Source organism: Achromobacter sp. KK8, from assembly GCF_054188005.1.
In genome coordinates this window covers 3,375,007-3,428,526 of sequence record NZ_CM135178.1, presented here as the reverse complement: position 1 = coordinate 3,428,526, position 53,520 = coordinate 3,375,007, and the positions used below count along the sequence as shown (strand labels likewise).

59 protein-coding genes and 3 tRNA genes (2 of these 62 cut by a window edge) are annotated in these 53,520 nt (G+C 67.0%); 23 read left to right on the top strand and 39 right to left on the bottom strand.

Annotated features, from left to right (window positions below; translation table 11 throughout):
* Positions 1-52: transfer RNA gene (locus tag ACVN9Z_RS15840), tRNA-Leu, on the top strand (it extends 33 nt beyond the left edge of the window).
* A gap of 277 nt (positions 53-329) precedes the next feature.
* Here ACVN9Z_RS15840 and ACVN9Z_RS15835 read toward each other — a convergent pair.
* Entirely contained in the window at positions 330-941 is a 612-nt protein-coding gene (locus tag ACVN9Z_RS15835) for a tRNA-uridine aminocarboxypropyltransferase (protein WP_054481121.1), read from the bottom strand.
* A 191-nt stretch (positions 942-1,132) separates the two neighbouring features.
* On the opposite strand from ACVN9Z_RS15835, the gene ACVN9Z_RS15830 reads away from it, so the two are divergent.
* A tRNA-Leu gene (locus ACVN9Z_RS15830) sits at positions 1,133-1,217 on the top strand.
* 147 nt (positions 1,218-1,364) lie between these two features.
* Here ACVN9Z_RS15830 and ACVN9Z_RS15825 read toward each other — a convergent pair.
* Positions 1,365-1,808, bottom strand: coding sequence for a GNAT family N-acetyltransferase (locus ACVN9Z_RS15825; RefSeq protein ID WP_006388505.1), 444 nt, complete (start codon positions 1,806-1,808; stop codon positions 1,365-1,367).
* Positions 1,809-1,926: 118 nt separating this feature from the next.
* Here ACVN9Z_RS15825 and ACVN9Z_RS15820 point away from each other — a divergent pair, with 118 nt between their 5' ends.
* The 4 genes from ACVN9Z_RS15820 to ACVN9Z_RS15805 all read left to right on the top strand — a co-directional run bounded on the left by ACVN9Z_RS15820 (position 1,927) and on the right by ACVN9Z_RS15805 (position 7,064).
* Positions 1,927-2,835, top strand: coding sequence for a DMT family transporter (locus ACVN9Z_RS15820; protein ID WP_458212386.1), 909 nt, complete (start codon positions 1,927-1,929; stop codon positions 2,833-2,835).
* 31 nt (positions 2,836-2,866) lie between these two features.
* Positions 2,867-3,811: an AEC family transporter gene (locus ACVN9Z_RS15815; protein ID WP_024068282.1), complete on the top strand. Its 945-nt coding sequence runs from the start codon at positions 2,867-2,869 to the stop codon at positions 3,809-3,811.
* Positions 3,812-3,980: 169 nt separating this feature from the next.
* Positions 3,981-5,204, top strand: coding sequence for a YeeE/YedE family protein (locus ACVN9Z_RS15810; protein WP_458212385.1), 1,224 nt, complete (start codon positions 3,981-3,983; stop codon positions 5,202-5,204).
* A gap of 189 nt (positions 5,205-5,393) precedes the next feature.
* The gene (locus tag ACVN9Z_RS15805; protein WP_173000944.1) at positions 5,394-7,064 is read left to right on the top strand and encodes an FMN-binding glutamate synthase family protein; all 1,671 of its coding nucleotides are present in this window, start codon (positions 5,394-5,396) and stop codon (positions 7,062-7,064) included.
* A gap of 31 nt (positions 7,065-7,095) precedes the next feature.
* Here the strand turns inward: ACVN9Z_RS15805 and ACVN9Z_RS15800 are convergent, their stop codons facing one another.
* On the bottom strand, positions 7,096-8,475 hold the full coding sequence (locus ACVN9Z_RS15800; protein ID WP_109439312.1) for a phospholipase D-like domain-containing protein: 1,380 nt from the start codon (positions 8,473-8,475) through the stop codon (positions 7,096-7,098).
* 98 nt (positions 8,476-8,573) lie between these two features.
* Positions 8,574-8,906 (bottom strand): DUF883 family protein, encoded by a 333-nt coding sequence (locus ACVN9Z_RS15795; protein ID WP_006388499.1) that lies wholly within the window; start codon positions 8,904-8,906, stop codon positions 8,574-8,576.
* A gap of 379 nt (positions 8,907-9,285) precedes the next feature.
* Between ACVN9Z_RS15795 and egtD the strand changes: the two genes are divergently transcribed.
* The 3 genes from egtD to ACVN9Z_RS15780 all read left to right on the top strand — a co-directional run bounded on the left by egtD (position 9,286) and on the right by ACVN9Z_RS15780 (position 11,833).
* The gene (gene egtD / locus ACVN9Z_RS15790) at positions 9,286-10,263 is read left to right on the top strand and encodes an L-histidine N(alpha)-methyltransferase (RefSeq protein WP_054471201.1); all 978 of its coding nucleotides are present in this window, start codon (positions 9,286-9,288) and stop codon (positions 10,261-10,263) included.
* A gap of 37 nt (positions 10,264-10,300) precedes the next feature.
* Positions 10,301-11,617: an ergothioneine biosynthesis protein EgtB gene (gene egtB / locus ACVN9Z_RS15785; protein WP_054506900.1), complete on the top strand. Its 1,317-nt coding sequence runs from the start codon at positions 10,301-10,303 to the stop codon at positions 11,615-11,617.
* Positions 11,618-11,756: 139 nt separating this feature from the next.
* A tRNA-Met gene (locus ACVN9Z_RS15780) sits at positions 11,757-11,833 on the top strand.
* A 187-nt stretch (positions 11,834-12,020) separates the two neighbouring features.
* Here the strand turns inward: ACVN9Z_RS15780 and ACVN9Z_RS15775 are convergent.
* The 3 genes from ACVN9Z_RS15775 to ACVN9Z_RS15765 form a co-directional block, all read right to left on the bottom strand.
* Positions 12,021-12,932: a hypothetical protein gene (locus tag ACVN9Z_RS15775; protein ID WP_049050697.1), complete on the bottom strand. Its 912-nt coding sequence runs from the start codon at positions 12,930-12,932 to the stop codon at positions 12,021-12,023.
* Positions 12,933-13,091: 159 nt separating this feature from the next.
* Positions 13,092-13,283, bottom strand: coding sequence for a hypothetical protein (locus ACVN9Z_RS15770; RefSeq protein ID WP_006388491.1), 192 nt, complete (start codon positions 13,281-13,283; stop codon positions 13,092-13,094).
* Positions 13,284-13,412: 129 nt separating this feature from the next.
* Positions 13,413-13,667 carry a hypothetical protein gene (locus tag ACVN9Z_RS15765; RefSeq protein WP_053500134.1) on the bottom strand — a complete coding sequence of 85 codons (255 nt, stop codon included), beginning with the start codon at positions 13,665-13,667 and terminating at the stop codon, positions 13,413-13,415.
* Positions 13,668-13,914: 247 nt separating this feature from the next.
* On the opposite strand from ACVN9Z_RS15765, the gene ACVN9Z_RS15760 reads away from it, so the two are divergent.
* A complete protein-coding gene (locus ACVN9Z_RS15760; protein WP_006388489.1) occupies positions 13,915-14,106 on the top strand; it encodes a hypothetical protein in 192 nt (63 codons plus the stop codon).
* Positions 14,107-14,124: 18 nt separating this feature from the next.
* On the opposite strand, the gene yddG is transcribed toward ACVN9Z_RS15760, so the two are convergent.
* Positions 14,125-15,033 (bottom strand): aromatic amino acid DMT transporter YddG, encoded by a 909-nt coding sequence (gene yddG, locus ACVN9Z_RS15755; RefSeq protein WP_026384168.1) that lies wholly within the window; start codon positions 15,031-15,033, stop codon positions 14,125-14,127.
* A 171-nt stretch (positions 15,034-15,204) separates the two neighbouring features.
* Between yddG and ACVN9Z_RS15750 the strand changes: the two genes are divergently transcribed.
* Positions 15,205-15,495: a 6-phosphofructokinase gene (locus ACVN9Z_RS15750; protein ID WP_238878725.1), complete on the top strand. Its 291-nt coding sequence runs from the start codon at positions 15,205-15,207 to the stop codon at positions 15,493-15,495.
* Between the two features lie 5 nt (positions 15,496-15,500).
* Here the strand turns inward: ACVN9Z_RS15750 and ACVN9Z_RS15745 are convergent, their stop codons facing one another.
* From ACVN9Z_RS15745 to ACVN9Z_RS15730, 4 genes are all read right to left on the bottom strand, one after another.
* Positions 15,501-17,078 carry a sensor domain-containing diguanylate cyclase gene (locus tag ACVN9Z_RS15745; protein ID WP_238920332.1) on the bottom strand — a complete coding sequence of 526 codons (1,578 nt, stop codon included), beginning with the start codon at positions 17,076-17,078 and terminating at the stop codon, positions 15,501-15,503.
* A 335-nt stretch (positions 17,079-17,413) separates the two neighbouring features.
* A complete protein-coding gene (locus tag ACVN9Z_RS15740; protein ID WP_054484709.1) occupies positions 17,414-17,686 on the bottom strand; it encodes a hypothetical protein in 273 nt (90 codons plus the stop codon).
* Positions 17,667-18,197, bottom strand: a complete 531-nt coding sequence (locus ACVN9Z_RS15735; protein ID WP_458212384.1) for a hypothetical protein — start codon at positions 18,195-18,197, stop codon at positions 17,667-17,669. The genes ACVN9Z_RS15740 and ACVN9Z_RS15735 overlap by 20 nt, the downstream gene beginning before the upstream one ends.
* Positions 18,187-18,648, bottom strand: coding sequence for a hypothetical protein (locus ACVN9Z_RS15730; protein ID WP_006388484.1), 462 nt, complete (start codon positions 18,646-18,648; stop codon positions 18,187-18,189). Before ACVN9Z_RS15730 ends, ACVN9Z_RS15735 begins: the two co-directional genes overlap by 11 nt.
* Before the next feature lie 185 nt (positions 18,649-18,833).
* Between ACVN9Z_RS15730 and ACVN9Z_RS15725 the strand changes: the two genes are divergently transcribed.
* Entirely contained in the window at positions 18,834-19,856 is a 1,023-nt protein-coding gene (locus tag ACVN9Z_RS15725) for a tyrosine-type recombinase/integrase (RefSeq protein ID WP_458212383.1), read from the top strand.
* Positions 19,857-19,858: 2 nt separating this feature from the next.
* Here ACVN9Z_RS15725 and ACVN9Z_RS15720 read toward each other — a convergent pair whose 3' ends face one another.
* The 16 genes from ACVN9Z_RS15720 to ACVN9Z_RS15645 all read right to left on the bottom strand — a co-directional run bounded on the left by ACVN9Z_RS15720 (position 19,859) and on the right by ACVN9Z_RS15645 (position 31,993).
* Positions 19,859-20,209, bottom strand: coding sequence for a phage tail protein (locus ACVN9Z_RS15720; RefSeq protein ID WP_241123326.1), 351 nt, complete (start codon positions 20,207-20,209; stop codon positions 19,859-19,861).
* Positions 20,210-20,527: 318 nt separating this feature from the next.
* Entirely contained in the window at positions 20,528-21,475 is a 948-nt protein-coding gene (locus ACVN9Z_RS15715; RefSeq protein WP_458212382.1) for a hypothetical protein, read from the bottom strand.
* 14 nt (positions 21,476-21,489) lie between these two features.
* Positions 21,490-22,155: a DUF2612 domain-containing protein gene (locus tag ACVN9Z_RS15710; RefSeq protein WP_272559057.1), complete on the bottom strand. Its 666-nt coding sequence runs from the start codon at positions 22,153-22,155 to the stop codon at positions 21,490-21,492.
* 1 nt (position 22,156) lies between these two features.
* A complete protein-coding gene (locus ACVN9Z_RS15705) occupies positions 22,157-23,338 on the bottom strand; it encodes a baseplate J/gp47 family protein (RefSeq protein WP_458212381.1) in 1,182 nt (393 codons plus the stop codon).
* Positions 23,335-23,688, bottom strand: coding sequence for a hypothetical protein (locus tag ACVN9Z_RS15700; RefSeq protein WP_020924456.1), 354 nt, complete (start codon positions 23,686-23,688; stop codon positions 23,335-23,337). Before ACVN9Z_RS15700 ends, ACVN9Z_RS15705 begins: the two co-directional genes overlap by 4 nt.
* 8 nt (positions 23,689-23,696) lie before the next feature.
* Positions 23,697-24,440, bottom strand: coding sequence for a Gp138 family membrane-puncturing spike protein (locus tag ACVN9Z_RS15695; protein WP_024068266.1), 744 nt, complete (start codon positions 24,438-24,440; stop codon positions 23,697-23,699).
* Between the two features lie 34 nt (positions 24,441-24,474).
* Positions 24,475-25,485, bottom strand: a complete 1,011-nt coding sequence (locus ACVN9Z_RS15690; protein ID WP_054481281.1) for a phage protein — start codon at positions 25,483-25,485, stop codon at positions 24,475-24,477.
* A gap of 19 nt (positions 25,486-25,504) precedes the next feature.
* Entirely contained in the window at positions 25,505-25,804 is a 300-nt protein-coding gene (locus ACVN9Z_RS15685) for a phage baseplate plug family protein (protein WP_006388474.1), read from the bottom strand.
* Positions 25,805-25,813: 9 nt separating this feature from the next.
* Complete coding sequence (locus tag ACVN9Z_RS15680) at positions 25,814-26,413, bottom strand: phage baseplate protein (RefSeq protein ID WP_049050997.1); 600 nt, start codon at positions 26,411-26,413, stop codon at positions 25,814-25,816.
* The gene (locus ACVN9Z_RS15675) at positions 26,406-28,079 is read right to left on the bottom strand and encodes a phage tail protein (RefSeq protein ID WP_458212380.1); all 1,674 of its coding nucleotides are present in this window, start codon (positions 28,077-28,079) and stop codon (positions 26,406-26,408) included. Before ACVN9Z_RS15675 ends, ACVN9Z_RS15680 begins: the two co-directional genes overlap by 8 nt.
* Positions 28,072-28,230, bottom strand: coding sequence for a DUF6889 family protein (locus ACVN9Z_RS15670; RefSeq protein WP_006393814.1), 159 nt, complete (start codon positions 28,228-28,230; stop codon positions 28,072-28,074). The genes ACVN9Z_RS15675 and ACVN9Z_RS15670 overlap by 8 nt, the downstream gene beginning before the upstream one ends.
* A gap of 26 nt (positions 28,231-28,256) precedes the next feature.
* Positions 28,257-28,706 (bottom strand): phage tail assembly chaperone, encoded by a 450-nt coding sequence (locus tag ACVN9Z_RS15665; protein ID WP_024068262.1) that lies wholly within the window; start codon positions 28,704-28,706, stop codon positions 28,257-28,259.
* 3 nt (positions 28,707-28,709) lie between these two features.
* Positions 28,710-29,150 (bottom strand): phage protein, encoded by a 441-nt coding sequence (locus ACVN9Z_RS15660; protein WP_006388470.1) that lies wholly within the window; start codon positions 29,148-29,150, stop codon positions 28,710-28,712.
* A gap of 13 nt (positions 29,151-29,163) precedes the next feature.
* Entirely contained in the window at positions 29,164-30,639 is a 1,476-nt protein-coding gene (locus tag ACVN9Z_RS15655; RefSeq protein ID WP_054505092.1) for a DUF3383 domain-containing protein, read from the bottom strand.
* A gap of 10 nt (positions 30,640-30,649) precedes the next feature.
* A complete protein-coding gene (locus ACVN9Z_RS15650; protein WP_006388468.1) occupies positions 30,650-31,243 on the bottom strand; it encodes a phage neck terminator protein in 594 nt (197 codons plus the stop codon).
* 492 nt (positions 31,244-31,735) lie between these two features.
* Complete coding sequence (locus tag ACVN9Z_RS15645) at positions 31,736-31,993, bottom strand: hypothetical protein (protein WP_006388467.1); 258 nt, start codon at positions 31,991-31,993, stop codon at positions 31,736-31,738.
* Between the two features lie 309 nt (positions 31,994-32,302).
* On the opposite strand from ACVN9Z_RS15645, the gene ACVN9Z_RS15640 reads away from it, so the two are divergent.
* On the top strand, positions 32,303-33,064 hold the full coding sequence (locus ACVN9Z_RS15640; RefSeq protein ID WP_054517627.1) for a S24 family peptidase: 762 nt from the start codon (positions 32,303-32,305) through the stop codon (positions 33,062-33,064).
* A gap of 4 nt (positions 33,065-33,068) precedes the next feature.
* Positions 33,069-34,886, top strand: coding sequence for a DUF4153 domain-containing protein (locus ACVN9Z_RS15635; RefSeq protein WP_458212379.1), 1,818 nt, complete (start codon positions 33,069-33,071; stop codon positions 34,884-34,886).
* A gap of 73 nt (positions 34,887-34,959) precedes the next feature.
* Here ACVN9Z_RS15635 and ACVN9Z_RS15630 read toward each other — a convergent pair whose 3' ends face one another.
* The 4 genes from ACVN9Z_RS15630 to ACVN9Z_RS15615 form a co-directional block, all read right to left on the bottom strand.
* Complete coding sequence (locus ACVN9Z_RS15630) at positions 34,960-35,181, bottom strand: hypothetical protein (RefSeq protein WP_006388464.1); 222 nt, start codon at positions 35,179-35,181, stop codon at positions 34,960-34,962.
* 168 nt (positions 35,182-35,349) lie between these two features.
* The gene (locus tag ACVN9Z_RS15625) at positions 35,350-36,489 is read right to left on the bottom strand and encodes an AI-2E family transporter (RefSeq protein WP_045952796.1); all 1,140 of its coding nucleotides are present in this window, start codon (positions 36,487-36,489) and stop codon (positions 35,350-35,352) included.
* A gap of 139 nt (positions 36,490-36,628) precedes the next feature.
* Positions 36,629-37,333 carry a DUF3053 family protein gene (locus ACVN9Z_RS15620; protein WP_054443037.1) on the bottom strand — a complete coding sequence of 235 codons (705 nt, stop codon included), beginning with the start codon at positions 37,331-37,333 and terminating at the stop codon, positions 36,629-36,631.
* Between the two features lie 163 nt (positions 37,334-37,496).
* Positions 37,497-38,009 (bottom strand): GNAT family N-acetyltransferase, encoded by a 513-nt coding sequence (locus ACVN9Z_RS15615; RefSeq protein WP_006388461.1) that lies wholly within the window; start codon positions 38,007-38,009, stop codon positions 37,497-37,499.
* 178 nt (positions 38,010-38,187) lie between these two features.
* Here ACVN9Z_RS15615 and ACVN9Z_RS15610 point away from each other — a divergent pair, with 178 nt between their 5' ends.
* The 3 genes from ACVN9Z_RS15610 (at position 38,188) to ACVN9Z_RS15600 (ending at position 40,472) form a co-directional block, all read left to right on the top strand.
* Positions 38,188-38,547, top strand: a complete 360-nt coding sequence (locus tag ACVN9Z_RS15610; RefSeq protein WP_049050991.1) for a hypothetical protein — start codon at positions 38,188-38,190, stop codon at positions 38,545-38,547.
* A gap of 841 nt (positions 38,548-39,388) precedes the next feature.
* Entirely contained in the window at positions 39,389-39,670 is a 282-nt protein-coding gene (locus tag ACVN9Z_RS15605) for a hypothetical protein (RefSeq protein ID WP_006388458.1), read from the top strand.
* A 109-nt stretch (positions 39,671-39,779) separates the two neighbouring features.
* Positions 39,780-40,472 carry a cytochrome b/b6 domain-containing protein gene (locus ACVN9Z_RS15600; protein ID WP_024068256.1) on the top strand — a complete coding sequence of 231 codons (693 nt, stop codon included), beginning with the start codon at positions 39,780-39,782 and terminating at the stop codon, positions 40,470-40,472.
* Between the two features lie 127 nt (positions 40,473-40,599).
* Here the strand turns inward: ACVN9Z_RS15600 and ACVN9Z_RS15595 are convergent, their stop codons facing one another.
* Positions 40,600-41,058 carry a c-type cytochrome gene (locus ACVN9Z_RS15595; RefSeq protein WP_006388456.1) on the bottom strand — a complete coding sequence of 153 codons (459 nt, stop codon included), beginning with the start codon at positions 41,056-41,058 and terminating at the stop codon, positions 40,600-40,602.
* 56 nt (positions 41,059-41,114) lie between these two features.
* Positions 41,115-42,491, bottom strand: coding sequence for an adenylosuccinate lyase (gene purB / locus ACVN9Z_RS15590; protein ID WP_006388455.1), 1,377 nt, complete (start codon positions 42,489-42,491; stop codon positions 41,115-41,117).
* Positions 42,492-42,652: 161 nt separating this feature from the next.
* Between purB and ACVN9Z_RS15585 the strand changes: the two genes are divergently transcribed.
* Positions 42,653-43,264 (top strand): glutathione S-transferase, encoded by a 612-nt coding sequence (locus tag ACVN9Z_RS15585; RefSeq protein ID WP_006388454.1) that lies wholly within the window; start codon positions 42,653-42,655, stop codon positions 43,262-43,264.
* Between the two features lie 61 nt (positions 43,265-43,325).
* On the opposite strand, the gene ACVN9Z_RS15580 is transcribed toward ACVN9Z_RS15585, so the two are convergent.
* The 3 genes from ACVN9Z_RS15580 to gcvA form a co-directional block, all read right to left on the bottom strand.
* On the bottom strand, positions 43,326-44,144 hold the full coding sequence (locus ACVN9Z_RS15580) for a sulfite exporter TauE/SafE family protein (protein WP_024068253.1): 819 nt from the start codon (positions 44,142-44,144) through the stop codon (positions 43,326-43,328).
* 122 nt (positions 44,145-44,266) lie between these two features.
* Complete coding sequence (gene mnmA / locus ACVN9Z_RS15575) at positions 44,267-45,385, bottom strand: tRNA 2-thiouridine(34) synthase MnmA (RefSeq protein WP_006388452.1); 1,119 nt, start codon at positions 45,383-45,385, stop codon at positions 44,267-44,269.
* Between the two features lie 12 nt (positions 45,386-45,397).
* On the bottom strand, positions 45,398-46,318 hold the full coding sequence (gene gcvA / locus ACVN9Z_RS15570) for a transcriptional regulator GcvA (RefSeq protein ID WP_006388451.1): 921 nt from the start codon (positions 46,316-46,318) through the stop codon (positions 45,398-45,400).
* Positions 46,319-46,509: 191 nt separating this feature from the next.
* On the opposite strand from gcvA, the gene ACVN9Z_RS15565 reads away from it, so the two are divergent.
* The 5 genes from ACVN9Z_RS15565 (at position 46,510) to ACVN9Z_RS15545 (ending at position 51,507) form a co-directional block, all read left to right on the top strand.
* Positions 46,510-47,499, top strand: a complete 990-nt coding sequence (locus tag ACVN9Z_RS15565; protein ID WP_024068252.1) for a Bug family tripartite tricarboxylate transporter substrate binding protein — start codon at positions 46,510-46,512, stop codon at positions 47,497-47,499.
* 70 nt (positions 47,500-47,569) lie between these two features.
* A complete protein-coding gene (locus ACVN9Z_RS15560; RefSeq protein WP_049050987.1) occupies positions 47,570-48,445 on the top strand; it encodes an N-formylglutamate amidohydrolase in 876 nt (291 codons plus the stop codon).
* Positions 48,446-48,630: 185 nt separating this feature from the next.
* Positions 48,631-49,749: a Re/Si-specific NAD(P)(+) transhydrogenase subunit alpha gene (locus ACVN9Z_RS15555; RefSeq protein ID WP_006388448.1), complete on the top strand. Its 1,119-nt coding sequence runs from the start codon at positions 48,631-48,633 to the stop codon at positions 49,747-49,749.
* 4 nt (positions 49,750-49,753) lie between these two features.
* A complete protein-coding gene (locus tag ACVN9Z_RS15550; RefSeq protein WP_006388447.1) occupies positions 49,754-50,071 on the top strand; it encodes an NAD(P) transhydrogenase subunit alpha part 2 in 318 nt (105 codons plus the stop codon).
* On the top strand, positions 50,068-51,507 hold the full coding sequence (locus tag ACVN9Z_RS15545; RefSeq protein ID WP_020924477.1) for an NAD(P)(+) transhydrogenase (Re/Si-specific) subunit beta: 1,440 nt from the start codon (positions 50,068-50,070) through the stop codon (positions 51,505-51,507). Before ACVN9Z_RS15550 ends, ACVN9Z_RS15545 begins: the two co-directional genes overlap by 4 nt.
* Before the next feature lie 94 nt (positions 51,508-51,601).
* Here the strand turns inward: ACVN9Z_RS15545 and glcF are convergent, their stop codons facing one another.
* Complete coding sequence (gene glcF, locus ACVN9Z_RS15540) at positions 51,602-52,831, bottom strand: glycolate oxidase subunit GlcF (RefSeq protein ID WP_020924478.1); 1,230 nt, start codon at positions 52,829-52,831, stop codon at positions 51,602-51,604.
* Between the two features lie 5 nt (positions 52,832-52,836).
* Positions 52,837-53,520, bottom strand: the 3' portion of a protein-coding gene (gene glcE / locus ACVN9Z_RS15535) for a glycolate oxidase subunit GlcE (protein WP_458212378.1). 399 nt of this gene lie beyond the right edge of the window; only the last 684 of its 1,083 coding nucleotides appear in the window; its start codon lies beyond the right edge, outside the window; the stop codon is at positions 52,837-52,839.

Below are 53,520 nucleotides of genomic sequence, written 5' to 3'. Positions count from 1 at the left end.
TCAGGTCCATGTGCCGCAAGGTGTGGAGGTTCGAGTCCTCTCCTGGGCACCACGGAATTTCAGCTGAGGCTGTTTGGGTTTGCGATGAAAAACATCGCCGTGAAATCAAACAGACAGCATTGGCAAAAAAGTTGAAAACCCCGGAAATCGCAAGATTTTCGGGGTTTTTGCTTTGATCTGCGTGAATGGTCTGGCGTGAACTGCTTTGCACGGCATCAATTGCCCTGTGCCGACCCATCCGCGACCAGATTCAAAGGCCATCACAAGGATGGTGACGCCCCACCCCAACGTTAGCCCCCCCCGGACAGTATTGCTCGATCGAACAACCTTCAGCGCCAAGGCACCTTGCGGTTCAGATGATGGCGCGCATACAGGTCAGCCCCCATCCCCGCGATCTGGCCATCGATCAAGGCCTCGAACGGCCGCAGCAGTTCATCGAAATTACGTGGCGCCTCCAGCGCATTGAGCGCGTGCGTCACCGCCTCGATGGTGGACAGCGCACCCGGAATGTCCGCGTGCCGCACCCGGTAGCGCGACGTCAGACCGGCCGGCAGCATCACGCGCGGCAACGCGGCCAGTTGCGGATTGATGTGCAGCAGCTTGCGCGCATGAGTCCAGGTGCCATCGGGCACAATCAATTGCACCGGCGCGCCCGTCGCGGCGGCGCACCCCGGAATCAATACCTCCGCGCCCTCGCCGGGAAACAGCACGCAGGGCGCATAGCCAGGCTCGGCCCACTGCTCATGCCGAAAGCGTTCGCCCACCAGGCGCCGCGCGCCATCCAGCCCCAACACCGCAAGCCGCGCTGTGTTCAGCGCATGGCGCGCCTCGCTCGGATGCTGCAACACCACCACACGGGTTCGCGGGAGCAGCGCCGGGATCAAGGCGCACAGGCAATGGGATTCGGGGCGCTTACAGCGCAGGCAAACAGGGCGTGACATGGGGCGACACTATAGCCAAGCCGGCCGCATCGAAAAAAAGTGAAAAAAATGCTGCATGACTTGCACACTTCCAAAAAAGTATGCATAATCTCGTTCCTCTGCTGTTGAACACGAAACGAAACGCAGCCGGTAGCAAGAAGTCGAAAGATGGAACGCAAACTGGAAAGCGACGCGGAAGGTAAGACATCAGCGCCCAGGTGGCGGAATTGGTAGACGCGCATGGTTCAGGTCCATGTGCCGCAAGGTGTGGAGGTTCGAGTCCTCTCCTGGGCACCAATTATTACATCACGAGGTACCTGTCGTGATGCGCCAAGAAAAACCCCGTTCGCGAAAGCGTCCGGGGTTTTTTCTTTTGCGGCCCGAATGATCGGGCCGGCCTAGACAGCCGGCCGATCGTTCGCTCGTTCGCTCGTTCGCAAGCGCCTAGGCCAGCACCCGCGTCATGACGACGTGCGCGATGCCGGCTTCCATGAACTCCTCGCCTTCCACCTGGAAACCATGGGCCTCGTAGAAGCCCTTGGCGTGGGTCTGCGCATGCAGCACCAGCATGCGGTGGCCATCGCCATGGCCCTGCCCGATCAGGGCGTCGAGCAACTGGCCGCCCACGCCCAGGCCGCGTGCGCGCTTGTGCACGGCCATGCGGCCGATGTGGCCGTCGGGCAGCAGACGGCCGGTGCCCAGCGGCGTGCCGTCGGCGGCATAGGCCACGGCGTGCACCGAGACCGCATCGTCGTCATCCATCTCGACTTCGGGCGGCACGTTCTGCTCAACCACGAACACGTCGTAGCGCACCGACGACGCGTCGTCGCGCAGGCGATCCCAGGTTCCCAGGGTGATACGTACCGTCGACTTTTGTTGGTTGGCCATTTTTTTCCCTCGCGCCACTGCTGAATATGAATTCACTGCCGACATTTTCGCAGGGATGGCGCATCGGCGAAACAGGCGTACCATCGCGGCTGGCCCATTCCCGCAGCTGATCGCCATCATGCCGCAAGCCGCAACGCCCGCCTGGTTGAAATTCGCGCCCGCGCTTTTCCTGCTGCTGTGGTCCAGCGGCTTCGTCGTGCTGAAAGTGGGCCTGGCCTATGCCGACCCGATGACGTTCCTGGCGCTGCGCTATGCCTGTGTGGTGGCGCTGCTGGCGCCGTTCCTGCTGGCGTTGCGCCCGCCGCTGCCGCAAGGCGCGAGCGCCTGGGGCCACCTGGCCATGGTCGGCCTGCTGCTGCAGGCGGGCTACTTCTGCTTCACCTATCTGTCCCTCAAGCAGGGCATGTCCGCCGGCGGGCTGGCGTTGATCACGTCGCTGCAGCCCATCCTGATCGGTCTGCTGGCGCCGGTGATCGCCCACGAACGCGTCGACGCGCGGCGCTGGGCCGGGCTGGGACTGGGCGTTTCCGGCGCGGCGCTGGTCATCGTTGCCAAGGCCTCGGTCGACCTGGCCTCGACGCTCGGGCTGGTGTTCGCCGTGGCCGCCCTGCTCTGCATCACCAGCGGCACGCTGTATGAAAAGCGCTTCGGTGTGCAGACCCACCCCGTCACGTCCAACACGGTGCAATACGCCGTGGGGCTGGCGGTCACGGCACCGCTGGCATCCTGGCTGGAACCGATGCACATCGACTGGACCGCGCCCTTGCTGGGCTCGCTGGCCTACCTGGTGGTGGGCAATTCGCTGGTCGCGATCTCCCTGTTGCTGGCCATGCTGCGCCATGGCGAGGCATCGCGCGTATCGGCGCTGTTCTTCCTGGTGCCGCCATCGACCGCGGTCATCGCGCTGCTGGTGCTGGACGAGCCGATCCCGCCGCTGGCCTGGCCCGGCATGGTGCTCGCGGCGCTCGGAATCCTGCTGGTGACGCGGTCGGCGCGCACCCCGACGGCGGCGCGGCAAGTAGAATGAGCGCCTTTTCGCGCCCCCGCCACCCGCCGCCATGAATGCCGTCATCACCGCCGCCCTGCCGGTCTTCGCGCTGATCCTGACCGGATGGCTGGCGGCGCGCTGGCGCATCCTGGGGCCGGCCGCCACCGACGCCCTGAACCGCTACGTGGTCTACCTGTCGCTGCCGGCGCTGCTGTTCCGCGCCATGACCCAGGTGGACCTGGCGCACATGGCGCATTGGGGATTCGTCGGCGCCTTTGCCGGCGGCATCGCCGTCACCTTCCTGCTGGCGTTCCTGCCGCGCAAGCGTGGACCGCGCGGATTGACCGACCGCGGCATCGAGGGACTGGCCGCCGCCTATGCCAACGCCGGCTATATGGGCATCCCGCTGTGCCTGGCGCTGTTCGGCGCCGAGAGCCTGGCGCCCGCGGCCTTCAGCACGCTGCTGACGGCCAGCGTGCTGTTCGGCTGCGCCATCGCCCTGATCGAGTTCGACCGCCAGCAGGCGCCGAGCCTGGCCGCCACGCTCGCCAAGGTAGGCCGCGCGCTGATGCGCAATCCACTGCTGGCCGCGCCCATGCTGGGCCTGGCGTGGGCCGGCACCGGGCTGGCGCTGCCCGAGGGGCTGGATCGCTACGTGTCGCTGCTGGGCGCGTCGGCCAGCCCGTGCGCGCTGGTGACCATCGGCCTGTTCCTGGCCCAGACCGAATCGGCCAGCTCCGGTCCCGGCGTGCTGCGGCTGGTGGCCGGCAAACTGCTGCTGCAGCCGGCCGTGACCGCGCTGCTGGCGTTCCAGGTGTTTTCCATGCCGCCGCTGTGGGCCTGGACGGCGGTGCTGATGAGCGCCTTGCCGATCGGCACCGGCCCCTTCATGCTGGCGCAGATGTATGGCCGCGACGCGCGCGTGACGTCCCGCGCCATCCTGGTGTCGACCGTGCTGTCGGTCGTGACCGTGAGCCTGCTGGTGGCGTGGATCAGTGCCAACCCGATCATGTGATGGCCAGCGCAGGCCAGCATATAACCATTGGTTATTAAGAAAGCGAGAATTGATTCTTTGAGAAATGTTTGACGCGCTTTAGACTGGACACCACGATGACGGGTGCGGCGACGCGCCCGTTTGCTTTTCCTTCGCCGGATTTCACCTTACCGATCCCCCGGACTCGACCATGAGCACCAACGCCTCCACCCTGCCCCTGCCCTCGGCGCTGCCGCCGATCCAGATCAACCGCAAGCCGCTCTGGATCGCGCTGCTGCTGGTGCTGGCAGGCGCCCTGTACCTGAACCAGACCGTGAGCTGGCGCCAGGGCGCGCTGTGGATCGTCGGCGCGCTGCTGGGCGTGGCGCTGTACCACGCGTCGTTCGGCTTCACCCAGGCCTGGCGCGTGTTCGTGTCGGACCGCCGCGGCGCCGGGTTGCGCGCGCAGATGTTCATGCTGGCCCTCGGCGTATTGCTGTTCTTCCCATTCCTGGCGCAAGGTTCGCTGTTCGGCCAGCCGGTCAACGGCCTGGTCTCGCCCCCGGGCGTATCGGTGCTGCTGGGCGCGTTCCTGTTCGGCATCGGCATGCAGCTGGGCGGCGGTTGCGCCTCGGGCACGCTGTTCGCGGTGGGCGGCGGCAATACCCGCATGCTGGTCACGCTGCTGTTCTTCATCGTCGGTTCGGTCATCGCCACCGCCCACTTCGGCTGGTGGTCGACCCTGCCCGCGCTGGCGCCGACCTCGCTCATCAAGACCTGGGGCCTGGCGCCCGCCATCATCGCCAACCTGGCGGTGTTCGCGCTGATCGCCTGGGTCGCCACCAAGCTGGAAAAACGCCGCCACGGCCACGTGATCTCGTTCGCCTCGCGCACCGCGCGCCCGACGTCGCTGTTGCAGGGGCCCTGGCCGCTGATCTGGGGCGGCGTGGCGCTGGTGGCGCTGAACTTCGCCACGCTGGCGCTGGCCGGCCGCCCCTGGGGCATCACCTCGGCGTTCGCGCTGTGGGGCGCCAAGGCGCTGGACGCGATGGGCGGCGACGTGGCCACCTGGGCCTACTGGAGCAAGCAGGCCGCGCTGGGCGCGCCGCTGCGCCAGGACGTGACCACGGTGATGGACATCGGCCTGATGCTGGGCGCGCTGGCCGCGGCCAGCGCCGCCGGCAAGTTCGCGCCGGTCTGGAAGGTGCCCGCGCGCTCGCTGGCCGGCGCCGTCATCGGCGGCCTGCTGCTGGGCTACGGCGCGCGCCTGGCTTTCGGCTGCAACATCGGCGCCTACTTCAGCGGCATTCTGTCGGGCAGCCTGCACGCCTGGCTGTGGCTGCCGGCGGCATTTGTCGGCAGCGCGCTGGGCGTGCGCCTGCGCCCGCTGTTCGGTCTGGCGGTCGAAAAGACGCCCGCGGCATCCAGCTGCTGAGAAACACTGTTCCAGCAACGGCCCCCTGACCAGGGGGCTTTTTTACGTCCGCGGCCCGCAGAGCCAGCACTGGCGCCGTTTCCACGTCCCCACGCCGGCCCGTGGTGGCTGCCGGGCCGCACGACCCGTTTACCGGTTTTACAGCCGCCCTGGTGTATGGTTGCTGCATTCCGCAATACGGAGATGGACATGCAATGGATTGCCGGCCGCTACACGGCCTTTATCTTGACCCTGGTGGCCGCGGCCGCGACCACCATCCTGGTGTTCACGGATTCGTACTGGTGGCTGTGGGCCGCCGTGCCGCTGGTGCTGTTGAGCCTGCTGGGCGTGTACGACCTGATCCAGACGCGCCACGCCATCCGCCGCAACTATCCGGTGCTGGGCAACCTGCGCTTCCTGTTCGAATTCATCCGCCCCGAGATCCGCCAGTACTTCCTGGAAGACGACACCCAGGCCTCGCCGTTCTCGCGCGCGCAACGCTCCATCGTGTACCAGCGCGCCAAGCGCGAGATCGACAAGCGCCCCTTCGGCACCCAGGAAGACGTCTACGGCGATCGCTACGAGTGGATCAACCATTCCATGTCGCCCACCCATATCGGCGACACCGATTTCCGCGTGACCGTGGGCGGCCCGGACTGCGCCCAACCGTACGCAATGTCCGCCTTCAACGTGTCTGCCATGAGCTTTGGCGCCCTGTCGGCCAACGCGGTGCTGGCGCTGAACGAAGGCGCGCGGCAAGGCAACTTTGCGCATGACACGGGCGAAGGCGGCATCAGCCGCTACCACCGCCAGCCGGGCGGCAGCCTGGTGTGGAACATCGGCTCGGGCTATTTCGGCTGCCGCGACGCACACGGCGCCTTTTCCGAGGAAGCCTTCGTCAGGAACGCCTGTACGCCACAGGTGAAGATGATCGAGATCAAGCTGTCGCAGGGCGCCAAGCCGGGCCACGGCGGCATCCTGCCGGCCGGCAAGGTCACGCCGGAAATCGCCGAAGCGCGCGGCGTGGCGCCCTGGCAGGACTGCAACTCGCCGGCCAGCCATTCGGCCTTCGATACACCCATCGGCCTGATGAAGTTCGTGGCGCGCCTGCGCGAGCTGTCCGGCGGCAAACCGGTGGGCTTCAAGTTCTGCGTCGGCCACCCGTGGGAATGGTTCGCGATCGTCAAGGCCATGCTGGAAACCGGCATCACGCCGGACTTCATCGTGGTCGATGGCGCCGAAGGCGGCACCGGCGCCGCGCCGGTTGAGTTCGTCGACCATGTCGGCACCCCGCTGCGCGAAGCGCTGCGCCTGGTGCACAACACCCTCATCGGCGTGAACCTGCGCGACCGCATCAAGCTGGGCGCCTCCGGCAAGATCATCACCGCGTTCGACATGGCCCGCGTCATGGCCATGGGCGCGGACTGGTGCAACGCCGCGCGCGGCTTCATGTTCGCCATTGGCTGCATCCAGGCCCAGGCCTGCCACACTGGCAAGTGTCCCACCGGCGTCACCACCCAGGATCCGCTGCGCCAGCGCGCCCTGGTGGTGCCGGACAAGGCCGAGCGCGTCGCCAACTTCCACAAGAACACGCTGCACGCGTTGGCCGAACTGCTGGCCGCCGCCGGCCTGACCCATCCCGGCCAATTGCGCCCGCACCACATCGCCCGCCGCATTTCGTCCAGCGAGATCCGGCTGCTGTCGGCGCTGTTCCCCGAACTGGCACCCGGCGAACTGCTGCGCGGCGAGTTCCGCCACCAGGTGTTCCGTACCGGCTGGTCGATGGCGCGCGCCGATTCGTTCCAGCCGACCCACGACATCAGCACCGCGCTGGCGCAGGAACACGCCATGGCGCATCCGCCCCATCCCGCGACGGCCTGAATCGCGCGCAACGCCGCACGGCGCGGCGGCGCTAGAGCCAGCGCTCGAACATCCGTGAAAAGAATTCCATGAAGCGATCATCCACGCCCCGGGCCCGCCAGGCCTCGGGCGTGATGCGCACCGACTCGGCAACATCGCGCTGGAACAGGGCCTCCATCTCGGCGGCAAACTCCGGCCCCAGCACCACCGCGTTGACCTCGTAGTTCAAGGCGAAGCTGCGCCAGTCCATGTTGCTCGACCCGACCGTGGACCAGACACCGTCGACCACCGCGGTCTTGGCGTGCAGCAACGCGTCGCGCCGCTCGTAGAGCTTCACGCCGGCATCCAACAGTTTGCCGTAGTGCGAACGGCCGGCGTTGAACACCAGCGAGGAGTCGCTGAAGCCGGGCAGCACCAGCACCACGTCCACGCCGCGTTGCGCGGCCGCGGCCAGCGCGTCGACAAAGGCCGGGTCCGGCACGAAGTACGCCATGGTGATGTGGATGGATTGCTGCGCGCTCTCGAATGCGGACATCAACGTCAGATAGACGGTGTAGCCATCGCTGCGATCGGGCTGGTTGGCCAGGATCCGCACCCGCGTCGATCCCGACGGCGGCGCGATCGCATCGCCGCCGCCCCGCAGCGGTTCCTTGGCCTGTGATTGCCAGCCGTCGCGGATCACGGCTTCCAATTGCGCCACGGCCGGCCCCTCGATACGCAGGTGCGTATCGCGCCAGGGCGCGGCACGGGCGTCGGCGCGCCGGGCATCGGCGCCACTGCCCACGCCCCCGGAGCCGCCACTCCCGCTGGCCGGCGAAGATGCGTAGACGTCGCTGACGTTGATCCCTCCGAGATAACCCACCTTGCCATCGACCACCAGGATCTTGCGATGATTGCGCTGGTTCGGAGACCAGCCGGCCCGGCTGCCGTTGACGGGGCTCACCGGATTGAACACCGCGACCTGCACGCCCGCGTCGCGCAGGCGCTGGAACAAGGCATCCGGCGTCTTGATGGTGCCCACGGCATCCACCATCAGCGCCACGTCGGCGCCGCGGTTGCGCGCCGCGATCAGGGCTTCGGCGAAGCGCGCGCCTTGCGCGTCGTCGTCGAAGATATACGTCTCCATGTGCACGTAATGTCGCGCCTGCGCGATCGAGCGCAGCATGGCCTGGTAAGTGCCGGGGCCATCGGCTAACAGGCGCACGCGATTGCCGGCCGTCAGGGGCGCGCCGCTGACGGCCTCTTCGACCGCGAGGTGCCGGGCCAGGAAATCACGGTTGGCATTGCGCGGATCCGCCGCGATGGCCTGGCCGCGGCGATAGCTGTCCTGCGCCGCATCGGTGGACAGGCCCGCTTGCGCCTTGCGCGCCGCGCGTTCCTGGGCGTCGGGCACGCTGGCGCAGGCGGCCAGCAGCGCGGCGCAACATGCCAACGCCCACGCTCGCGCCCACCGGCGCCATCCGCGCCCAGGGACGGCCGGTCCGGACCTGCCCGGCGACGGCGCCGCAGGCGGCCTCATGGCATCGCGGCTCAGCGCCGGTTGGCCAGCAGGCAGCAACCCAGCAGCACGCCCACCAGCGTCGCCACGCCGACCGACTTCCATGCATTTTCGTGCACGTATTCATCGGCGTAGGCCTTGGCCCGGCGCGCCCGCTCCCGGGCAGCGCCTTCCCAATCGCCAGCGGATTCACGCGCCTCGGCCAGTTGACGCTTCAGGCGCGTGCGCGCCGCTTCGATTTCGGAGCCGGTATACGAGGCCGTGGAACGCAACAGGTCTTCGGTGCCGGCAAGCAGTTCGTGCAGGCTGTCGCTCACGCGGTCGCGGTGCAGGGCCATTTCGGCGCGTTGGTTCTTTCGATTCATAGTCGCTCCTTATTGCTTGTCGATCGTTGAGCTTCCCGGCTGGCCGCCTGCCCGGCATGGCGCCGGGACCAGGTCGGGCATGCTGCTGCGCCGGGCCATGGAACCATTGTGGCCATTCCCGCCGCGCTGCGCCCGAGCTTTCGCAACCAGCCGTTAACCGATATTTCAGTGGCGCGGCGCTTGCTGAGGAGCTTGCGCCTGGAGGGAACCGTACGCAACGCCATTGGCCGCCAGCCGGCATGGCAGCCTTCCGGGTGCGCGCCCAATTTCGTAAAAGTCCATTGCATTTCAGGGGCTTAGACTTGACACCAGAACCCCTCTGGCGGCCACAATAAGCCTTTGCAATGCGCTTCACCCGCCTCAAAAAGGAACTGAACGCATGGTCTCTCCTTCCGCACTTCTTGCCGACGCCGCGCCGCGATTCCTGGCGCCGCAACCCCAACCCGCCGGCGCCGAGCAGCGCGAACTGCACGCGGGATTGCGCGATCGCCCCGCCCATATCGACCCCAAGTTCCTCTACGATGCGCTCGGCTCGTCGTTGTTCACCGCCATCACGCAGTTGCCGGAGTACTACCCGACCCGCTGCGAAGCCGAGATCTTCGAACGCCATGGCGCGGACATCGCCCGCCACATCGGCCCGGTCCAGGCCATGATCGACCTGGGCGCGGGCGACTGTGCCAAGGCGGAGCGCCTGTTTGCCAGCCTGCGCCCCCGACACTACGTCCCGATCGACATTTCCGCCGACTACCTGCAATCGGCGGTGCGCCGGCTGCGGCTGTCGTATCCCGAATTGCGCATCACGCCGATCGGCCTGGACTTCTCCCAGGCACTGGCGCTGCCGGCCGACATCGCCACGGAGCAGCGCCTGTTCTTCTATCCCGGCTCCAGCATCGGCAATCTCGACCCGGAGGCGGCGCTCGCCATGCTGCGACGGATCCATGTCCAATGCGCCGGCGGCGGACTGCTGGTGGGTGTCGATCGCGTCAAGCCCAGGCAGGTCCTGGAACCGGCCTACGACGACGCCCTGCACCTGACCGCGGCCTTCAACCTGAATCTGCTGCGCCACGTCAATAGCGTGCTGGGCGCGGATTTCAATGTCGATGACTGGCGCCACGTGGCGCTGTTCAACAGCGACCGTTCGCGCATCGAAATGCACCTGGAGGCGCGTCGGGCAACCACCGTCAGCTGGCCCGGCGGCGAGCGTCACTTCGTCGCGGGCGAACGCATCCACACAGAGAACTCCTACAAGTTCAGCCCACCTGCATTCACCCGCCTGCTGCAGGACGCGGGCTATCACAGCATCGAGCACTGGTCGGACGCCCGCGGCTGGTTTTCGGTTTTCAGCGCCCGCGCCTGATGCGGCGCCCCCCCAAACCCGCCACTGGAGGATCGCCATGGAACCTGCCTGCCTGCTGACCCATCCCGCCAACGGCCCCTACGCCGCCGGCCAGGCCGGCCAGCACGACCGGTACGACGCCGTGCGCGCCACCACCACGGCGCTGGCCGCGCCGCTCAGCCCGGAAGACTGCCAGGTGCAATCCATGCCCGACTGCAGCCCGGTCAAGTGGCACCTGGCGCATACCACCTGGTTCTTCGAAACCTTCCTGCTGACCCATTTCCATCCGCCGACCGCGGTCTTCCATCCCCAGTACCGGATGCTGTTCAACTCCTACTACAACGCCATCGGCGCCAAGCATCCGCGTCCCCAGCGCGGCCTGCTGTCACGGCCGCCGTTGGCGGACGTGATACGGTATCGCCAGCATGTGGACGAGGCCATGCATGCGTTGATATCGCGGCTCGGCGGCAACGACCCGGCGTTCGACGCGTTGCTCGAGCTGGGCTTGAACCACGAGCAGCAGCACCAGGAACTGATCCTGACGGATCTGAAGCACATGCTTTCCGCCAATCCGCTCAAGCCTGCCTACGTGGCCGGCGGATCGCCGGCGCTGCCGCCGGGCACGCCGGCCGGCTGGACCCGATACAACGGCGGCGTGGTCCACATCGGCCATGATGGACGCGGCTTCGGCTTCGACAACGAAGGCCCCGCGCACGAGGTGCTGCTGACGCCGTTTCATCTGGCCGACCGGCTCGTGACCCAGCACGAGTACCTGGCCTTCATTCGCGACGGCGGCTACAAACGCCCCGAGCTGTGGCTGTCGCTCGGCTGGGAACGGGTCTGTGCCGAAGGATGGCGCGCGCCGCTGTATTGGGAAGGCCAGCGCGACGACTGGCGCATCTTTACCTTGCGTGGCCTGCAGGAACTGGAGCTGCAGGCGCCGGTCACCCACATCAGCTATTTCGAAGCCGATGCCTACGCCCGCTGGGCCCGGGTACGCCTGCCGCGTGAAGCGGAATGGGAGCATGCGGCGCGCCAACTGCCCGACGAGGCCTGGTCGGCCCGCGCCAACCTGCTGGAGAACGGCCACCTGGATCCGCGGCCGGCCCCCGCGCGGCTCGGCGCCAGCGGACCGGTCCAGTTGTTCGGCGATGCCTGGGAATGGACCGCCAGCGCCTATGATGCCTACCCCGGTTTCAAGCCCGATAGCGGAGCGGTGGGGGAATACAACGGCAAATTCATGTGCAATCAGTACGTGTTGCGCGGCGGCTCCTGCGCCACGCCGCGGGGCCATATCCGTCCCAGCTACCGCAATTTCTTCCCGCCCGAGGCGCGCTGGCAGTTCTCGGGGATCCGGCTGGCACGCGATGCCTGAGGCGCGGCCGGGCGGATGTAGAAAAAAATCTCCGTCTGGTTGCATTCCCAAAAAATTCCGTGCTAGAATTTCGTTCTTCGTTGCCCTGCTCTCTTTTAATAGCGAGCCAGCAGCAATGAAGACGTAGCAATAAAGACGTGGCGCATTAGCTCAGCCGGTTAGAGCGACGGAATCATAATCCGCAGGTCCCCTGTTCGAATCAGGGATGCGCCACCAAAGAATTCAAAGCAAGGCCCGCAAGCAATTGCGGGCCTTTTTGTTTTTGTGTTTTGGGCGGGTGTTTGGGGTGGGTGTTTTGGTTTTAGCCGAGGGGCTTTGATCAACCCGCTTTGATCAACCCGCTTTGATCAACCCTTCCTGGCCAACCAATGTTGGCCGCCCCAAATCCTGGCTACCCCCACAGCTACAGTTTGACCAGCATATCGCGGCGGCGTCCGCCCCAGGTGGCGCACAGGCTCGCGACGAACGCGCCGATCAACATCGACGCGAAGCCCCACAACGCGAACGCCGCAGCCGCCTTGCGCGCTTGGTCGGCCGCCTCGCGGGCTTTCTGCTTGGCGTCATCGGCGGCTTTCCTGGCGTTCTGGATAGTCTGCTCCACGCGTTGCTGCGCCGCCGCGGGATCGATCTGCGCTTGCGCCGCGATCACCTTGGACACGTAGTCGCGATCCGCGGCCGTCATCTCGCCACGCGCCAGGCTCATGGCCACGATACGGCCCACTTCGGCCCTGGCCGCGGCGCGGTCGCCAGTGGCGTCGGGACGTTCGGAACGCAGCAGCACGTCGGTGAAATAATCGCCGGCCCGGTCCATGCCGCCCGCGCCGGCGCCCGCGGCCGCGGTCGCGGTGATGGCGGTGCCCGCCCCGGCGGCCACCGAGGCGCCGGCCTTGGCCGCGCCCGACGCCAACGTGGCGATGGCGGAGCCCAGCAGCGCCGCGCTGACCACGGCGCTCAATGCCCAGGTCAGAAAGCCATGCGCGGTATCGCGGAAGTAGATCTCGTCGCCGTGCACGTCGGCCCACTTGGTGCGCAGCCGGCCGGCGACGTAGCCGCCCACGCCATAGGCCACGATCTGGGTGAACAGCATCCAGGCGATCACGCCTATGCCCACCGCCGGCGCGGACATGCCTTCGCCGCTCCAGGGTGAAACAGACAGAAAGCCCAGCCCGGTGCCGCCAGCGAACAACGCCAGCGACAAGGCGGCGGCGATCACGGCGCCGGCGAAGACCGCCGCCCACGACACGGCGGATATTGCCGATTCGCGCGCATGCATGATGCCCTCGTAGGGGCGGTTGGCCGTATTTGCATTTTCCATGGTTGTTCCTTGTTCATAGTGCGCGGCGCGGCGCGGAGTCGAAACGGCGATCAGTGCCAGAACAGCGCCAGCAGGATGATGATGGGAATGGGCACCCCCAGCAGCCATAGCAGGATGGAACGCATGCAGACCTCCTTGAAATGAATGGAATCCCGGCGCTCAGGCCAGGTCGATCGTGCCGGGCGCGCGCGGATCGGGCGCGGGCGGCGTTATGCCGGGCGCGCCAGGATCATCGGGCGCGTGATTCGGATCCGGTCGCGGATCCTCCGGCGAGGGATCGCCGGGCAGCGGCGGGTCATCGGGTGGAACGTCGTCGGGCGCGCCCGGTGGACGGTGAAGGGATGGGGACATGGCAGTTCTCCTCGACGGCGCCAAGCGCGCCAGCCGATCCGCCAGCAAGCGCCATGCCCGTCCGGCGGACGCAAAAAAACCCTCGAACGAGGGTTTTGCGTGGGAGAGCTGCCGGCGGTGCCTCGGAGATCAACCCCGGCCAGTCTTGCCGTCGCGGGGCGCTTCCATGCCGTCAGAGGCGTCCCGGCCGAGGAATTCCACCACGGCAGCCTTGCCGGCGGCGGAGGCCTCATCCTGGCTGGCATAACGCCGCTCGGAATAATTGGTGCTGCGCACATTGCCGGTTTCCGGTTCCAGCAGCGTGATGATCCAGGCGAATTCACCCGGCATCAATTGCCTGACCTGCAAGGTGGCACGCGTGCCCGGGCGCAGTCGTTGCGGCATCTGGCGATCTCGAAGAGGACTCAAGGCCTTCATCGTAGCGCAAAGCGCGGGCGCCTCGAGCGCCGAAAAATGCTGCGATGCACACCGTTTCAATGCTGCAAGCTGCGCGGCGAAAACGCCACATCATTGGCCGGAACCTGGAAAACCCTAGCGCCATCCCCTCGAAACCAGGCGCACAATCAGATCAAACGTACTAGACCGCGATAGCGGCGCCGCATCCCTTTAATCAGGCGAAGACGGAGACAACATGACTTACGTAGCAGTGGTTATCAGCTGTCTGATGGTTGTGGGTATCGTCGCGTTGGTGATTCAGACGATTCAAAGCGCGGGGTCCGAACCCTGGCTGAAGATATCGGCGGCGATTGTCAGTTCCCTGTTCGCTTCCCTTTTGCTCATTCCGCTCGGTTACGCGGTGGCGCAAACCATGGTTCTGGATTGAACCTCCCACGCCCGGGGATCAACTTCCCCGGGCCGGCCTGCCTCGCGTCGCCGCCCAACAAATCAACGAACCGGCGGTGACCATCGCTACCCCCTGCCAGAAAGTCAGCGTCAGGCGGGTGGATAGCCATATGGCCGCGAAAAATGTCGACAGCACCGGCGTGAAATATGACGCCGTGGCCAGCAAGGTCAGGTTGCCGTTCAGGATCCCCAGGTTCCAGAGCGCGTAGCCCGCGGCCATGGCGCCCGCCGTCACGCACAGTTCCAGCGTGGCGCCGCCGCCGAAGGCCAGCGCGGGTTCCGCGCTCATGCCGTATTTGATCCACAGTACGATCGCAGTCAGCATGAAAAACAATGCCACACCGTTCTTGCCGTCGGCATAGCGTTTGGTCACGTTGCAATAAACGGCCCATATGATGGCCCCGCTAAACGCCAGCCCGTAACTGAGGGGATTGCTGGAAATGTTGGCGACCAGCCGGTCCCAGGAAATGCCGCCGTCGCCGCCCACCACCCAGACGATGCCGCACAGCGACAAAGCGATGCCGGGAACGACCCAGGCGCTGGCACGCTGGCCGTTGATCAGTATCGCCAGGATGACGGTAAAGCACGGCCACAGGTAATTGACGATGCCCAGTTCGATGGCCTGGCCGCGATTGGCGGCGAAACCCAGCGAAAGCGACAGGCAGATTTCGTAGGCGACGAACAGAATGCTGCCGCTGACCAGATAGGAGCGGGGGAACGACCGCAGACGGGGAAACCCCAGCAGCAGGACGAGAAACACCGAACCTACCGTATAGATCAGGGCCGCGCCGCCGATCGGCCCAAAACTCTCGCTGACGCTGCGGATCAGGCCGACCACGGTGCCCCAGAGCACCACGGCCATCAGCCCAAGAAAGGTCGCCGTGTTCCGGCTGGGAGCAAATTGCATTACTTTTTCCGATTGCCCGATGTCCATCCAGGCGCCGCGCCGGGCAACGCGCGCCAGAACGACGCAGTGTAGCGAAACAGGAAAACAGCCGCGGCGGCATCGGCATGCCGGCAAGGAATGCCGGCGCGTGGCGGATCAGTGGAATCACCGACAAGAGGGAGATCAGGCCGCATGACCATCTCAGTACGCAGGCTGACCGACGTGCTCGCCACAACGGCATCAGGCCGACTTTATCGGATCGAAGTGTTCACGCAGCCGGACCGGCAGGACGGACCAGCCACAGGCGACATGACTTTCCGCTACATCCTCAGGACATCGGAGGGAGAGCGTGTCATCGCACTGGACGAGCGGCGCTACCGGCTGCATTCAGGCGAGGTGCTGACTGCCCTCACCCCCGCGCCCCGCCGCCCCCCCTGCCCTCGATCCGCCTTGAAGCAGGAAGGCACGGGGAAGGCAGCATGACGGAGTCAGGGGCCGTCAAAGGCCACGCGCCGCTTGCCCAGGCCCTTGGCCCGGTACAAGGCGACATCGGCCCGCTCCAGCAATTGCAGCATGGTGACGCCGGACTGCGGATAGACCGCGATGCCTATGCTGGCGGAAACCGCCACCTGGATATTGGGATACGGCTGCGACAGGCTTTCGACCAGGGCTTCGGCGACTCCCGTGGCGTCGTCGCCCCCGGCCCCCAGCAGCAGCACGGCGAACTCATCGCCACCTTGCCGCGCCGCCACGTCCGACACCCGGATGGCACGGGCCATGCGGTCGGCCGCCTCTTTCAGCACGGTATCGCCCGCCGCATGCCCATGCCGGTCATTGACCGCCTTGAAGCCGTCCAGGTCGATCGCCAGGATGGCGAACGACTCGCCGCTGCGCTGCGCCACGGCCAGCTCACGCAGCACCAGTTCGCCGAACAGTACCCGGTTGCACAGCCCGGTCAGCGGATCGTAGTGCGCCAGGTGTTGCGCGTGCGCCAGCATGCGCGACGCCTGCAGCAAGGCCGCGCCGACCTCGGCGGCCTCCTTGACGCGCGTGCCGGGCAGTTCGACGCTGCGGCCTTCACCCAGCGCCAGAGCCGGTCCGACCAGGCCCTGCACCGCCGAGGTCAGGCGGTTGGCCAGCCGCAGGGCCAGCCACAGACCCAGCCCGAAGGCTACCAGCGTGCCCAGCACCAGCCAGGCGATGGAACGATACAGATCGGTCGTCACCAACGTCATCGGCGCGCCGGCCGCGACCGTCCAACCGGTCAGGCTGGATCGGCTGAACGCGGTATAGACCGGGGTGCCTTCCTTGGTGATGGTTTCCAGCGAGCCCTCGTTTTCCATCTGCACGGCGTGCGCCAATGCCGGCACCGCCTTCTGCCCGACAAAGCGCTCCATGTCGCGGGTACGCGCGATGATGGTGCCGCTTTTGTCCAGCACCGCCGCCACCCAGCCGTCCGGCAGTCCCCGACGTCCCAGCACATTGCCGATGCGCTCGGGCGACAGGCCCACGTTGAGGCTGTAGATGACGTCGTCGCCGCGCACCACGGGGACACCCAGCGCAATGGTCGGACTGCGGCCGACGGCGCTGGTGAACAAGCCGCTCAACACCGGTTCGCGCGCGCGGAAAACGCGCGCCAGCTCTTGCGCCACGCCCGATGGCGGCAGTTCGGTGCCGTAGGGCACCAGGGTATTGACGAGCTGGCGACCGGACCTGTCCGTCAGGACATAACTGTCGATGACCTGGAACTTGATGGCTTCGCGGGCACGCTGGTGAAATCCGGCCATGTCGCCGCTGAGCAGGTCTGGCGATGATGCCAGCATCTGCAAGCCGGCCTCGACCCCGGTCATTTCGCGATCGAGGATGGCAGTGAGGTTGCGCGCCAGGAAAATCGTGTCGCGAAAAATCCGCTCTTTCTGGATCAGATAGCTTTCGTAGACGGCGATCGAGGCCACCACCAGCGCCGGCGCGATACAGGCGACCACCAGCCCAAGCAGGCCGGTGCGCATCGAATACCGGTGCTTGGAACGGACCCGCGCAGCGGCCAGGCTTTCGCCATCAGCCATGTTGTTTTTCCCGGCCGCGCCACCGCGCGGGACAACACGTTTGCCGATACTGCATTCTCTGACCCATTGCGCCTCTCCTGGAAAAGCCAACCGCGCCTCGGGCGCGGGTTGGCGAAAAACCAGAAATCATTGCAGAACCAGACCGCGGCATACTCATCCATCGCCTGCCGGGAGCCAGGTTCCCGACGGCAAAAATCCGCGTCCCCAATTTACCTCAAAAACAAAGCCGGGCCACCATTTCATTATGCTCGAGCACCTGCCGGCGAATGTTCGGCGGCGTGGCGTCGACCTCGGCGGCGGAATTGAAATATACCGGCCGGGCATGCTCGCAATACTCAATCCCGGTCCTCGGGGGAAGCGGCGCGCACCCACCCAGACTTGAGGCGATCAGCCACGGCATCGTCATCGCTGCGAGCCACTTTATCCCGCACATCCCTGGCCTCCTTGCGGGCCTGGCCGGCCCGCTCCTGGAGGCGGGCCGCACTGTCCGAGCGTTCCTGCGCCCGGCCCATGGCCCGCCCCCGCCAATAAACCCCGGCGATGGCGGCCAGGCCCGCCAGCACTGCCGCCATCAAGCCGAGGCCCCGCTTAATCCATTGCTGCAACATGCGTCGCGCTCCTGTCTACCCGCGCCCGGACGGCCGCAACGGCCTGCTGATACAGGGCGGGCCAACTGTCAGGCTTGGGCTTGCCCGGCCGCCAGGTGCGCAGATACAGCGCCCACGCCGCATTCGTCTCGCCGACCGGCGGCAGCGCCTTCGGATCGGTCCAGAGCAGCAACCGGGCGACGCCGGCCGCCAGCACGTCGTCATGCTCGAGCACGGCGTGGACCGCGTCCGGATCGGCAGCCACGCCGCGCGCCCGGCACAGCGCGGTCAGCCAATCCCTGCTCGCCGCGTGCAGGAACACGCCCCACACACCGCCGCGACTGGCGGGCGTGCCCCTCTCGAACTGCCAGAAACCGCGCGCCGGTCCGCCGATCTGGCGCCGATGCACGAAGCGGCTTTCCTGCAGGCCGATAGCCAGCAGCATGCAACGCGCCTCGCTCGTATCCATGCGCGCCGGCAGTAATGCCATCGCCGGCCGCAGCGCGTGATCCATGATCTGGTCAAGCGTCATGCCTGCCCTCCTTATCCGTTTGGGTATCCATGCCCAGCGTCTTGCGCCGGATCTCCACCGCCCAGTCCACCAGGTCCTGGTTCTGCAGCTTGGCGGTCAGGCGCAGGTAGGCGCCCAGCACCCACCAGGCCGGCAAGCCGGCCAGCAGCATGCAGGGGCCGAGGACGTAGAACATGGCCAGAAGACCGTCCTCGCCCAGCCCGGTGCGCTGCGCCATCCAATAGGCGGACGACATGATGTCGGGCATCCAGGCAATCATGGCGATCGCCAGCAACGGCCCGAACAGAAAAGAACTGACCACCGTGCAAGCGGTGCGCGCGACGAATTCGCGCGGCGTGCGCGGCGGCATCAGCAACATGCCGATCAAGGCCGCCATCGCCGCCGGCATGCCGAAGGCCAGCGCGATTTTCAGGGCGGCCCAGCCGCCCAATCCTGTAGATGCCGGTTCCATGGTTACACCGCTCCTGTCGACGGTGCGCATTGCTGCCTCCCGTGAACATCACGGGCGCCGCAATGGCGCACCGGATGGACAAATTGAAATGCGGGCGACACTGTCGTCCGTTTGGTGCAGGCGCTGCCTGCATGCGTCCTGGTATCTTCCCTGTCTATTTCCCTTTCCTTTCAGTCCGACCTGCCATGAAACCTTGGACCCGCCGTCAACCTCGCCGCAAGACCGCTCCGACCCTCGCCGAGGCGCTCGCCCGCTATCTCATCGAGGTCTCCGCAACCAAGAAAGGCCATGCGTCGGAACAGTCGATCGCGCGGATCTGGCGCGCGACGCGTCTGGCGATCCGCCCGGTCGATCGCATTCGCAGCTCGGACCTGACGGAACTGCGCGACGAATGGCTCAAGGATCGTGCCCCGGCCACCGTGGTGCGCCGCATGGCCTTCCTGTCACACGTCTATACGGTGATCCGAAAGGATTGGGGTTTCGACCAGCTGGCCAATCCTGTCCAGTTGGTGCGACGTCCGGCTGTGGACGACGCTCGAGACCGGCGTCTGTTCGACCGCATTACCCTGCGCGGGCTGTCGGAGGACGACTGTCCGCGCAAAGAACTGGAATGGATCATCCGCGCCACCCGCTCGGCCGAACTACCCACGATCCTGACGGTGGCCAAGGAAACCGGCATGCGCCGGTCCGAGGTCGTGGGGATCCAGCGCGAGCATCTGGATCTGATGCACGGAGTGGTGCATCTGCCCCACACGAAAATTGGCCGGGCCCGCGATGTTCCGCTTACCCCCCGGGCCCGCGAGGCCCTGCGCCGCTGGGTCACAGGCAAACCGATGCGAGGCCGCATCTTCGCAATGCAACCCGGCTCGGTCACCCGGGCATTCATTCGCGCCCGTCGCCGTGCCCGATCGCGATACGAAGGCATGTGCCGGCACTATGGCCGGCGCCCCAATCCCGCCTACTTCCGCGACCTGCGATTCCATGATCTGCGGCATGAAGGCACGTCGCAACTTGCCACCGTGTTCCAGATCCATGAATTGGCCAAGGTCAACGGCAACGTCGACACCCGTATGCTGCTGCGCTATTACCACCCGCATGGGCGCGAACTGGCCCTGAAGCTGGCGCGCAGCCAGTTAGGCCGGCGCCAGCTCGAGGAAATGCGGCGCGAGCGCGAGGTCGAGCTGGATACGTTGCCCCTGGCCGCCTGACGCTACGCGGCAGCGCTTTCAACCGGGCGCGGCGGTTCCACCGCGGTCAGCCAGGCCGGCAATTCCCCCCAGCCCGGATAGCTGACCTTGCCGACTGCGCCGTCATGCTGCGCGCCGATCGAATATGGCGCTCCCGTCTCCACCACCCACAGCGGCGTGGTGCGATAGTCCTCGACCATGGCCCAGGCATCGCCCAGGCGCCGGGGCCATTTTCCGGCCGGCGGCGCCGGCGGCGCGTCCTCGTATGCGCCGTAGGGGATGTTGAACGTACCTGGCGTCAAGGCCAGTTCATTCGCGGTCGATTGATACAAGTAAAGGCCGTCGTTATCGGCTTGGAATACTGCTTTCTGCATGTTGTTTTACTCCTTGAAAATGAGATTTGCACTGCAAATGCGAGAACACTCACGACGCGCCAGACGCAGCAGGTCCAAAGCCACCTCCACGGAAGCCTGGCCGTGGGCGTAGGCGATGGCTCGTTGGGACCTGGCCAGAGTTCCTACGCGCTGTACGGCGCCGGTACTACCGGCCCTGCCGGCGGTACTGAGACCAGGCCTCAGAACGTTGCGTATCCCCCCCGCATCCATGCATAAAACTACGCATGAATTCGCGGGAGAAAAGCGAAGTCCACGTGGCTGGGTTCAGGCCGCCCACCTCCTACGATGCCGACAGCGTCATGCATGGATACGAGGGCGATATGCGGTATTGAAGGGTCGTGTTTCCTTGCCGCCAAACGGTAGCACTAGTGAGGATGTTGTAACTTCACCAGCATCACGCGCGAAATAGAGTTGGGTCCCGATCGTCGCGGACGAAGACGCCTGTCTGGCACTGTGCGAATGGGTCCTCAGTTCATCGTTTTGACGCGTACCCATCGCTCTCGCATTTGCAGTGTCAGCGTCAGTTCCGGTAAATCGACGGAACATATCGCGCAGATCCGGCACCCGGAACTGCGTTGCCGAATAGTCCGAAAACCAATGACTGCCGCGGCTTGCCGACCATACGGCCTCGGTTTTCACCAACCCCTGCTCCTGCGCGTAACCCCACAGCGCGGCGTAATCCGTCTTCGACAGCAAGCCGCCGGTGGCGTCGACCTCGCTGGCCAGCGGCAGGTTGGTATGGCCATCCAGCGGGCGGCCGCAAAGGGGCGAGCGGTAGCCGGTGAAATACTGTCCGGCCATCCAGTTCCAGACTTCGCTGCATTCCGCAACGATGATGGGGCCGACATCCTGCGTCGGCAGGGCATTGATCGAGTAGATCCTGGGGAAATTTCCCGCCACGAACGCGGTCGTCGCGATACGGGCGCTCTTGTCGCCCGCCGCCGGCGTCGGCGCGGTCGGCGTCCCGGTCAGCGCCGGCGACGCCGCCAGCGCCGCCACGAAGCGGGCCTGCAGTGCCGCCAGGTCGCCGTCGTCGAGTACGTCCTGGCCCGTCTTGTCGGCGATGTACTGGCCGATCATGGCGGCCACGAAGGACGCCTGGCGCCAGACGGTGTTGAGTTCCTTGGATTTGGCCGTGCCGGCCGAGAAGCCGCCCAGCCGGGCCGCCAGGGCCTGGTAGTCGGCGGGATCGAGCACGTTGGCGCCGGGCACGGTGCCGAAGGGAAGAATTTGATTGATAGCCACGGAATTGTCCTTATTCAACCTGCGAAAAGCGAACCCCAGAGTCCGCTGTCGAACCCCGAGATGTAATGGTTCTGAACGTCAAAACCGAACAGGGGCCCCTCGTTCGAGGGGATGACGTAGTAACTGATGCGCACGCCCTGCGGCTTGAGCGGGATGTATCCGCCCGTCAGGAGCGCCAGGAACAGCGCCGACGGCGGCGTGCCGGCGACGCCGATGTCGACCGACATGTCGCCGTTGTCCTGGATGAACACGTGGGTGCCGCCGCCGAAGATGCGCTCCAGGATGGCGGCCGACGTCTCCAGCGTGCCGTCCCAGTGGTTGGCGCCGATCTTGGCGCGCAGCAGCAGGCGATAGGTGTCGTCGTCCAGCGCGGTCAGGCCGCTGTCCGGATCGAACGGTCCCTGCCATACCCCTTGGTCGAAACCCAGGCCGTCGGTGTCGTGCGAGAAATACACGTTGGCGATCGGCGTGCGGACCTTCCGGTCCAGCCCCACCCAGCGCCCCACGGCCTCCAGCTGCACCCCGACCGCCAGGTCCAGGTCGAAAGCCGCCGGCATGCCGCCGTACAACTCACGCAGGCTGGCCGCCGCGCCGCACAGGGCGGTCACGGTCGCAACGAACCTGGGCTTGCCGCGGTGCCAGGCCGACAGCCGCGCGATGTAGTCGTCCGTATTGGCCATGTCAGCTCACCGTGAGTTTCACGTCGTCGGGCGTCGCGGCGGCGGCTTCGTTGAAGGCCAGCGGCACATCCGGCGCGCCATCGCCGGCCGGGCCGCGCAGCGCCAGGCCGGTGATCTTGAACGTGCCATTGCCCGCTACGCCATTCGCGGCCGAGATGGCATCGGCCCATTCCACCGAGGCGCTGGCGCCGCCGCCGATCGCGACACCATTGATGTAGTCGGCAACCGCGCGCTGCACCGCTTGTCCGATGACCGTGGTGTACCCGGACAGCGCCCGCATCTGTACCTGCACCGAAAGCGGCACGAGGGTGGGTCGGAAAAAGCGGATGCGATGCGCGATGCCGTAGATGTCCGTCACCACCACCGTGGTGGTGCCGTGCGTGCCCGTGCCGGGCGTCTTCTTGGCGGCGATGGCTTGCGCGATCGAGGCCGCGTCGCCGCCATCGACCACCAGGGCGATGCTGTGCGGCGGCAGCCCGTGCACGTCGACCACCGCGGAGTCGTTCTCGAAGGCGGCATGGCGCAATACCCCGGGCACCGACGCCACCGCGCCGATGGTGCCCTCCAGCACGCTGCGCGATGGCAGGGCCACCGAGATGGCCTGCCGCACCCGCAGGGCGGCATCGCTCTCGACCGGCGCGCCGGGGGTCGCGGCCGCCGGATTGGTGACGGACTGCCAGCCCAGCGTCGGCGTGCCGATCTGGTTGACGCTGCCGGCCGGCGCCGTCACCGCGCCCAGCGTCTGGCTATGCGCGGTGACGGTGATCTCGCCGCCAGGCGGGATGGTGACGCTGGGCGGCAATTGCCAGCGGCCGCGATTGGCATCGGTCGCCACGCCATCGACGATGGTGACGCCGCCCTGCCCGACGATGCGCAGGTCCACCGCGGACCGCGTCGCCACGCCGCGCGCCAGGCCGTTGATCTTGACGTTGCTGGACAGCGCCGCGTTGGTGGCGGTGGCGGGCGAGAACGCGTTGTACACATTGATCGCCGCCGTGTTGGCCTCGTGGATGGCCAGGGCGAACAGGGCCAGCAACTGGCCGTCCTGGCTGTCCGCCTCCAGATAGGTGTCCGCGCCGTAGATGCCGCGGTACTGCTCCTTGAAATACTGCAGCACCTCGCCGTAGCTCGGCGCGCGTATGCCCGCGGCGTCGATGACCGGGGCCGTGGATGGAATCGTCATAATGCCGCCTGCACAGTGGCCGTGCCGTAAAGGGTTGAGATGGATGCCGTGACGCTCAGGCCGCGGGTCTGCGGGTCGAGCCGGCTCGAATACCCGGCCAGGCCGGTCACGCCGGCCGTGCCCAGGATGCGCTGGCGGATGGCCCAGTCGTAGCTGGCCCTGGACTGCTTGCCCAGCACCTCGCCCCGCCAGGGCATGCCTTCGGTAACGTCGAGGAACCATTCACCGCGCGCCAGCATCAGCCGCGTCTTGACGGCCTGCGCCACGGTCGCGGCCGTGTCGCGATGGAAATCGGCCCGTGACGAGCCGAATGAATAGTCGCCGTCGGCGTCGAGTTTTCGGTAACGCATGGGAGTCCTCAATTGGGCGGTGTGGTCACCGCGTTGGCCCCTTGGGCGATGTGGGTGTGCGTGTCGTCCACCCGTTTTCCATTGGCCAGGATCTGGCCGATCACGTTCAACACGCCGGTGATCTGGGCGGTATTGCCCTGGCCGCCGCTGCCGACCAGGCCGGCCAGATAGCTCAGCAGGCCGTTGACCAGCACCTGTCCGGAGAACTCGGACGTCGGCGCGACCACGTCGAAGCCGCCCGGCGCCACGATCCTCACCTTGCCCGCGGCCGGATCCAGCTCCAGGAACGTCGAGCCGTCGTCGCTGCGCAACTGGGTCGTGTGAGTGCTGACCGCGGGCAGCACCCGCGGCTGCGACCGCACGCCCACATAGACAAAGCCGTCGGACAGGTCATGCATCCGCACTTCCGCCTGGTCCTGGACCTGGCCCGATTGCCACCAGGCATCGATGCAGCGCGACGCGAACACCACCAGGCATTCGTCCCCGGGCTTCACCGGGAAAGTCAGCGTGCAATTGCCCCCCGCGGGAAAGTACACGGGGCAATCCACCAGCAGCGGCAACGTCATGCTGCGCTGCGTTCCCTCGGGCGTGGTGACGCGCGCGCGGATGGCCGGTTGCGCGGTGCACGTCATGGCCACCGGGTCGAACGCGCCGATGATGGCCGGCATGGCGGTCCAGGTCTGCGCCAGCGCGCCGCGCAGCGCCGCGCCGATCGCGGCTTGCGGGTCGTTCAAATTCTCTAGTCGGTTCATGAATCATCCTGCTGAAATGAAGCCGCGCGGGCCGTTACTTGACGACGTCGGCCGGCCTGGCCGCGGCGCCCTCCGCCCCTGCCCGTCCCAGGTCGCCCGGGAACAGCGTCGCATCGGTGGCCAGGCACAGGATCTCCGTATACCAGTCGTTGTCGCGGGTATGCCCGCGATGCTCGACTTCCATGACGTAGTAGTAGCCGTCGCCGCTGATGCGGCGCTGTTCGCCGCGATCGATTTCTGTCGCGTCCTTGCCCTGGGCTCGCCCCTCGTAGCCGTACTCGGCGATGCGGCTGTTGTCCAGGTTGACCAGCCCGCCCACGCGGATGCTGGGGTTGAGCAACATGCGCACCTTGATGCCCTTCTCTGCCTGTTCGGGCATGCCGACCAGGCCGGTGTCGTGCGAGATGACGGGCACCGAGCCCGGCACGTAGGCGGTCTCGGGAACGATCACGACTTTGCCGTCCTGGATGCTCCACAGCGTGTTAGCGCCGTCACAGACGTCCTGCATGTGGTCGCGCACCATGCCGGACATCACGGCTCCGCGGATGGCGGTCTTGCCGCCCAGGTCGGGCACGTAGCCCTGCCTGACGCCATACGGGTTCATGGCCGAGCACAGCAACCGCACCTTGTCGGCGCGGGTGGAGCCCTTGGGCACGGTCGCATTGACCACCGCGAAGTTGTAGGCCTTGTCGCCATCGGCCGCCGTGATCTCCAGCACCGTCTCGGTGTCGCCCGATCCGCCCCACCTGGCCCGCACCACGTTGCCGTGGAAGATCACGCCGTAGTTGCCCTCGTAGCCGGCCTGCAGCACGACCCGGGTGAATTCGCGCTGCACCATGCTGGCCGTCTCGCGACTGGCATTCATCACCTTGATGGTGGCGGTGTTGGGCGTCTTGGCATCATTGCGCTTGATCGCGAAGCTGAAACTGAGCGCAGACAGATCCAGCGCTTCCTCGTCGCCGACGATCAACGACACTTTCCTGCCCCACTGGCGCACGCCCTTGTCGTCGTCCACCGGATCGCCGTACACGGCGATGGGTTCCATTGTGGTCGTCCCGGCCATGTCAGTCCGCCACCCAATAAAGCCGGGCGCCGCGGCCCAGGTCGGTGAACGTCGGCGCGTCGTCCGGCGATTCCGCCCCCGTCACCCGCAGCCCGCCGGTGAAACCGAGGTGGCGGTACTGGCCCAACAGGTTCAGGCCGGCCACCAACGGAACGCCGCATACCAGCGGCCGGCCCAGATCGTCGGCCACGTCCAGGATCCAGCCGTCGCGGTATTGCAATGTCAGCCGATAGTCGTCGCCGCCCAGCGAAATCGCGAACACCTGCGGAATCGGCGACACGGGTATCTCGAAGTAGTTCATGCGTATCTCCTAGTTCCAGTGCAGCGAGCCGCCGTTGGGGGCCGCCACGGGCCGGGGCGTCTTCACGCCCAGGTTCTGCTTGTCCGCGGTCTTCTCTTTTTCCTTCTGGCCCGCGTACGGGGGCAGCGAGGTGCTGCGCGTCTGTACCACCACCACTTCGCGCAGCGTCACCGTCGCGAACACGGCGCCGAAGCTGTCTTTGTTGGTCTCGACCGAGAGCTTCTCGATCAACATGTCGCTGTAGCGCCGCCGGCTGGTGACCACGGTCACCGGCTCGCGCGATTCCTGCAGGCTGAGCAGCTGCGAGTAGATGGCGGTCGCGTAGTCGTCGGCCGCGGCCTTGCCATTGGCCACGTCCTTGGCCCGCGCGCCGGCCAGCGCCTCATACGAGGCGTTGCTCCACGCGCACTTCAAGGTCAGCGTCAGCGGCTGCTTGAAGGCATGGTCGCTGATCGCCGATTTGCCATAGGGGCCCGACTCCACCGGGTGGCTGGTGATCTTGAGCGTGTCCTCATGCGACTCGCTGAGCGTCGCCTCCACCACGATGTCGCCGATTTTCTTCGACAGCAGGCCGACCATGTCGGCGCCCGCGATGTTCAAGTCAGCCATAGGATCCCTGCAGGTTGCGCGTCAGGTCGGCATTGACCCGGCTCTGTTGATTGGCCACGGCTTCTCCGGTCGCATGGGGATCGTTCGTCCCATTGACGTGGATATTCGTGGTGGCGTTGATGGAAACCGATGCGGGCGCGGGCGCGGCCAGCACGCTGGCCGCCGTTTCGCCCGTGGCGAAGCCGGAGCGGTAATCGCGCCACGGCTCGACCTGGGCGCCGTCCATGTGCTCGGGCCGGATGCCGCCCCCGGGCAGGTTCAGGCCCGGGCCGGGCTGTCCGGCCGGAAAGCCTGGCATCCCCTCCAGCGATTTCAACGTCCCGTCGCCCAGGGTCCTGGGGTACAACAGCAGTCCCGCGCCCACGGCCGCGGGGCTGCTGGCCACGCTGCGCACCACCGCCTTGGCGCCATCGGCGATGCGGCCGATCCACGAGCCCGCGGCTTCCCACAGCGATCTGCCCCACTGCAACGCGGTCTGGCCCGCGGCCTTGACGCCATCGACCACCAGCGCGCCGCCGCGCGCGGCCATATTGCCCATCCAGGACCAGACCGCGCCGGCCATATTGCCCATCTGGGTCACGGCGGTGCGGCCCATCGACGTCATCCTGCCGAACACGCCAGCCACGAAATTGGCGGTCACTGTCCAGGCCCGGCTCACGAAACCGCCGATCCGTCCTGGCAACGATGCCAGCTGGGAGCCCAGCCCGCCGATGAGCGACCGCATGCCACCCAGTCGCGAGACCAGGCCTGCCAGCGCTCCCACGACGCCACCGCCGCCCAGCATCAGGAATCCGCCGACCAGCAACAGGAGCTGCGAACTCAGCCCCCCCGTCACACCGTCGAGCCAGGTGATCAGGCTGACCACCGGCCCCAGCAACGACATGATCGACAACACGAAATTGCCGACCTCGCCCAGCCGCTTGCCGGCGGTCTGCCCGTTCTCCTTGAACCAGGCCGAAATGCCGTCGAGCGTCTGCTGCAATTGCGGGCCCATCGTCAGCAGCGCCTGCGCGAACATCGCGTCGACGGAGCCGCTCAAGGCGCGGATGGTGGCCATCAGCTGATGGGCGCGCTCGCCGGCCGCCTCGATCCTGCTGCTTTCTTCGGCGTCACGCTGCACCGACAGGCGCTGCCCGAACGCTGGATCGCGCAGGGCCTCCACGAGGCCGGCATCCACCCCCAGTTTCCTGCCCGTCTCCCCGGCCTGGCCGGGGTCCATGCGCTTGAGCGCATCGCTCAGTTCCAGCACCAGGTCGGCGGTGTTGCGCTGGCCGCCCGCGCCATCGCTCGGCGAGATATGCAGCTGTTCCAGCAGCGCGGCAACCCTGGGGTCATCGCGCACATTGCGATGCAAGGCCTGGGTACTGTTGCGCATCGCTTCGACGGAAACGCCGAAGTCCTGCGCGACCGTCTCCAGCGCCCGCATGTCCCTGCCCGAGGTGCCGCCCAGCCGGGCGGCGAAATAGCCTTGCTCGAACTGGGCAATCTTGTTCTCGGCAAAGTCGACGACACTCTTGGCCCGCCCCGCGAACACCGCGAGCGCGTCGGCCAGGCTCTGCTTGCGCGAGTCGCCGATTGCCTGCTTGAGGTCGTTCAGGTCGTCCTTGTCGATCTTGAATGGGCCCATCAACCCCGACAGGTCGATGGACAGAATCGTGTTAGCCATTTTTTTCTGCCATGTGGCGGCGGTACGCTTCCGCCTTGTTGTCTGCCCGCACCGACAGCGCGTCGTTCAGGAGCGCGATGTCGGCCAGGTCCAGGGTGCCGTCCTTGAGGGACTCGTACTTGCAGAGTCCCTCGAGGACCGGCGCCAGCAACCAATCCTCGCCACCGGGCAGGCTCTTCAGCCAGCCTGTGTCGCCTCGGGGCTGCCGGTCTGGCTGGTAAGCAGCCCTTGTATAAAAGGCCCGAGGCTCCCGACGATGACGCGCAGCGCCAGCGGCAACATGACCGACAGGTCGATGTCCTGGAACATCGGCACGCGCTGGCCGGCCGACCAGATGGCGGTCCAGCCATGTTCCTGCCGGCGCTGGACCGCCTGCATGCAGGTGTCCAGCACGTAGTCGGCGTCCTCGTCCTTCATCGCCGCCAGGCCATCGGCCAGCGGTTGCAGCACGTCGGCCATGCCGCCCGGATCCTCGGTGATCCCGCGCCCGCCCGCCGCGAGGCGGACGAACACGGGGATCAGCGTAGGAACGATCGGAGCGATGCGGCGCGACACGTGGAACTGTTGCTTGGCGCTCAGTTTCCCGATGGAGTACCGGTGGCCGTTCAGATCGAGTTCCTGTGCCATGGCTTAGTAGGTTCCCAGGATCGTGTCGATCTTCGCGGCGTCGAAGGTCCACTTCACCACATCGCCGTCCTTCTTGTAGGTCAGGTCGGGCTTCTTGCTGAAGGCGCACGAGCGGCACGCCGTCACGTCGCCGGTGGCCGGATTGGTGATGGTGATCAGGTTCTTGCCCCACAGGCGGCTGTCCAGCGACTGGGCGTCGTACAGGGCCTGCAGCTGGGCGTTGACGGGCGAGGTCTTCAGGTAGCTCAGCGTCACGGTGCCGCTCTTGTCGGCACGCAGCGTGTGCATGACCTCGCCATCGGCGCCCACCGTCATGGCGCTTTTCTCGCCCTTGGCGGCGATGGCGATGCCTTCATCGGCCACGCCGGAGCCGGAACCCAGCGAAATCGCCCCGCCCGGGCCCACGAGACTGGCGCTGATATCAGCGAACGAATAGGTAGACATCTGCTACTCCTGTTTAGCGGTTGACCGTGACCAGAACGTCGACGGTGTGGATGGCGCCGGCTTCCTTGGCGGCGACCTGGAACGGAACGGCCTTGCGCGCTTCGCGGTCGGCCTGCGACTGGGTGGCGATCGCCGGCGCGTAGACGTAGTAGCCCTTGGCCAGCGTGTCGCCCTGCTTGAGGGCGCCGAAGCCGGCCGAGTTCCACACGCCCGGGGCCAGGTAGCCGTTGTTGACGGCGGCCTCGCACGCGGCCTCGATCACCGAGGCGATCAGCTGGTTGCCGGCGTCGGTCTGCGGCACCTTGGTGGGGCTGGTGTACAGCAGGTTGTAGACATCGGTCTGGACGCGGTTGCGGAACCAGATCGCGTTGTAGACCGAGTCGATGAAGATGCCGCTGGGCGTCACGCCGTACTGGATGATGGCCGTGTCGTTGTCGTAGTTGACGAACACGTTGCAGTTCTTGGCCGCCAGCGTGTCGGCCTGGCTGCTGGTCAGGGTCTCGGCGACGATGCCGGGCTCCTGCTTGTACATCAGCGTGATGGTGGTGTTGTTGGCGTTGAAGTTCACCGTCAGCATGCGGCCCAGCAGCGAAGCGACCGCATACGGGCTGGCGCTGGAGAACTGCACGATCGAGTACTTGTATTTCAGCGCCTTCAGCTGGCTGGAGATGTCCTCGTGGTTGGTCGGGTCCAGCACCTGCGGCGCCTGGGTCGACACACCGTACAGGTGGCGCTGGTCGGCCTCGATCAGGCCGGCCACGGCCAGGTGCTGCGCGTCGGTGATGTCGGCATCGGCGAACGCCACGCCCAGGAACTTGTTGGCGAAGCGGTCCAGGAACAGCGACACGGCGTCCACCGGCGTTTCGGCAACGATGCCGGCGACGGGCGTCGAGGCCTGGCCCGCGGTCAGGCCCAGCATCGACGAGATGTCGGTGCCGGTGCCCGCGGCCGTGGCGTAGCCCAGCGTCGAGGTCGCGCCGGAGGTGTTCGAAGTCACCACGAACTGCGAGCCGTTCCAGGTGACGGAAGCGGAGGCCAGTGCCGTCGAGATGATCGATGCGACCCCGTTCAGGTTGGTGGCGCCGGAGAAATCCAGGCCGTTGACCGTCTTGGCGGTGCCGTCGACCGACAGCGTGAAGGCGCCCGCGGTCACCGCGGTCCAGGCCGACATCTGCTTCTCGGCGGCCGACAACACCGCGCCGCGCAGCGTGGCCGAGGTCGCGCCCTTGGCCCAGCGGCCGATGTACAACTGCGAGGGCTGGGGCGTCTGCTGGAAATACAGCAGGGCCGCGCGATATTCGGGCGCGGCGGTGCCGAAGTCGGCGGCGACGGCGTCGATGCCGCCATAGGAGCGCATGCGCTCGCCGGTGTCGATGACGGCGGAGGCGCCCAGCAGCAGCGCGGTGTTCAGGCTCGCGCCCTGCGCCGCGAGCGGCGACATGTTGATCGTGACGTTGATCAGGCGTGATACCGGCAATCCATTAGCCATGGTAGATCCCTTAATCTGCAAGGTGGTTGATGTGATCCGTCGGCGACAGCGACGCGGCATGCGTCGTGACCTGCGCCGACAGGAGATTCAGGACCGGATAGATGCGCGTGACCCGGCGCTTGAAATGCAAGGTCATGTCGAACTGCCGTATCCACTGCTGATTCACGAGTTCGTGCCGGGCCAGGATCGGCCCCGCGCCGCCGACCGCCATGCCCTGCGCGAGCAGGGGTTCGCGGTTCTGCGGCACGGCGGCGCCATCGCGCAGCAAGGCCGCGTGGCGCAACGCGTTCGGGCCGAACATCGAGCAAAGCACCTCGATGTCTTCGTGCCGGACGTATGAATCAGATCCTTCCCCGGCCGGGTCGTGAGCGACGACCGGGCCGGCGTCCGCGGTTTGCGCCCGGATGTCCATCAGGCACCAGGTATCGCTTTGCGCGGGCGGTTCCACACCGGCCGCGGGCCAGTGCGTACGAACCATGTTCGGGGGCAAGCCGGACACGCCGGCGATGAACCCCAGGAACAGCGCCTCGAGTTCGGCATCCTCCAGGGGCGGAGAAATGGCGATCGGCGCCAGGTAGCCGCCGGTGGCCGAACTGTTCGCCATGCGTAGCTCCTTTGTCGTGTTGAAGTGCCCGAGGGCGGATCGGGGGAATCCAGTTGCCTGGAGGCGGATCGCCGACTTTGCCGCGCCATCGGCGCGATGCCGCGTTGCGTGATGCGTGCGGCCGGGTTGCGGCGGATTCCGGCTGTCGCCCACCGGGCTGCCGCCTCGAGCCGTTCCGGGTCACCGCGGGCGGGAGAAAGGCCCGGTCATTGCAGGAAAGGCGAGGCGGCAGGCCGCTGGACGGCCCAAACGAAACGCCCCGCGCTCTGTTCGAGAACACGGGGCGTGCAAATAGAAAAGGCCCGCCTGTGGCGAGCCTGTCGTGGGGAACTGCAAAGAGCGCGAGGGGGGAACGGGCAGGTGATGCATCCGCCTTGGGACGCACCGCCCGGGCACACGTACCCTCTCATAAAAAAGGCCCGCTGGTGGCGGGCCTTTTTCGGTTCGTCGTCGGTGCGCAGCGCGACGACATGGATGCATTGTCTCGCGGCATCAGGCGCGCTGGCAATCCCCATTGTGTCGCACTTCGCTCCAGACGTAGCTGAGCGAGTTGCGGGCATGCTCGATGCGCGCCACCTGGCCGCCCTCGCGCAGCGTTTCGAGTACGCGCAGGATGGCCTGTCGCATCGCGTTGCGTTCGCGCCGCGTCAGCTCGCGCGCGCCGGATGCGCCGCGCACCAGTTCCGCCATGCGCCAGGGACGCCCCGGCGCCGCCGCCATGAGATCCAGGACTTCGCTTGCATATTTCATCGGGATGCCTCCCGGACAAGATGCTTATCCATGCTTTTTTCCTTGTTCCAAGCCTTCGATTCGTCGTCATCCCGGTTTGTCCGCCCGTGGCGGTCGCTACTCCGGTAGCGATTCAAGGGCACATTGGCCGGTGCCCCTTCGTGCGCCACGGTCGGCGGGGTGGGTCCCGGCAGGGCCACCGGCGGCCGGGGATGGCTGCGGTCGCCCCGACTATCTTCGGGATTGGAATCATGGTAGCGACTCGCTACCGGAAAATCAACAGCGAATCGCTACTGTACTTTCAGGTAGCGGATTGCTACTATCGCTACCATGGATATCCGCTCGATACGACTGAACAACCTCAAGTGCGCCGTGCTCCAGGCCGGGGGGGTGGACCGCCTGGCCGAACGCGCGGGCGTGAGTCGCAAATACCTCGACCAGATCCTCCAGGGGTTCCAGGGCAAGCGCGACAAGAACCCACGCCGCGTCGGCGATGCCCTGGCCGCCAGGATTTCCGCCGGCCTGGGCCAGCCCGCCCACTGGATGGATCTTCCCCACCCCGACCTGTGGCACGAGCTCTCGCCCGACGTCATCGCCGACGAGCCACCGGGCCGGCTGGTCTCCTTCAACCACGGGCGGCTAGGCCGGCCCGATCACGGCAATGTGCTCATCGCCCAGTTCGATACCGGCGGCGCGATGGGAAGCGGCCTGGAACTGCGCGACCAGCCGGGCGTCATCCAGAGCTGGAACGTCAGCCCCGAATGGCTGCAGAAGAACGTCCGCGGCTTTTCCGCCTCGAAGAACCTGTGCATCGTCACGGGCTTTGGCGATTCCATGCGCCCCATGTTCAATCCCGGCGATCCCCTGATCGTCGACCGCGGCGTGCAGGCCGTCGAATACGACGCCATCTACTTCTTCCGCGTCGGCAGCGAAGGCTTCATCAAGCGGCTGCAGCGCATTCCCACCGCCTCCGGGCTGGTGGTGCGGGCCAAGTCCGAAAACACCAAGTACGACGCCTGGGACATCACCGAAGGCATGGATTTCGAGGTCTTCGGCCGCGTGCTGAAGGTCTGGCGCAGCGAGGACTTCTGACCCCATGGCAACCCGCTCTCCCCTGTCGGCTCCCGAAAGAACCATCCTGGTCCACGGCGCGCTCGGCGCGCTGCTGGCGTTGGCGCTGCATGCCGCGCTGCTGAACCGCGTGTGGCCATGGCACAACCCGTTCGCCACCCTGTTCGCGATCCAGTGGGTCTGGCTGGTGCCACTGGCGGGCGCCATGCTGGCCGGCATGCGCTCTGGCAGGCGCTGGCTGCTGGCGCTGCTGGCCTATGCCCTGGCGCTGCCCGCGCTGCACGCCTACGGCCTGGTGCCGCTGCTGGGCTCGCAACCCGTGCGCTATTCCGATGACGGCCCGCGCACGCTCGCCACCGTGATCACCGCCGCCAGCGGTTTCATGCTGCTTCCCCTGATCCAGGCGCTGGACCCATCCCGGCCGGGCTGGGACTACCCCGCGGTGTTCCGCGCGGCCTGGCGCAACACCGTCAAGCTGGCGCTGGCCGGCGGCCTGGCCCTGGCGGTCTGGCTGTTGTTCTGGGCTGCGGGCGCCATGTTCGGCATGATCGGCATTGGCGCGGTCGGCAAGGTCGTCAAGTCCACCCGCTTCACGCTGGGCGTGATGCCGCTGGTGCTGGCGGTCAGCCTGGTGGGAGTACATCGCCGGCCGCAGCTGGCGGACACGCTGCAACGCTCCTGGCTCACGCTCACCGCGTGGCTGCTGCCGCTGGTTGCGCTGGTCGGCATCGCCTTCGTGCTGGCGCTGGCGGCCCGGCTGGCGCTGGACCTGCAGGCAGTGGCGCTGTCCGCCGGTGCGCTCATCGCCTTCAGCGCGCTGTGGATCAAGCTCATCAACTCCGCCTGGCAGGACAGCCCCGAGGCGCCGCCCTTCGGCCCGCGCCTGCGCGCGGTGCTGCGCGTCGCGGCGTGCGGCCTGTTGCCGCTGGCGCTGGTGGCGCTGTACGGTCTCGTCGTGCGGGTCGAACAGTACGGTTGGACCATTCCGCGCATCTGGGGCGTCTACGCCGCGATCCTGTTGACGCTATACGCGCTGGGCTATGCCTGGGCGGCGCTCGCGCCGCGGCGTTTCCACACGATCCTGGGAGGCACCAACATCGTCGCGGCCTTCTGCGCGCTGGCCATGCTGGCCCTGGTGAACACGCCGCTCCTGAATCCCGACCGCATCGAGGTCGACAGCCAGGTGCAACGCCTGATCGACGGCCGCGTCCCGCCCGAGGAATTCAGCTATCTCTCGGCCGCGCGCGATCGCGGCGAATACGGCCGGCAGGCGGTGCGCAGGCTGGCCGATGGTGCCGCCCAGGCCCAATCGCCCAAGATCGCAATCGCCGCCGCCGACGCACTGACGGGCAAATACTACGATTGGGGGCCGCGCCAGTCCGGCCTGGCCGCCTCGCTGACCAAGCCCGACAGCCTGCAGGTCCATCCTGCCGGCAGCGCCGTGCCGGACGCCTGGTGGCGCTACGCCGCGACCGAAAACCCGTTCGAGCTGGACCGATGCGTAAGCGCGGAAAAGGCCGCTGCCGACGATCCGTCCAACCCCGTCTTGGCCGCTGCGCGCTGCTGGTTGATCCATGCGGACATCACCGGCCCCGGCGCGGCCGATCTGGTCCTGTATGTACCGCCGCGCGCCGACGCCACGGCCGGGGGCTACGAAACCTTCCTGACCTATCAGGGGCTGGGCAAGGACGGCTGGCGCGTGGTGTCGTCCAGGACCCATCGCACGTCCGAGAGCGGTCCGGAAGTCGACATGGGCGGGGCGCTGGCACAGGGGCAGGTGCATACCGAGCCACGCCAGGACCGCGACCTCATCGTCGGAGGACGCCGCCTGCCGCTGCGCTGAATGGCGCGCCGCCGCCGTCTCCAGCGCAAGCCCGCGTGCGTTGCGCGGGCCGCAGGCGGCGGCCTGCCGCAGCCTACTTTTCTTCCAGGTCCGGCGTGCCGGCGAACTGGCTCTTGAGCAGCGCCAGCGCGCCCTTCTCCGCCAGCATCGCGTTCGGAAACACGTTTCGCGTGTCTTCCAGCACAGGAAAGCCGAAAACGCGGACGCGGGCATGGTAGCCCTCGGGAGTTTCGGCGAATTCGATGTCGAAGTTGCGCTCTTCGATCCAGCCCGACTTGTGCAATTTCCAGTCCATATCCGACGCGCTCCTCATGAAGGAAATCCGCAGCACAGCCGGGTCAGGCCGGCGGCGCCGCGGAGACAGGACGCCGGCCCCGGCGGGCCGGCACCACCACACCTTACACCCTCGGCCCTGACGTCGTCTTGACCGCGCACAGGCCACTGGCAGGCGCGCTCAGGCTTGTCAGTCGGCCTTGGGGGGCGCAACCGGGGTTGAGGCCGGGGTCGCCGGCCTGGAAGGCGGGACCACGGGCTTGGCCAGCGCGGCCGCGACCACGTCATCCGGAGGCGAGAACAGGTCCCAGCTGGCCATGAACAGCGCGGCGATCAGCGGGCCGATGACGAAACCATTCAGGCCGAACAGCGCCATGCCGCCCAGGGTCGAGATCAGCACCACGTAGTCGGGCATCTTGGTGTCCTTGCCCACCAGGATCGGACGCAGCACGTTGTCGACCATGCCGATCACCAGCACGCCGAAGGCGATCAGCACCACGCCCTTGATGGTCGCGCCGGTCAACAGGAAATAGATCGCCACCGGCGCCCAGATCAGGCCCGCGCCCACCGCCGGCAGCAGCGACAGGAAGCCCATGATGACGCCCCACAGCAGCGCCCCCTGGATCCCCAGGATGGAAAAAATGATGCCCCCCAGGGCGCCCTGCGAAGCCGCCACCGCGATATTGCCCTTCACCGTCGCGCGCACCACCGTGGTGAACTTGCGGAAAAGATGGTGCTTGTGGGTTTCGCTGAGCGGCACCGCGCGCTTGACGCGCTGGGCCAGTTGCGGCCCGTCTCGCAGCAGGAAGAACAGCAGGTACAGCATGATGGCGAAGCTGACCACGAACTGGAAGGTGTCCTGCCCGATGCTGAGCGCCTGGGTCGCCAGGAACTGGCTGGCCTGCATTGCACCGGCGCTGAGCTTTTCCTGCAGGCTGGGGATGTCGGCCAGGTCGAACCGCGCCAGCAGGTCATGCACGGACGGCGGCAGCGCTTCCATGGCCTGCTGGAAGTAGGCGCCAAAGTTGATCTGGCCGGATTTGATGCTCTGGTACAGGTTCGCCCCCTCGCGCACCAGCGACCCACTGATGACCACCAGCGGCAGGATCACCAGCAGCAGCACCATGGCCAGCGTGATCAGCGCCGCCAGGTTGCGCCGGCCGCCGATGCGCGGCACCAGCCGCCGTTGCAGCGGCGCGAACAGGATGGCCAGGATGGCGCCCCAGAACACCGCGCCGTAGAACGGCCACAACAGCCAGCCGAACGCGATGGATACCACCACCAGGAGGAGCAGGAAGGTACGGTAGTGCAAGCTGGAAGATTGGCTCATGTTCCGTCCAAGGCGCGGCCTGAACCGCGGAGACCCGCATTGTACAAAGCAGCGTCCCGCCCCGCTCGTTTCCCCCGCTGGCCCCGGCCCGGGCCGTCCGGCGGGCGCCATTGCGCGGAAAGCGGCGCGCGGCCGGCATTCAGGGCTCGCCGGCGGCCGCCCGCGACACCACGGCGCGGGCGGCCTCCAGCGCCGGCGACTGGGCGTTCAGGCCCTGCAGGCGCAGATTCAGTTCATGCTGCAGCGACGGCGTGGCGACCTTGGCCAGCCCATCCTCGAGCGTGATCTCGGCCTCATTGGCCGCGACGAAATCGGCGATGCCGAGCGCATCGCGCGCGACGGTATCCATGCGCGCCGCCGCGTCCATCAACTCGGCCGCCGGCGCCGTGACCGCCTCGTCATACACCCCGTCGTAGACCGGCGCCAGATCCGGCGCAAGCTCCAGTCCCCTGCGCGCGCGGTCGGCGCGGGCCTTGGCATCCTGCAAGGCGCCGGCGCTGTCGGCCAGCGTCTTGCGCGCGGCCAGCAGGGCCTCGCGCCGCCGCACGATGTCGTCGACCGACTGGATGCGCTCGGCCGCAAGGATGGGGCGCAGCGTCACGGCCGCCTTGGCCATGGCGGACTGGAAATCGACGATCACCTCGTAGGCATCGTCGTAGCGGCCCACGGCGTCTTTCTCGGCTTCGCCGAGGGCGCCGACCGGCACCAGCGACCCGGACGCGATACGGCTTTGCAGTAGCTCGATGAAGGCCGCGCGTTCCTGCGGCTCGCGATTGCCGCAAGCGGCCAGCGCCAGCATCGAAGCCGCCGCCAGGCCGGCCAGGCAGATCCGCAGCATTGCCATGCCCTTCCCTCCTTGCGTAAAACGTTGCATCGGGAACACCCGCCCGGCGGCCGGCATCCTCCCCGGCAGATTATCCCGAAGCGTCCGCCACCCGCCGCCGGTGGGCGGATTTTGTTGCCATCGAATCGATATGACACAGCCCACCGGCGCGCGCCTTCGCGGCTCACGCCGCCAGCGCGTAGCGCATCGCGCAGCGGCGCGCCGGGTCGAAACCCGCGGCCGCCTCCGCCTCCAGGCGAGCCCGCAATGCGGGCCCCAATTGCGGGGCCGGGACCTCGACAAAGCCTTGCCGCTGGTAGAAAGGCGCATTCCAGGGCAGCTCGCGATCGGTGGTCAGCGCCACGCCGCGGTAGATGCGCGCGGCGCGCGCATGTTCGACCACCGCCCGCAGCAGGTCGCGTCCCAGGCCGCGCCCCTGCATAGGCAGCGCGACCGACATTTCCGCCAGGTACAGGTCGCCGTCCATCGGCCGGGCCAGCGCGAATCCCGCCGGCCGGTCGTCGTCGCCCGGCGCGACCCACAACAGGCCCGCGGCAGCGGCGCGCGCCAATTCGGCTGGCGGCAGGGGCTCGCCCGCGGCGGCCCAGGCCATGGGCGTCCCAAGGAAGCGGGCGGCGGCGGAACGTTCGATATCGGGCAGGAGCGCCAGGTCGGCGGGGCGTGCGTGTCTGATCATGGGGCGCCCAGTATGCCCCAAGCGGCACGGAAACGGGATGCGCAGCCCCACTGTGCGCGCACCGGGACCTCATGCCTGGCCGCGTTCCGCCAGCGCCCCGCACTGGGCCGGACCGGCCTAAAATGCAGGATTGCCGGCCCGCTGCGGCCGCCCGCCACCCCTTGTCTTTCCAGCCTGAATGACCCAAGACGCTTCCCCCGACACCTGGGGCTTCGCCCATCCCGATTGCCGTGGCGCCGCCGCCCTGCTGTTTTTCATGAACGACCTGGCCCGCGTGGCCAACCAGTATCTGCGCCCCGGGCACCTGGGCGAAGAAGCGCTGGCCGATGCGCAGAAAGCCGTGGATGCCTTGCTACAACGCTATGTCGAGATCCAGGCCGCCCCGGAAGCCTTCGATGGCGAACGCATCGAGCTGGCGCTGGAAACCGACACCCGTCCCGACGGCTCGACCGCCGCGCAGGTCGCGCTGCGCATGTCGCCCCGCCTGGAGGCGCTGATCATCGAAGCGCAACGCCAGGCGCGCCCCGCCACGCACTGACCTGGGTCCTGCCCCCTGGCGCGGGGGCGTCAGCGCCCGCGCCAGGGGGCACCCCGGCCGGACGGCAAGGGTGGCGTCGCACTCATTTCGGCGCGCCTCACAAAAACCCTTGCGAAATCATTAATTTAGCCATATAATCGTTAGTTTAGCCTATTGAACTTGGCCCTATTGGAACTTGCCGTTTGGCACTCCAGGCTTTGCCGCCGCCTTGGTCGGGTTTTGCTCAGGTCCCACTCAGCCTCAACTGGGTCCGCCAGCGAACCAGGCGTTGAAAAACCAGCCATTGAGCTACCCGGCGGGGCATCGGTCACCATCCGTTGACCAACCCTATTGGCCAACCCGTTGATCACCCCGGTGTTCATCCTGTTTCGCGACAGACAACCCTAAGAACGCGGAACCGGTTGCCAACCATTTATTGCACGCAATTGTGTTGCCGGTTTGCCTTGCGCGTCGTCACGACGATGGCGCGGGCCATAGCCAACCTTCGCCCCGACCATGCCGCCGAGTCCGGCCCGGTCGGAAAACGCACAACGCAGCGTTGATCCGCTGCCATGCGCCCGCGATGGCGCCGTAACGCCATCGCCTATTGGGTCCGCCGTCCACCAATACAGGCAGGCGGCGCCCGCAACGTCCCAGGTCCAGGCCCGGGACGACCCCCGCAGCCAGTCCGGCGCGCCCGCAAACCATGAGAATGCGCAAAGGACCGGCGGCGGATATGCGTTAGTGTCATGCATGACCCGGCACGTGGCCGGGGCGCGGCGCGCGACAGCGCCCTCGCCCCCGCTTCGTGGCATGCGCTACGCAGCAATTCCCATAACAAGAACTTGAAAGAGAACACAACATGAATACTCGTTTCACTACCTCGGACCTGATCCGACGCCCGGCCCATACCAAGCTGGACAACATGCCGATCCACATCGGCGACATCGTTTACCTGCAACCGGCCGACGGCCCGGCCATCCGCGCCGCCGTGATCTTCAACGCGCCGATCGACGGCACGACCACGTACACCACCGAAATCGTGCCTTGCGGAACGGCCGCGCAGAAGGTCCCCGGACAGCGTATCCGCTTCCGCCACGAGCACGTGCACCGCATCGAACCGGTGCGCCGCGCCGCTCGCTGAGCCAGCGGTTCCCAACCTTAATCTGGCGCAAAACCGCCACGGCCCACGCCGTGGCGGCTTCATTTGTGCGTGATACAGTCGCAGGCAACGCAGTCAAGGCGCGACCATCATGCAAAACAACCGGCTTGCCATCCGCATCTGGGACCTTCCCACCCGACTCTTCCACTGGGCCCTCGTCGTCTGCATCGTCGGCGCCTTCGTCAGCGTCAAGCTGGGCGGCCTGTACATGGACTGGCACGTGCGCTTCGGCTGTGTCGCGCTGGGCCTGATCGTCTTTCGCGTGCTGTGGGGCTTTGTCGGCCCGCGCTATGCGCGCTTCACCCAGTTCGTGCGCGGGCCGCGCGCGGTGGCCAACTATCTCAAGGGCGCGGCCGCGCCGGCCGGCCACAATCCGCTGGGGGCGTGGTCGGTGCTGGCATTGCTGCTGGTGGTCGGCTTCCAGGCCGTGAGCGGCCTGTTCACCACCGATGACATCATGACGCAGGGCCCGCTGTTCGGCCACGTCAGCGAGTCCACCGCCGGCCTGCTGACCTCGTGGCACAAGCTCAATGAATGGGTCATCATCGGCCTGGTCGCCCTGCACCTGCTGGCCATAACCTGGTATGCGCTGGTGCGGCGCAAGCGGCTGGTGCGCGCCATCATCACCGGCAACGTCGATCCGAAAGACGTTCCGCCCGGCACACCGCCGACCCAGGACGGCTTCGCGATCTGGCTGCGCGCCCTGATCCTGGGCGCCTGTGTCACCGGCCTGGTGCTGTGGATTCGATCGCTGGAAATCGTCGCGGACATGTCGTTCTCGTAGTCATCGGGCTCGCGCGTGGCGCTGGCCGCCGAGCCACGCGCGGTATCCAGGCCGCGCACCAATGGAAAAGCCCCTCGGTCGAGGGGCTTTTTGCATGCGGCGGCGCGCCACAGGGCGCGGTACCGGCTTACTTCTTCTTGCGATAGGCGTCGTGGCAGGCCTTGCAGCTCGCGCCCACGTCGCCGAATGCGGCGCGCAGCTTGTCCAGGTCGCCGGCGTCGGCAGCCGCCGACAGCTTGACGATGTTGTCCTGGAACGCCTGCTGCTTCTGCTTGAAGCCGGCCGCGTCGCTCCAGATCTCGGGACGGGCGTCGCCGCCTTCCGTGCCGGGACCGAAAGCCGACCAGGGCAGCGCCGACAGCGTCTTGAGCACTTCGACGTTGGCCTTGATCTGGGCCGCGTCGTAGGGCGCCTGGCCCTTGACCACCGGCGTCATGCGGCCGAAGTGCGAGGCCATCAGCGTCAGCGCCGACTGGCGGTACTTGACGGCATCTTCGGGCTTGGCGAACTGGGCCTGGGCCGAGGTCGCCAGCAGCGATCCGACGGTCATACAGGCCAACGCGGCGAGCGTGGACAACTTCTTCATTGCAATCTCCCGTAAGTACAACAAGGATGCCGCGCGCCCGGCGCGCGGCAAGGCGACTATACCGCCCGGGCCAGGTCCGCGGCCAGGCCGATATACGAACGCGGGGTCATCGCCAGCAGGCGCGCCTTGGGTTCGTCCGGCAGGGCCAGGCCCTGGATGAATTCTCGCAGGGCTTCCTCGGTGATGCCTTTGCCGCGCGTCAAAGCCTTGAGCTGTTCATAGGGCTGCGGCAGGCCATAACGGCGCATGACGGTCTGCACCGGCTCGGCCAGCACTTCCCAGCAGGCGTCGATGTCGGCGTCGATCGCGGCGGTGTTGACTTCGAGCTTGCCCAGGCCGCGCATGCAGGCGTCCCAGGCCACCAGGCAATAGCCCAGGCCCACGCCCAGGTTGCGCAGCACGGTGGAGTCGGTCAGGTCGCGCTGCCAGCGGGAGATCGGCAATTTATCAGACAGATGGCGCAGCACGGCATTGGCCAGGCCCAGGTTGCCTTCGGAGTTTTCGAAGTCGATCGGGTTGACCTTGTGCGGCATGGTGGACGAACCGACCTCGCCTTCCTTCAGGCGTTGCTTGAAATAGCCCAGGGCCACGTAACCCCAGATGTCGCGGTCCAGGTCGAGCACGATGATGTTGGCGCGCACGATGGCATCGAACAGCGCCGACATCCAGTCGTGCGGTTCGATCTGGATGGTGTGGCGGTTCTGCGTCAGGCCCAGGCCGGCCAGCACGCGCTGGCTGAAGGCGGGCCAGTCGATTTCCGGGTAGGCCGACAGGTGGGCGTTGTAGTTGCCGGTGGCGCCGTTGAGCTTGGCCAGCGGCTCGACCGCTTCGATCGCGGCGATGGCGCGGTTCAGGCGCGCCGCGACGTTGGCGAATTCCTTGCCCAGCGTGGTGGGACTGGCCGGCTGGCCGTGGGTGCGCGACAGCATCGGCTGGTCGGCCTGGGCCACGGCCATGTCGTTGAGCCTGGCGGCGATTTCACGCAGGCGCGGCAGCACCACTTCGCTGCGGGCGCGCGACAGCATCAGCGCGTGCGAGGTGTTGTTGATGTCCTCGGAGGTGCAGGCGAAATGGATGAACTCGGCCGCGGTGGCCAGCTCGGCGTGGTCGGCGACCTTTTCCTTGAGCCAGTATTCGACCGCCTTGACGTCGTGGTTGGTGACGCGTTCGATGTCCTTGATGCGGGCGGCGTCGGCCTCGGAGAAGTCGCGCACCAGCTGTTGCAGGCGGGCGCGGGCTTCCTGGGAGAAGGCGGGCAGCTCCGGCAGGCCGGCATCGGACAGGGCCACCAGCCAGGCCACCTCGACTTCGACGCGGTGGGCCATGAAACCGGCCTCGGAGAGCAGCCCGCGCAGCGCGTCGCCGCGGGAGGCGTATCGGCCATCCAGTGGCGAAAGGGCATTAAGTTGGCTAAGCTGGTCGGCGATTTGCATGGTCTGGGAAGGAAAAAGCTGCGGGTGGGAAAACCCGGCGATTTTATCATTCAGGGCCGCGCAACATTGTGGCAAACTGAGCGGGATTCCGTCCCGCGGACGGTTTGGCCGTCATGCGGCCTGCTATACTTCGGCCGCTTTCCGACTCCGCTTGTGAATCCATGAAACTGATCGGCTCGCTTACCAGTCCATACGTGCGCAAGGTGCGTATCGTCATGGCCGAGAAAAAGCTGGATTATCGGCTTGAACTCGAAAACGTCTGGTCCGCCGACACGCAGATCCAAACGTACAACCCGCTGGGCAAGGTGCCCTGCCTGGTCATGGAAGATGGCGGCGCCCTGTTCGATTCGCGCGTCATCGTCGAGTACCTGGATACCTTGTCCCCCGTCGCCCGCCTGATTCCGCAGCCGGGCCGCGACCGCGCGGCCGTCAAGTGCTGGGAAGCCATCGCCGACGGCCTGCTGGACGCCTGCGTCACCATCGTCAAGGAAAAGCAGCGCCCCGAGGCGCAGCGCAGCCCGGAATGGATCGAACGCCAGTACGGCAAGATCCACGCCAGCCTGGACGCCATGGACAAGAGCCTGGGCGAGAACGCCCACTGCATGGGCATCAACTACAGCCTGGCCGACATCGCCGTGGGCTGTGGCCTGGGCTACCTGGACCTGCGCTTCGCCGAGCTGGACTGGCGCGCCAACCACCCCAACCTGGCGCGCCTGTACGACAAGCTGTCGCAGCGCCAGTCGTTCGTGGACACCATCCCCAAGACGGCCTGACGGCCCCCGGCATCGTCCCGCACCGTTCCGGCCGCCTTGCGCGGCCGGTTTCACTTGCGGCTCAGGCCCAGAACGCCTGCGCGGCCTTGAACAGCATGTAGGCGGCCAGCGCGAACAGCAGGCAGGCGAACACCCGCTTCAGCGTCTGCACCGGCAAGCGGTGCGCCATGCGCGCGCCCAGCGGCGCCGTGAGGACGCTGACGCACACCAGCACCAGCAGCGCCGGCCAGTAGATGTAGCCCAGCATGCCGGGGCGGGTCGCGCCTTCGTTCAGCCCCGACACCACATAGCCGATGCTGTTGGCCAGCGCGATGGGAAAACCCAGCGCCGCCGAGGTCGACACCGCATTGTGCAGCGCCACGTTGCACCAGACCATGAAGGGCACCGACAGGAAGCCGCCGCCCGCCCCCACCAGCCCCGACAGGAAGCCGATGCCGGCGCCGGCCGCGCTGGTGCCGACCACGCCCGGCATCTGTCGGCTCGGCTTGGGCTTCTTGTTGCGCAGCATGTTCCAGCCGGAATAGCCCACGAACAGCGCGAAGAACAGCGACAGCCACAGGGTGCTGAGCGCCGCGAACACCGCGCCGCCCGACAGCAGGCCGCCCAGGATGATGCCGGGCGCCATGGCCCAGACGATGCGCCATTTGATCGTGCCCTTCTGCTGGTGGGCGCGCACGCTGGAGATCGAGGTGAACAGGATCGAGGTCATCGAGGTGGCGATGGCGGCGTGCACCACCAGGTCCGCCGGCATGCCTTTCCAGGCGAACAGCATCGTCAGGAACGGCACCAGCAGCATGCCGCCGCCAATGCCCAGCAGCCCCGCCGCGAAGCCCGCCACCGCGCCCAGCGCCAGCAGGCAAATCACCATCGTTACATCCACATCCCTCTCCTCGTTGTCGGCATGCGCCGTTTTTCATGAGCCAGGCCCCGCGGACGCGACGCCCGCGGGGCCTGGCTGGAACTGCTATCGGTGTTGCAACGGCCCGTCACAGGCCGGCGTGCCTAGACGATGATGCCGCCGCCCAGGCAGATATCGCCATCGTAAAGCACCGCCGATTGCCCGGGCGTGACCGCCCATTGCGGCTCGGCGAAATCGAGCGTGAAGCCCTCGGTGGTCGCGTCGCCCAGGCGGCAGGCCGCATCGGCCTGGCGGTAGCGCGTCTTGGCGCCGTATTCGCCCGCGGCAGGCGCCTGCCCCGCCACCCAGCTGACGTCCTGCGCCCGCAACGAACCGGACAGCAGCCAGGGATGGTCATGCCCCTGCACCACGTAAAGCACATTGCGCTCGAGGTCCTTGCGCGCCACGTACCAGGCCTCGGCCGTGCCGTCATCGCGCTGGCGGCCCTTCACGCCGCCCACGCCCAGGCCCTTGCGCTGGCCCAGCGTGTAGAACGACAGGCCCTCGTGGCGCCCGACCTTCTGTCCTTCCGGCGTCAGGATCGGGCCCGGTTCGGTCGGCAGGTAGCGGTTCAGGAACTCGCGGAACGGACGTTCGCCGATGAAGCAGATGCCGGTGGAGTCCTTCTTGGCCGCATTGTGCAGGCCGATCTCGTGCGCGATGCGACGCACCTCGGTCTTGTGGATCTCGCCCAGCGGGAACAGGGTGCGCGACAGTTGCGCCTGGTTCAGTCGGTGCAGGAAATAGCTCTGGTCCTTGGAACCGTCCAGCGCCTTGAGCAGCTCGAAGCGCGAGCCGCCGCCCTCGGCGGCCACTTCGCGCACGCGGGCGTAGTGGCCGGTGGCGATGTGTTCGGCGCCGAGCGCCATGGCGTGGTCGAGGAAGGCCTTGAACTTGATTTCGGCATTGCACAGCACGTCCGGATTGGGCGTGCGGCCGGCCGAGTACTCGCGCAGGAATTCCGCGAACACGCGGTCCTTGTACTCGGCGGCGAAATTGACGTATTCGAATTCCACGCCGACCAGGTCGGCCACGCTGGCCGCGTCCAGCAGGTCCTGGCGGGTGGAGCAGTATTCGGAATCGTCGTCGTCTTCCCAGTTCTTCATGAACAGGCCGACGACCTCGTAGCCTTGCTGCTTGAGCAGCCAGGCGGTGACCGAAGAATCGACCCCGCCGGACATGCCGACGACAACGCGGCCCTTCTTGGTGGATGTTTGACTCATGATGATGCCATTTTACTGTGGGGCGGCGGCGTCCTGCGGCTGCGGCTCGGCCGCCCGCGAGACTTCCATCAGCCAGGTCCGGAACGCCTGCAGGGTGGGCAGGTTGGCCTTCTGCTCGGGGTAGCACAGGTAGTAGCCCATGCGCGCGCGGATCGGCAGCTGGATCGCCACGGCCAGCTTGCCGTCGCGCAATTCGTCCTCGATCAGGCAGCGCGGGATCAGCGCCACGCCGAAGCCGGCGGCGGCCGCCTGCGACAGCAATGCATACTGGTCGAAGCGCGCCCCTTCCAGGCTGCGCCGGGTGTCGCAGCCGGCTTGCTCGAACCAGTCGCGCCAGCCTTCCAGGGCCGAGGTATGGTGCAGCAGGGGGTAGGCCAGCAGGTCCGCCGGCACGCTACAGCCGCCGGGAATCAGGCGCGGGCTGCAGACCGGCAGGATTTCGCGGCCGACGATGTAGTCGGCGCCGCTGCCCGGCCAGATGCCCTCGCCGAAACGGACGGCGGCGTCCAGCTCGGGCGACGAAAAATCGTAGCCCTGGCGGTGCGGCAGGAATTCCACGTGGATGTCCGGGCGCAACCGCATGAAGGCCGTCAGGCGCGGGATCAGCCAGCGCGCGCCGAAGGTCGGCATACATGTCAGGTTGAGCGTGCCGCCCTGGCCCTGGTGCGCGATCAGTTCCACGGTGGCCGCCTCGATCTGGCCCAGTCCCGCCTGGATCTTGGTGAGGTAGCTGCGGCCGGCCTCGGTCAGGACCAGCCCTTGCCTGATGCGCAGGAATAGTTCGACGCCGACGAACTCCTCCAGATGTTTCACTTGCTTACTTACCGCACCCTGCGTCACGCACAGCTCCTGGGCGGCGCGGGTGAAGCTGCTGTGCCTGGCGGCCACTTCAAAGGCTTGCAGGTCGGTGAGCGAAGGACAGAACCGTCTCATGGGGGGAATGCCTGCGGACCCGGTCGACGGGGCTTGAAGTTACAAAAAGAAAACTTCGCCGCAAAAGAGGCATGAAAAAAAGTCATAGCTTAAGGAGAAACTTTCGTTTGTGCAAACCGGCCTTGCACGAAAGAATCTTCCTGTTTGCGTCTGCCTTTTGCGCAGTCGCTTTCCAATTCATAGGGGAATCCATGCAACGCCGTAATGTAGTCCTAGGCCTCTGTGTCGCCGCCGCGACCCTGGCCACGCCGCTGACCTCGGGCATCGCCCATGCCGAAGACGCCTACCCGAGCAAGCCGATCCGCCTGATCGTGCCGTTCCCGCCCGGCGGCACCACCGACATCGTCGGCCGCCTGTTCGCCGACAAGCTCGGCAAGGAACTGAACCAGACCGTGGTGGTGGAAAACCGCGGCGGCGCCGGCGGCTCGATCGGCAGCGCCTTCGTGGCCAGCAGCGCGCCGGACGGCTACACCCTGGGCATCGCCACCGTCAGCACGCACGGCATCAACCCGGCCATCTACCCGAACCTGCCGTTCGATGGCGAGAAGGACTTCACGCCGGTCTCGAACCTGGCCGCCGTGCCGAACATCATGACCATCAATCCGAAGGTGCAGGCCAAGGACATGGCCGAGTTCATCAAGCTGGCCAAGAGCCAGCCGGGCAAGCTGACCTACGCCTCGGCCGGCAACGGCTCGGTGTCGCACATGATGGGCGAACTGTTCAAGATGGCCTCGGGCACCGACCTGATGCACGTACCGTACCGCGGCGTGGGTCCGGCGCTCAATGACGCGCTGGCCGGCCAGGTCGACGTGATGTACGACAACCTGCCCTCGACCCTGCCACATGTGCAGTCCGGCCGCCTGATCGCCATGGCCGTCGCCGCGCCCAAGCGCGTGGCCAGCCTGCCGAACGTGCCCACCTTCGCCGAAGTCGGCCTGCCCGCCGTCAACGACGCCTCGTGGTTCGGCCTGGTCGCCCCGGCCAAGCTGCCCGCCCCGATCCTGGCCAAGCTGAACGCCGCCGTGCAGAAGGTCAGCGCCGAAGCCGACGTCAAGTCGCGCCTGGAAGCGCTGGGCGCCGAACCGGCCGCCAACAGCCCGGAAGCGTTTGCCAAGCAGATCTCGGCGGAAATCGCCAAGAACAAGCGCATCGCCAAAGAAGCCAATGTGAAGATCGACTGAGCGACCTTCGATCCCCGCCGCGCCCGCGCGGCGCGCGGGGATCTCCGATTCACGAACGCAATACCCCCATATGCGAATTACCCAACCCCTGTCCTATCGGCTCGACCTCCCGCAGCAATATCCGAACTCGGCGCCCTCGGCCCCGCTGGTGCTGGACTCCCCGCACAGCGGCACCACCTACCCGCCCGACTTCGCGCCCGCGGTCGATTTCGGCGCCCTGCGCACCGCCGAGGACACCTGGGTTGACGATCTGTGGGGCGACGCCATCGACATGGGCGTGCCCATGATCGCCGCGAGCTTTCCGCGCGCCTATATCGACGCCAATCGCGCCCCCGACGAAATCGACGAACTGCTGCTGGACCAGGCCTGGCCCGGCGCGGTCAACGCCTCGCCCAAGGTCAAGCTGGGCAAGGGCCTGATCTGGCGCATGCTGGATGACGGCACGCCGCTGTACGACCGCAAGCTGAGCGTCGAGGAAGTGACGCACCGCATCGAGGCCTGCTGGAAGCCGTACCACGCCGCCCTCGGCCAGGTGCTCGACAGCGCCCACCAGAAGTTCGGCAAGGTCTGGCACATCAACTGCCACTCCATGCCCAGCGTCGCCGGCGCCTACGCCACCGACCGCCCCGGCCTGGTCCACCCCGACTTCGTGCTGGGCGACCGCGACGGCAGCACCAGCGATCCGGCCTTCCGCGAATTCATCGCGGCTTGGCTGCGCGAGCGCGGCTACAACGTGACCGTGAACGACCCCTACAAGGGCGTCGAGCTGGTGCGCGCCTTCGGCCGTCCCGACGAAGGCCGCCACAGCCTGCAGATCGAAATCAACCGCAAGCTCTACATGGACGAAGCCAGCCTGCGTCCGTCGGCCAACTACGGCCGCCTCAAGGCCGACCTGCGCGATCTCACCGCCGCGCTGATCGACTGGACTCGCGCGCAGACGGCCTGACGCCGGACGCCTGCGCGCCGGGTGCCGGCCAGCAGCCAGCTGTCAGCCTGGCCGGTATGACCGGGGCGCGAGCCCCAAAGCCCCATGGTTAACCCCATGGGGCTTTTCTTTTGCGCCCCGCCGAACCTCCTCCCCCGGGCGTATATCCGTTATAACTACGGCGAACCTTCTGAGGAGAGGCGTCGATGCACATCGGGATACCAAGGGAAACCCGAGACGGGGAAACCCGTGTCGCAGCAACACCAGAGACCGTCAAGAAGTACGTAGGCGGCAAACACACCGTTGTCGTGGAGCGTGGCGCGGGCACTGCGGCGCGCTATCTCGACGAAGCCTACGCAGCCGCTGGCGCCACGCTCGGCACCGCTCAGGAGGCATTGGGGGCGGAGCTCGTGATGAAGGTTCGCGCGCCGTCTGCGGCCGAACTGCCGCAGATGAAACCCGGCAGCGTGGTCATCGGCATGCTCGATCCCTTCGATGCCGACGGCCTGCAGCAGATGGCCGCCGTCGGATTGGTCGGATTCGCGCTGGAAGCCGCGCCCCGCATCACCCGCGCGCAAAGCCTGGACGTGCTCTCGTCGCAGGCCAACCTGGCCGGCTACAAGGCCGTGCTGCTGGCGGCCCACCACTACGGCCGCCTGATCCCCATGATGATGACCGCCGCCGGCACGCTCAAGGCCGCGCGCGCCGTGGTACTGGGCACCGGCGTTGCCGGCCTGCAGGCCATCGCCACGGCCAAGCGCCTGGGCGCGGTGGTCGAGGCCTCGGACGTGCGCCCCGCCGCGCGCGAGCAGGTCGAATCGCTCGGCGCCAAGTTCATCGACGTGCCGTTCGAGACCGACGAGGAACGCGAGATCGCGCAAGGCGTGGGCGGCTATGCCCGCCCCATGCCGCCGGCCTGGATGGCGCGGCAGGCAGCGCTGGTGTCGGAACGCTGCAAGCAAGCCGATATCGTCATCACCACCGCCCTCATCCCCGGCCGCCCCGCGCCCACGCTGGTATCGGCCGAGACGGTCGCGGCCATGAAGCCCGGCTCGGTGCTGGTGGACCTGGCGGTCGAACGCGGCGGCAACTGCCCGCTGTCAGAGAAAGGCAAGGTGGTCGAGAAACACGGCGTGACGCTGGTCGGACTGACCAACCTGCCCGGCCTGGTCGCAACGGACGCGTCGGCGCTCTATGCCCGCAACATCCTCGACTTCCTGAAACTCATCATCAACGCGGACGGCGCGCTGGCAATCCAGCGCGACGATGAAATCGTGGCGGCCTGCCTGGTGTGCGAAGGCGGCAATGTGACGCGCAGGAGCTGAAAGCATGGAAGCGATCAATCCCACCCTGATGAATCTCATCATCTTCGTGCTGGCCATCTACGTCGGCTACCACGTGGTCTGGAACGTCACCCCCGCGCTGCATACCCCGCTGATGGCGGTGACCAACGCGATCTCGGCCATCATCATCGTCGGCGCCATGCTGGCGGCGGCGCTGACCGAAGGCGGACTGGCGCGCGGCATGGGCGTGTTCGCCGTGGCGCTGGCCGCGGTCAACGTGTTCGGCGGCTTCCTGGTCACGCGGCGCATGCTGGAGATGTTCAAGAAAAAGGACAGGAAGCCGGCCAAGGAGGAAGCGAAATGATCTCGCTGAACCTCGTCACGCTGCTCTACCTGGTTGCCTCGGTCTGCTTCATCCAGGCGCTCAAGGGCCTGTCGCACCCCACCACCTCGCGCCTGGGCAACGCCTTCGGCATGGCCGGCATGGCGATCGCGGTGCTGACCACCGGCGCGCTCATCGTCGGCCTGGCGCGCTCGGGCACCGCCACCATCGGGCTGGGCTGGGTGCTGCTGGGCCTCCTGGTCGGCGGCTCGATCGGCACGCTGATGGCCAAGCGCGTCGAAATGACCAAGATGCCCGAACTGGTCGCCTTCATGCACAGCATGATCGGCCTGGCGGCGGTCGCCATCGCCGTGGCCGTGGTGGCCGAGCCGCACGCCTTCGGCATCGTCGCCGCCGGCACGCTGATCCCCACCGGCAACCGCTTCGAGCTGTTCATCGGCACTTTCGTCGGCGCCATCACCTTCTCGGGTTCGGTGATCGCCTTCGGCAAGCTGTCGGGCAAATACAAGTTCCGGCTGTTCCAGGGCGCACCCGTGGTGTTCGCTGGCCAGCACATGCTGAACCTGGCGCTCGCGCTGCTGATGCTGGCGATGGGCGTGTGGTTCATGCTGACGCAGGCGTGGACGCCGTTCGTCATCATGACGCTGATCGCCTTCGTGCTGGGGGTGCTGATCATCATCCCGATCGGCGGCGCCGACATGCCGGTGGTGGTGTCGATGCTGAACAGCTATTCGGGCTGGGCGGCGGCCGGCATCGGCTTCTCGCTCAACAACCCGATGCTGATCATCGCCGGCTCGCTGGTGGGCTCGTCCGGCGCCATCCTCTCGTACATCATGTGCAAGGCGATGAACCGCTCGTTCTTCAACGTCATCCTGGGCGGCTTCGGCGGCCAGGCGGGCGAGGCCGCGGCGGCTGGGGGCGGCCAGCAGCGCAGCGTCAAGTCGGGCAGCCCCGACGACGCCGCGTTCCTGATGACCAACGCCGAAAGCGTCACCATCGTGCCGGGCTACGGCCTGGCGGTGGCGCGCGCTCAGCACGCGCTCAAGGAACTGGCCGAAAAACTCACCGAACGCGGCGTGACGGTCAAGTACGCCATCCACCCGGTGGCGGGGCGCATGCCAGGGCACATGAACGTGCTGCTGGCCGAGGCCGAGGTGCCCTACGACCAGGTCTTCGAAATGGAAGACATCAACAGCGAATTCGGCCAGACCGACGTGGTGCTGGTGCTGGGCGCCAACGACGTGGTCAACCCGGCGGCCAAGAACGACCCCAAGTCGCCGATCGCCGGCATGCCGATCCTGGAAGCCTACAAGGCCCGCACCGTGATCGTGAACAAGCGCTCGATGGCCTCCGGCTACGCCGGCCTGGACAACGAACTGTTCTACATGGACCGCACCATGATGGTCTTCGGCGACGCCAAGAAGGTGCTGGAAGACATGGTCAAGGCCGTGGAGTGATGCGCGTGGCCTCGCGATGCGCATGCGCATCCGCGGGGCCGCTTCCTGCCAGGCTGCGGCCGCGCGCCCAATGTCCGCGGCAACGTCCGCGCGATCAGGCCGGCGCCAGTTGCTCGTCCACCACTTCGATCCAGTGCCGCACCGGCGTGCTGGTGCCGCTCTGCAAGTGCCCGATGCAGCCGATATTGGCCGACAGGATCACGTCCGGCGCGGCCGGCGCGATCGCGGCCAGCTTGCGGTCGCGCAGCGCCAACGCGATTTCGGGATTCAGCACTGAATACGCGCCCGCCGAGCCGCAGCACAGGTGCTGCTCCGCAAACGGCTGCAACTCGAACCCCAACTCGACCAGCAATCGTTCCGACAACGGCCGCAGTCCCTGCCAGTGCTGCAGGGTGCATGGCGGGTGGAACGATGCCCGCGCGCCCTTGCCCGCCAGCCGCTGGCGCAGTTGCGCCGCGTGCGGCGCCACGATTTCCGCCACGTCCTTGACCAGCGCCACGATGTCCGCCGCCCGCTGGGCGTAGGCGGGATCATGGCGCAGGTGATGCGCATACTCCTTGACCATGGCGCCGCAACCCGACGCATTCATGACGATGGCTTCGATCCCGCCATCCTTCACTAGCGGCCACCACGCGTCGATGTTGGCGCGCATCTGGTCGAGCGCGGCCGCCTGCGCGTCCAGGTGAAAGCTGGCGGCGCCGCAGCAGCCGGCGCCCGGGGCAATGCGCGCGCCGATGCCGATGGCATCCAGCACGCGGATGGTGGCGGCGTCGATCGTCGGCATCATCGACGGCTGCACGCAGCCGGCGAGCATCAGCACCTGGCGGCCGTGCCCGGCCACTTGCGGGAGCGCGCCAGCGGGACGCCGTTCCGGCACCTTGCGCTTGAGCGCCTCGGGCAACAGCCCGCGCACGGCCTGGCCCGCCCGCATGGCGGGCCCGAACAGCGGCGACAGCATGGCCCGGCGCAGCATCTTGCGCTTGGCCTTCTCGGCCCACGGCCGCGGCACCCGCTCCTCGACGATCTGGCGGCCGATGTCCACCAGATGCCCATATTCCACGCCCGACGGGCAAGTGGTTTCGCAATTGCGGCAGGTCAGGCAGCGATCCAGGTGCTGCTGGGTCGACTGCGTCGGTTCGGCGCCTTCCAGCACCTGCTTGATCAGGTAGATGCGGCCGCGCGGGCTGTCCAGTTCATCGCCCAGCACCTGGTAGGTGGGACAGGTGGCGGTGCAGAAGCCGCAGTGCACGCAGCGCCGCAGGATCGCGTCGGCCTCTTTGCCCAGGTCGGTATCGCGGGCCCAGGCTGCCAGATTGGTTTGCATGATGCCTATAGCTCCAGGACCAGCCGGCCGGGATTGAACAGCCCCGCCGGATCGAGTTCTTGCTTGAGGCGGCGCGTAATCAGCGCCACGCCCGGCGACAGCGGATGGAACACGCCGTCGGTCGGCGGCCGCGTGCCTGCCGTACGGAACAGCGTCGCATGGCCGCCCAACCGTTGCGCCAGTTCGCGCAGCTCGGCGGCATCCTGCGCGCCCGACAGCCAGCGCTGGCCGCCGCCCCACTCCACCAGGGCCTGTCCGCTGCCCACCGCGGCCGCGGTGGGCGGCAAGGCCAGCCGCCAGAGCGGCTGGCCGGGCGCGAAGAAGGCATGGGTCTGTTCACGCAAGCCGGTCCACCAGGCTTGCGCCGCCCCCGGCGCCAGCGGATCCCCGCCGATCACCTGCCGCGCGCCCGACAGGCGCACGTGCATCTGGCCTTCCTCGTCGGCACCGCCCACCCAGCTGGTCGCCGAAATCGGCAAGGGCTTGCCGCGCCACAGCGCGAAGCTGGCCAGGGCCTGGGCCTGCGTCGCCGGCAACGCCAGCGTCAGTTCTTCCATCGGCCGAGGCACGACCTTGAGCGACACTTCGAGGATCGCGCCGAAGATGCCATGCGAACCTGCCAGCAACCGCGACACATCGTAGCCGGCCACGTTTTTCATGACCTCGCCGCCGAACGACAGCACCCGGCC

Excerpts from the sequence above, each read along its gene's own strand:
- ACVN9Z_RS15825 (WP_006388505.1), bottom strand. The coding sequence starts at position 1,808 with ATGGCCAACCAACAAAAGTCGACGGTACGTATCACCCTGGGAACCTGG.
- ACVN9Z_RS15710 (WP_272559057.1), bottom strand. The coding sequence starts at position 22,155 with ATGGCCAATACGGACGACTACATCGCGCGGCTGTCGGCCTGGCACCGC.
- ACVN9Z_RS15550 (WP_006388447.1), top strand. The coding sequence starts at position 49,754 with ATGGAAGCGATCAATCCCACCCTGATGAATCTCATCATCTTCGTGCTG.
- ACVN9Z_RS15665 (WP_024068262.1), bottom strand. The coding sequence starts at position 28,706 with ATGGCACAGGAACTCGATCTGAACGGCCACCGGTACTCCATCGGGAAA.
- ACVN9Z_RS15620 (WP_054443037.1), bottom strand. The coding sequence starts at position 37,333 with ATGGCAATGCTGCGGATCTGCCTGGCCGGCCTGGCGGCGGCTTCGATG.
- ACVN9Z_RS15655 (WP_054505092.1), bottom strand. The coding sequence starts at position 30,639 with ATGGCTAATGGATTGCCGGTATCACGCCTGATCAACGTCACGATCAAC.
- ACVN9Z_RS15645 (WP_006388467.1), bottom strand. The coding sequence starts at position 31,993 with ATGAAATATGCAAGCGAAGTCCTGGATCTCATGGCGGCGGCGCCGGGG.
- ACVN9Z_RS15765 (WP_053500134.1), bottom strand. The coding sequence starts at position 13,667 with ATGCCGCAACGACTGCGCCCGGGCACGCGTGCCACCTTGCAGGTCAGG.
- ACVN9Z_RS15700 (WP_020924456.1), bottom strand. The coding sequence starts at position 23,688 with ATGCGTTACCGAAAACTCGACGCCGACGGCGACTATTCATTCGGCTCG.
- ACVN9Z_RS15555 (WP_006388448.1), top strand. The coding sequence starts at position 48,631 with ATGCACATCGGGATACCAAGGGAAACCCGAGACGGGGAAACCCGTGTC.
- ACVN9Z_RS15615 (WP_006388461.1), bottom strand. The coding sequence starts at position 38,009 with ATGATCAGACACGCACGCCCCGCCGACCTGGCGCTCCTGCCCGATATC.
- ACVN9Z_RS15695 (WP_024068266.1), bottom strand. The coding sequence starts at position 24,440 with ATGAACCGACTAGAGAATTTGAACGACCCGCAAGCCGCGATCGGCGCG.
- ACVN9Z_RS15610 (WP_049050991.1), top strand. The coding sequence starts at position 38,188 with ATGACCCAAGACGCTTCCCCCGACACCTGGGGCTTCGCCCATCCCGAT.
- ACVN9Z_RS15640 (WP_054517627.1), top strand. The coding sequence starts at position 32,303 with ATGGATATCCGCTCGATACGACTGAACAACCTCAAGTGCGCCGTGCTC.
- egtB (WP_054506900.1), top strand. The coding sequence starts at position 10,301 with ATGGAACCTGCCTGCCTGCTGACCCATCCCGCCAACGGCCCCTACGCC.
- ACVN9Z_RS15635 (WP_458212379.1), top strand. The coding sequence starts at position 33,069 with ATGGCAACCCGCTCTCCCCTGTCGGCTCCCGAAAGAACCATCCTGGTC.
- ACVN9Z_RS15585 (WP_006388454.1), top strand. The coding sequence starts at position 42,653 with ATGAAACTGATCGGCTCGCTTACCAGTCCATACGTGCGCAAGGTGCGT.
- gcvA (WP_006388451.1), bottom strand. The coding sequence starts at position 46,318 with ATGAGACGGTTCTGTCCTTCGCTCACCGACCTGCAAGCCTTTGAAGTG.
- ACVN9Z_RS15730 (WP_006388484.1), bottom strand. The coding sequence starts at position 18,648 with ATGGAACCGGCATCTACAGGATTGGGCGGCTGGGCCGCCCTGAAAATC.
- ACVN9Z_RS15690 (WP_054481281.1), bottom strand. The coding sequence starts at position 25,485 with ATGGAACCCATCGCCGTGTACGGCGATCCGGTGGACGACGACAAGGGC.
- ACVN9Z_RS15815 (WP_024068282.1), top strand. The coding sequence starts at position 2,867 with ATGAATGCCGTCATCACCGCCGCCCTGCCGGTCTTCGCGCTGATCCTG.
- ACVN9Z_RS15630 (WP_006388464.1), bottom strand. The coding sequence starts at position 35,181 with ATGGACTGGAAATTGCACAAGTCGGGCTGGATCGAAGAGCGCAACTTC.
- ACVN9Z_RS15650 (WP_006388468.1), bottom strand. The coding sequence starts at position 31,243 with ATGGCGAACAGTTCGGCCACCGGCGGCTACCTGGCGCCGATCGCCATT.
- ACVN9Z_RS15560 (WP_049050987.1), top strand. The coding sequence starts at position 47,570 with ATGCGAATTACCCAACCCCTGTCCTATCGGCTCGACCTCCCGCAGCAA.
- ACVN9Z_RS15565 (WP_024068252.1), top strand. The coding sequence starts at position 46,510 with ATGCAACGCCGTAATGTAGTCCTAGGCCTCTGTGTCGCCGCCGCGACC.
- ACVN9Z_RS15685 (WP_006388474.1), bottom strand. The coding sequence starts at position 25,804 with ATGAACTACTTCGAGATACCCGTGTCGCCGATTCCGCAGGTGTTCGCG.
- ACVN9Z_RS15740 (WP_054484709.1), bottom strand. The coding sequence starts at position 17,686 with ATGTTGCAGCAATGGATTAAGCGGGGCCTCGGCTTGATGGCGGCAGTG.
- ACVN9Z_RS15600 (WP_024068256.1), top strand. The coding sequence starts at position 39,780 with ATGCAAAACAACCGGCTTGCCATCCGCATCTGGGACCTTCCCACCCGA.
- ACVN9Z_RS15625 (WP_045952796.1), bottom strand. The coding sequence starts at position 36,489 with ATGAGCCAATCTTCCAGCTTGCACTACCGTACCTTCCTGCTCCTCCTG.
- egtD (WP_054471201.1), top strand. The coding sequence starts at position 9,286 with ATGGTCTCTCCTTCCGCACTTCTTGCCGACGCCGCGCCGCGATTCCTG.
- ACVN9Z_RS15795 (WP_006388499.1), bottom strand. The coding sequence starts at position 8,906 with ATGAATCGAAAGAACCAACGCGCCGAAATGGCCCTGCACCGCGACCGC.
- ACVN9Z_RS15810 (WP_458212385.1), top strand. The coding sequence starts at position 3,981 with ATGAGCACCAACGCCTCCACCCTGCCCCTGCCCTCGGCGCTGCCGCCG.
- glcF (WP_020924478.1), bottom strand. The coding sequence starts at position 52,831 with ATGCAAACCAATCTGGCAGCCTGGGCCCGCGATACCGACCTGGGCAAA.
- ACVN9Z_RS15720 (WP_241123326.1), bottom strand. The coding sequence starts at position 20,209 with ATGCAGAAAGCAGTATTCCAAGCCGATAACGACGGCCTTTACTTGTAT.
- ACVN9Z_RS15680 (WP_049050997.1), bottom strand. The coding sequence starts at position 26,413 with ATGGCTGACTTGAACATCGCGGGCGCCGACATGGTCGGCCTGCTGTCG.
- ACVN9Z_RS15595 (WP_006388456.1), bottom strand. The coding sequence starts at position 41,058 with ATGAAGAAGTTGTCCACGCTCGCCGCGTTGGCCTGTATGACCGTCGGA.
- ACVN9Z_RS15750 (WP_238878725.1), top strand. The coding sequence starts at position 15,205 with ATGACCATCTCAGTACGCAGGCTGACCGACGTGCTCGCCACAACGGCA.
- ACVN9Z_RS15705 (WP_458212381.1), bottom strand. The coding sequence starts at position 23,338 with ATGACGATTCCATCCACGGCCCCGGTCATCGACGCCGCGGGCATACGC.
- mnmA (WP_006388452.1), bottom strand. The coding sequence starts at position 45,385 with ATGAGTCAAACATCCACCAAGAAGGGCCGCGTTGTCGTCGGCATGTCC.
- ACVN9Z_RS15605 (WP_006388458.1), top strand. The coding sequence starts at position 39,389 with ATGAATACTCGTTTCACTACCTCGGACCTGATCCGACGCCCGGCCCAT.
- ACVN9Z_RS15805 (WP_173000944.1), top strand. The coding sequence starts at position 5,394 with ATGCAATGGATTGCCGGCCGCTACACGGCCTTTATCTTGACCCTGGTG.
- ACVN9Z_RS15675 (WP_458212380.1), bottom strand. The coding sequence starts at position 28,079 with ATGGCTAACACGATTCTGTCCATCGACCTGTCGGGGTTGATGGGCCCA.
- ACVN9Z_RS15735 (WP_458212384.1), bottom strand. The coding sequence starts at position 18,197 with ATGACGCTTGACCAGATCATGGATCACGCGCTGCGGCCGGCGATGGCA.
- ACVN9Z_RS15775 (WP_049050697.1), bottom strand. The coding sequence starts at position 12,932 with ATGGAAAATGCAAATACGGCCAACCGCCCCTACGAGGGCATCATGCAT.
- ACVN9Z_RS15770 (WP_006388491.1), bottom strand. The coding sequence starts at position 13,283 with ATGTCCCCATCCCTTCACCGTCCACCGGGCGCGCCCGACGACGTTCCA.
- ACVN9Z_RS15760 (WP_006388489.1), top strand. The coding sequence starts at position 13,915 with ATGACTTACGTAGCAGTGGTTATCAGCTGTCTGATGGTTGTGGGTATC.
- ACVN9Z_RS15545 (WP_020924477.1), top strand. The coding sequence starts at position 50,068 with ATGATCTCGCTGAACCTCGTCACGCTGCTCTACCTGGTTGCCTCGGTC.
- ACVN9Z_RS15660 (WP_006388470.1), bottom strand. The coding sequence starts at position 29,150 with ATGTCTACCTATTCGTTCGCTGATATCAGCGCCAGTCTCGTGGGCCCG.
- purB (WP_006388455.1), bottom strand. The coding sequence starts at position 42,491 with ATGCAAATCGCCGACCAGCTTAGCCAACTTAATGCCCTTTCGCCACTG.
- ACVN9Z_RS15820 (WP_458212386.1), top strand. The coding sequence starts at position 1,927 with ATGCCGCAAGCCGCAACGCCCGCCTGGTTGAAATTCGCGCCCGCGCTT.
- yddG (WP_026384168.1), bottom strand. The coding sequence starts at position 15,033 with ATGCAATTTGCTCCCAGCCGGAACACGGCGACCTTTCTTGGGCTGATG.
- ACVN9Z_RS15745 (WP_238920332.1), bottom strand. The coding sequence starts at position 17,078 with ATGGCTGATGGCGAAAGCCTGGCCGCTGCGCGGGTCCGTTCCAAGCAC.
- ACVN9Z_RS15725 (WP_458212383.1), top strand. The coding sequence starts at position 18,834 with ATGAAACCTTGGACCCGCCGTCAACCTCGCCGCAAGACCGCTCCGACC.
- ACVN9Z_RS15835 (WP_054481121.1), bottom strand. The coding sequence starts at position 941 with ATGTCACGCCCTGTTTGCCTGCGCTGTAAGCGCCCCGAATCCCATTGC.